Source organism: Colwellia psychrerythraea, from assembly GCF_000764225.1.
GTDB lineage: Bacteria > Pseudomonadota > Gammaproteobacteria > Enterobacterales > Alteromonadaceae > Colwellia > Colwellia psychrerythraea_D.
In genome coordinates this window covers 173,014-230,684 of record NZ_JQED01000056.1, presented here as the reverse complement: position 1 = coordinate 230,684, position 57,671 = coordinate 173,014, and the positions used below count along the sequence as shown (strand labels likewise).

The window sequence follows — 57,671 nt, the reverse complement described above, 5'->3', positions numbered from 1 at the left end:
TGAAATATTCATTTTTAATACTCATCACGGAATTTTAGATTGGATTGTTGTGATTATCTTCTGCGGTTATATTGGATATGACTGGGCTAGAGCAAATGCAATTCCTAAAACGTATGATAATGCTGTAGATAGTGCCGCTGCATTGTATATGGACATTATTAACTTGTTTTTACGTATACTCAGAATTTTAGGTAGAAAGTAGCATATAACAAGCACATTAAACGAAAAATTAATAGTTGGCTGTTTTTCGTTTTTTATCATTTTAGCCCTTTGCAATTAACGATTGATTGAATGAGTCTGTTTAAGACTTTCTTGGGCTCTTGATATATTGAGAACAGTGAAAAATCTTAAAGCAACGTATAAATTGGCACCATGCTTTTCGGAGTAATGAATAAATTTTAGATGCCCATTATGTGTCGGGCAAAAACAAACTTAAAGTGAAGGTTAGTATGAAAGGTTCATGTAATTGTGGAAGTGTGAGTTTTAACGTTTCAGGCAAGGTAGCAGCTTTGTACCAATGCCATTGTAAGTTATGTCAAAAACAGTCGGGTTCAACATCTAATACGGCAACGATTGTCAAAGAGTCAGACTTTAGCTGGGTTGCTGGTTCTGACTCAATTAGCCATTGGCAAAAGGCTTCTGGATTTACTTCTGATTTTTGCAAACACTGTGGGTGCCCTGTTCCTAACAGGCTTCGAGAATCTAATTATTACTGGATTCCTATGGGTTTGGTCGAAAATGTTGATATCAAAATAACGACACACCTATGTTGTAGTTCAAAAGCCAATTGGGACGAGATTTCAGACGGTGGTATCAAACATGATGACATGCCGCCTAGCCTTGATAATTTTATCAAAAGCCTGCAAGAACATCATGCAGAAAAATAATCGTTGACTGTTTTCACTTATTTTAAGTGTTTACCAATAACTTTCAGCGTAACGTGACGCTATAACACAGCGCATATTTTGAGACTCAACGTAGTATGATAAAAAAACTTAATCAGTCGAATAAAGAAATAGCTCATCAAATTTTTACCATATTTCAGAATTCTTATAATATTGAAGCTGAGCTTATAGGTACGCTTAATTTTCCCCCACTAATGCGAAGTACTAAAGACATCGAAAACTCAGACACCCTATTTTATGGTTTTAGTGAAAAAGGAGGTCTCGCTGCCATTATAGAAGTCGATATAGCCGATAGGCATTTAGAAATTAATAGCTTAACTGTTGACCCACGTTATTTTAGAAAAGGTATAGCCAATAAATTAATCACCTATATTCTAGAAATATTTGATTATTCAAAAGCCAGTGTAGAAACAGCTGTGGTTAATGCTCCGGCAATAAACTTATATAAAAAACATGGCTTTGTTGAGTATAAAAGATGGACGCCGTCGCATGGTATTGAAAAAGTAGCAATGTTGATTGATTAACACACTAAAACTAACATTTGAGTGAGCTGCGAATAGTACAGCGCTATTTTGCTTTGTAATTTAAGTTAAGTAATTAGCTATCAGTCCCCGAATTGGTCATGATGCATAAATGGAGAAAAATTTGACAAGTAGAGTTATAGAGGTTGTTAGTTACGATCCACGGTGGGTTAGATTATTTGAAAGTGAAAAAGTATTATTGGCCGAGGCTATTGGTCAGAACGCACTGAAAATTGAGCATATTGGAAGCACATCTGTGGTTGGTTTATCAGCAAAGCCTGTTATTGATATTTTAATTGAGGTAACTTGCCTCACTGAGTTAGATAAAGTAAATAAGCATATTGAAACTCTTGGTTATCTAGTAAAGGGAGAAAATGGCATTACGGGTAGGCGCTATTTTCAAAAAGGTGGTGTTCAACATAGTCATCATATCCATGCTTTTCAAACTGATGATATGCATTTATGTCGCCATAGAGCATTTAAAGAGTACTTAATTGCACACCCAAAAACGTTATTAGCCTATGATAAAGTAAAAAGAATGGCTGCATCACAAAGCGGCAATAATATTCAGACTTACATGATGCTTAAAAACGATTTCATTCAAAAACATGAACAACTAGCGATTAGGTGGTTTAGCGCTAAATAAGGAAATGAATAAAACACAACCCCATGGTTGTGTTGCCCTACCCCAAATATTTAAGCAACTTATCACTTAGTTCATTCATTTAGGCAACTAATTTTTCAAGGAATTATGATAAATTTTAAACTTTCTTCAATCTGGGGATTTACTGGCATTTCGATTGGACTTGGCGCTTTTTTGTTTAATTACTATATGGTTCCAGTATCATTACCAGGCTATAGCGTATTAGTGTCTCCTGCTATATTGACTCTTAGTTTTTTTAGTGAAGAGACTTACTTTGCCCCTAAAATGGTACTCTTTATGTCTGGTCAATTTGTGGGTTATTTTTTTATCGGAACCCTAGTTCAACTGATTAGAAAACTCAGTGCGCGAAAAAAATAGGGGGTTAACGAATGAAATATGCTCAGAAGATTTTTGAAGCCAATATCTATCGCATTGATAACTAAAAATGACCATTTATCGTAACTATGACTTAGGATAGAAAGACTTAAAAAACGCTAAATCAAGCGTTATTCACCAAGGAGAAGTGATATGCACCTAGCACAATTAAATATTGCCAGAGCAAAGTATTCATTAGATGCCCCTGAAATTAAAGATTTTGTAGATAATTTAGAGCCAGTAAATAATCTAGCGGAATCGAGTGAAGGTTTTGTCTGGCGATTAAAAGATGAACAGGGTGATGCTACCAATATTCAGGCTTTTTCAGACCTTGATGTTATTGTAAATATGTCAGTTTGGGAATCTACTGATGCACTTAAAAACTTCATGTTTAGGACCCATCATCGAAATTTTCTTAGACGTAAAAAAGAATGGTTTCATAACATAGCTGAGGACAGCTATGTTTTATGGTGGGTGCCTAAAGGTCATATCCCTACTATTGAAGAAGCAGTTGAGAAATTAGATTTTCTTCGTAGTAACGGAGATACGCCGTATGCCTTTACCTTTAAAAGTAATTTTACTGCTTCAGAATTTGTAGAAATTAAATGTTAAAAATATTATTAGCTCTCCCCCCTATTATTTCAATCGCACACATCTGTTTAGCAATCATCTTATTTTTGTTTAATATTGAATACGCTGGAAATTTATTTATTTTATTTTTCCTGCCTGTAACACTGGTTACTTTAATTCATATTTATATTGCCGTTGTTGATAATTCACTAGCTAAAAGCGAGCATATTGGTTATGCGCTCGTACATATTCCCTTTTCAATTACGTTTTCTTTACTCGCGTTATTGCTTTTTATCCCTAAAGATAATGGCGGGAATCATGCCAAGAACCCTTTATTACAATGCGTAGATAAAAGTGAAGCGGAATGTTTAAATACCTTTTATCTACCTAATAATTCCCAATAAGAAAGTGCTTATATTGACTTTTCTTTATAAATTCACAAGATGAGGTTGCGATGAAACGACATACAATATTGTTTGATATAAATGAGACGGTACTTGACCTTAGTGTACTAAAACCCAAGTTCAAAACAGCTTTTGGTGACGAAAGGGTGATGGCGACATGGTTTTCAATGCTTTTGCACTCATCTACTGTGTGTATTATGACAAATGTGAAAACTAACTTTGCCACTTTAGCCGGCACTATGCTTGAATCGATTGCTGCGCGCATGGCTATAACACTGTCGGCTCATGCGCGTGATGATATTCTTAATGGCTTTGCTACTCTCCCTGCTCACCATGATATTAAGCCGGCATTGACTCAGTTACAGTCGGCTGGTTTTCGTACTGTGGCTTTTTCAAACTCTTCACTCAACCTCATATCATCTCAAATGACCAATGCAGGATTGACAGAATATTTTGATGAGATTATTTCAGTTGAAGAAACCGGCAGTTTTAAACCTGATCCTGCCGTATATAAATTTGCAGCTAAACAATTAAATCAATCACTGGAGTCTTTGAGACTTGTCGCGACACATGATTGGGATACTCATGGTGCTTTGTCGGTAGGAATGAGCGCTGCCTATATTAATCGCTCAGGGGCAATCTATCACCCTCTATATCGTCAGCCTGATATTTATGCGTCAACAATGGAAGATATAGTTAAACAGATTATCAAAACATGAAGTTACTCTAAAAAACTCATTATACATAAACAACATAAACAACAGGCAGTGCGCGAACACGACCCATTGTTTCAATGTTCATGGAAAGCATATTATTTTATTCAAAAACCAAGGTAAATTCACCTTTAATGCTTTCTCGAGGGCCTGCTCTTGAGGTGACGAAAAAATCAAAGTCAGCCTTAATATTTTTCTCATCATTATCAAAATCAAACATTATGCTGCCTAAGTCACTCTCTGATAAATTACTAATGTCGGGTAAAACATTAGAGAATATCTTAGCAAAGTTATCATTTAAAAACCCTGTCGATAAACTTGCAAAGCCAGCTGTAGGAAATTCATCTATCTGAAACTGTAATTCTAGTGGGTTTCCTTGATATTCAGTAAATAAACGTAATACTGACGCGTTAGCCGTCCCTGATAGCGTACTATTTGTATCATACGACTTCACTTCAGCAGTAGCGACAATACCGCATACATCACTTGTTTTCTCTAGATTGTCATAGCTCGAAAAATCGATGTTTAGTTCGCCATTTGAGTTTGAGCGATCATCACTTTTCTTAGTGTAAGTACTTGTTGCAATAAGGTTATTACCACACATGCGTTCTAACCTAAATTTTCCCTCAGATTGACGAATGGTTAGCGAGCTTTGAAGATCTCCACATTCATAACTCTCTCTATAACTTGGAATAACAAGATCAACCGTTCCACTGAAACCACACTCTGACAGTGTCACCGTTTCTGTTGCAACATTCACCGTTTCTATATGCACTAAACTCAATTGTTGCGTTTCAATTGTCGTTGTCGTGCCATCTTCGTTCAGTTCATTCGTAAATTGGGTCGTTTCATGGAACCAAGTACTAGTGTCATTAAGTTCATTAAAATTTAACGCAGTAACCACAGGTATATCAGATTCTTCACCATTGTTAACAGGATCTGTGATTTTTTCGACGTTTTTAACTGATATAAATATGCTTTGGCTAGAAAAACCAATGGTCCGACTGTTTGAGTCGGCAAGCTTGACCTGCACTCTAATACTGCGGATAGTATCAACTTCTGGTGCGACAAAACTAATACTGTCAGAGCCTTGACCGCTAAAAGTAATATCCCCTTCTACTTGCCAGTCGAATTTAACTTCTTTGGCTCCTTCGCCTGTTAAGTTCAATGTTAAATTTACCGTTTCTCCTTCATTAACTGTCATTGTACTGGCTAACGGCTGGTATGTTAGCTCTGCGACTTCCTGAACGACTCCATCTGAGGATCCTCCACCACAAGCAGACAAAAGTGTTAACAATGTGGTTAAGATGATTGAGTACCGAGCAAAAGTTCCCTTTAAATTCATGATATTCCCTAATTAGTGTGATAAGTATGGTATTTAGCGCGGGATTGTATTGAGTAGTAACCACAAGTACAAGAAAATATTAATCTTCCAATACAATTAGTTAACTAATTTACTTATATTTAGCTTGATGTGACTTATTACTACACATACCAAAAGCGTTATTAGTATTTAGTGGTATAATTCATACTTGATATTCAGGTGAAGTACTTAGTTTTAAAACGTTCGCCCCTTTGTGATTTAACGAATGATTAACAGCTATCTAACATGACAAATGGAGTACAAATGACAGAGTTTACTGCTCTACTTAATGATATAAAACGTTGCACCATTTGTGCTTCACAACTAGCCCATGGCACACGCCCTGTGTTACAAGTGCATCCCAAGGCAAAGATTTTGATCGCTGGTCAAGCGCCTGGTCTGAAAGTTCATACGTCAGGCATACCTTTTGATGATGCCAGTGGTAAACGTTTGCGTGAATGGTTGGGCGTAACACGAGAAGAGTTTTATGATCCAGAAAAAGTCGCTATTTTGCCCATGGTTTTTTGTTACCCCGGCACGGGGAAAACAGGAGATCTTGCGCCAAGAAAAGAATGTGCGCCAGCTTGGAGAGAAAAAATCCTAGCTCACCTTAAGCAAGTTGAAGTCACTATTGTGTTAGGTAGTTATGCGCAAAAATACCATATGGGCGTAACCAATACCTCAGTAACAGACTTGGTTAAGTCATGGGAACTCTATTGGCCACATATCATCCCACTGCCTCACCCTAGTCCTAGGAATAATATTTGGCTTAAGAAGAACCCTTGGTTCGAGATAGAATTACTGCCAAGGCTTCGAGAACGTGTTCGCGAATCACTAAATAGCTCTTCCCCTCTTGACTCAAAAGAGGTGTAATCACGTAACAGATCACTATTCTGTTTTCTTAACTCACATTTTAGTCATTAACTTCAAACCTCTTAGTGAATTTAGTGATTGCAAGTAGACTTAAAACCCATGAAAAATAAATTGTTAAATGGACAGCACCTATCACTCAACAAACAAGTTGATTTATTATCTGAATTCGTAATGTCCATGGATGGAATGCCTCAAATTTTAAAAGAAATAACTAAACTTCCCAATGCATGGGTTGGCGCAGGTATTATATTTCAGAATGTATGGAACGTGATTCATGGTTATGAACTAAATACCTATGTAAAAGACATTGATGTCTTATATTGGGATGACAATGATTTAACTTGGGTATCCGAAAATAATCATATTCGTTCTTTCACAAAGGTATTTTCTAATGCCACTAACGCCACTATCCCATTTGATATTAAAAATATTGCTCGGGTGCATTTATGGTATGAACAACGTTTTGGTATACCCAAAGCACAATATCATAGCATTGAAGAATCGATAGCTACTTGGCCTGTTATCGGGGCGTGTCTGGCAATGCGCATGAATAAAGATCAATTAGAGTTTATAGCCCCTTATGGGTTGCAAGATATGTTTTCTTTGAGAGTTCGTCCCAATAAAGTATTGGTAAACCAAACTATTTACGAGAATAAAGCGACGAGATGGAAAGAGCAGTGGCCAAAATTATCGATAGAAAAGTGGTAACTGTTCATAACAAGCTGTTAAACAAGGACAAAATATTGTTGGCTTTTATTGCTCTGTCGCTTATTCTAGTTACCTAAATTTTGCCCGTTATTTGGGTATTTTTCCAGTCAGGCTAATGAACTAATTTGACTGGTATTCGCCTTTTAAAAATTGTAGTTAAGGATTGTATATATGTCAGCATTGATTCTAGATGGGAGAAGCGTTACTAAAAAATCTGAAGAAGATTTGCGCTCAAGAGTCGCACGCCTCAAAGAATTGAGTAACGGTGCAATACCTATCTTAGCCACCATCTTAGTGGGAAATGATCCTTCATCAGCAACTTATGTCAAAATGAAAGCGAACGCTTGTACCAGAATTGGCATGGATTCATTAAAAGTTGAAATGTCAGAAGAGACAACAACAGAAGAATTATTGGCTGAAATTGCAAAACTAAATGCCAATCCGAACATTCACGGCATTTTATTACAACACCCTGTTCCTGCACAAATTAATGAAAGACAATGTTTTGATTCCATTGATTTATCTAAAGATGTTGATGGGGTAACGTGTTGGGGTTTCGGTCGGATGGCAATGAATGAAACATCTTACGGTAGCGCTACCCCAAAAGGTATCATTCGGATTTTAGAAGCCTATGATATCCCGCTAGAAGGTAAACATGCCGTTGTGGTTGGTAGAAGCCCTATTCTTGGCAAACCCATGGCAATGATGCTACTGAATAAAAACTGTACCGTTACTATTTGTCATTCAAAAACAACGGGCCTTGATAAAATCATAAAAAATGCAGATATCATCGTCGGTGCTGTAGGTAAGCCAGAATTCATCAAAGCCGATTGGATTAAGGATGATGCTGTAGTGATAGACGCTGGATATCATGAAGGTGGTGTAGGTGATATTGAATTAACGCCATTGGTTGATCGCGTGAAAGCGTATACGCCTGTACCTGGAGGTGTAGGACCAATGACGATAAACACCTTAATCTATCAAACAGTTGAAGCGTGTGAATTAAAATTTGTCCCCTAATTCTCACTGATTATTACACAACAATAATGACTCACAATAAATTGTGGTGCAAAAACTGCGTATCTTCTTCATTGCCGTTTAAGTCGCTATTTTTGTCTGCTTGATTGAGCAGTAGGTAACACGGAAGTTCTACCAAAATATGAATGCTTTTTTAATTATTGCTGGTATGTTAAGCGCTATCGCCGCCATTATTCACATAGGATGCATTTACTTTGGTGCTCCTTGGTATCGCTTTTTTGGCGCTGGAGAGCAAATGGCAGTACTCGCTGAGCAAGGTAGCATTCAACCAAGCCTAATCACTAGTGGTATTGTAGCGGTTCTTTCTATTTGGGCACTTTATGCTTTTTCTGCGGCAGGTATTATTTTTCGCTTACCTTTTATTCGTTTAGCCCTTATTCTAATTACCATTATTTATTTAATTCGCGGTATTGCAGGTTTCTTTTTTGTTAATTCACCGATGGGACGTTCTCCTGAATTTTGGCTGTGGAGCTCTTCGATCTGTTTATGTTTTGGTATTATCCACCTCATAGGCCTAAAGCAGCAATGGGCAAACTTATAAACAACGTTTAACCGAAAAATCAAACAAAAGAACTGTTGTGTTTATTGCTGACAATGCATTTAGCAATGTTAACCTGATAGAAAAATATAATTACAAAGGATTTTTTATGAGTGGTGAAACCAATTTAACTACGCTGTTGGCCTCGATGTCACCTAGCTTAATGACTGATGAATATGTATTTTGCTCAGTGCAAGGTGAGTATCTTGATTTTAATGCCTTATCACCATTAGCCTCTTTTCATGAAGCTGAAGGCTTAACGTTAGTCATCACTAAAGAAATGGCACTTGCCAATCAACTTCCTTTTGAGTCTGTCTTTCGAGGGATCACCTTAACCATACATTCAAGCCTAGATGCTGTTGGTCTCACTGCAGCTGTTTCAGGTAAGTTAGCCGCTAATAATATAAGCGCCAATGTAATAGCCGCTTATTATCACGACCACATCTTTGTTCAAACAGAAAAAGCTGAATTAGCGTTAACAGTCTTAAATGAATTTTGCAGCCAACAAGAGCGATAGACATAATATCAACCCTAGCGGCATTTATAACTTGCTACTTTAGCTTTGTATTATCAGCGAGTTAACAACCATTTACTTACCTGAGGATTCGTGAATAATTTTATTATCAGTCGTATCAATACATCCTTAGGTATTTACCGCATTTCTGGGTACTGGGGGCATGAAGATGAAGAGGATGGTAAAATAGATGTTAGTTCTATTGAAGTGATGGGCACAGATGGTTGGGTTTTATTAAACCATACCAGCGATAATGTTATGAATATTATTTCCGCATTACGCCCCGCCCTCACTAAACACTTGCTCGCTAAGAGTAAGTAAACATTGAGTATAATTCATCATGACCGACGACAATAAATTGTGATCATACTAGGTTATTTAAAAGGAAAAATATGACTATTAATGTTACTTGGCAAAACGATTGCCGCTTCCAAGTTGTTACCGAAGCTGGATTTGAAGTTTTCATTGATGCCGATAATAAATCAGCACCCTGCCCAACAGAAATTTTATTATCGGCATTAGGATCTTGCAGTGCTACTGATGTCACTCTTTATTTCAAAGATAATGACATTGAACTTAAAAGTCTCAACAACCGTTTAACTTATCAGCTGACAAAAACTGAGCCTAGATTATATAAATCAGTGAATTTACACTTTTCAATTGAGGCTAAAGGAGTTAGTGAAACTCTGCTTAACAAAGCAATTGAAGAAGCGATTAATAAGTATTGCCATGTGTGCTTAATGCTACAACCTGCGATGCATATCTCTCATTCGGTAGAAATAATCAATTCATAAACTCACTGTTTACATTCATGGCGCGTTGCATGTTGCTCGCTTAAGAAGTATTCACTGATTGAGGCATAATCAATACAATACCTGGCGTTTAATCTATATAACACGGCATTGCCTTATATTAATCTACAACCAACTTTACAAACAGAATAAGGATACTCTTGTGGTTAAATTACTATCTAGCTTGATAATATTTATATCGTTATCTATTCATGCTCAACAACTCGGCGATACCAGTTTTACCCCTAAAAACACAACGAGAACATTTTCGGCAACTCAATCCCCTGTTGTGCTATTAGATGAAGCGCACCATAACTTTCATACGATGGATGGGAGGTATCGACCTTTTGTTGATATATTAAAAAGTGATGGTTATTCCGTTGAACAAAATAAGACAAGGTTCACTAAAGATAGTCTATCTCATGCTGATATTTTGATAATCTCTAATGCTTTACATAGTAATAATATAGAAAATTGGGATTTACCAAATTATTCCGCATTTTCGAGAGAAGAAATTAAAGCTGTCTATCATTGGGTGAAGAATGGCGGCTCACTCTTTCTGATTGCAGACCATATGCCATTCCCAAAAGCGGCAGAAGATATGGCTGCAATATTCGGCTTTCAATTTAACAATGGTTATGTCGAAGAAGTAACTAACAAAGCACAGTTATTTGAAGTAAATAAAGGTACTTTGCTTGAACACCCTATTTTGAAAGGAGCGGGTATAACAGAAGAAATAACATCAGTGAAAGCATTTACAGGTCAGGCTTTCTTATCTCCGCCTGATGCTAAACCATTGCTCGTTTTTGCTGACTCCGCGATTTCCTATATGCCGACAAAGTCATGGGAATTTCCAGCCGATACACCTGAAATACCAGTAAAAGGCTGGAATCAAGGGGCAACATTGGAGTTCGACAAAGGCAGAGTTGTTGTCTTTGGTGAAGCGGCAATGTTTACTGCACAAGTCAGTGGTAAAGAAAAAATAAAAATGGGCGTAATTGCTAAAGGAGCTGAACAAAACGAACAGTTTTTATTAAATATCATGCTTTGGTTATCAAGAAAGATTTAATCGATACTATTTTCCCACAATAACAGTAGCGTTATTATTTAATAAAAACTAGCGCTCACTCTTACAACTCACAAAGGTATTTTAAATGGATATTAGTTTAATTGGAATTTTTGTCACCGTTGCTATCGCACACTTTCTTGCGTTATTGAGCCCGGGGCCAGACTTCGTACTCGTTGTAAAAAGTGCAATAAAAAACGAAGGCAAGAACGCTTTAGGTGTTGCCCTTGGTATAGCATCAGCTAACGCTGTATATATTAGCTTATGTTTGATTGGTGTCGGCTCTATTTTAGCTGCTTCAGTAACCATAATGGTTGTGCTAAAAATTATTGGTGGGCTGTTTTTAATATATCTCGCGGTGCAAGCGTTACGTGCAAGCAAAAGCTCTTACAACAATTTAGACCTAGCTGAGTCGACTAACGAAAAGACTAACAAATCAACATTTCTAAGGGAGTTTATTACTGGATTCATGTCTGGAATATTAAACCCAAAGAATCTATTATTTTATCTTAGTCTTTTCACCGTTGTTCTCACACCTGAGGTTGGTTTAGCTTTCAAGTTGGCATTAGGGATTTGGATGACCTTGGTGGTGTTTTTATGGGACTTAGCCATTATTTACCTTCTTTCAACGCCTACTGTACGAGGTAAATTCAGTAAAGCTGCCTATTACATTGACAAAGTTACTGGTGCGTTATTAGGGATGATTGGTTTTGCTATTGTAAAATCAGCCTTGGTAAAACAGTAATATCAGATACAAAGTGTCACGAAGATAAATACCTTTTTTCAACAATTAAAGACTTATGACTGAACGGTTAAACGTGCATTAAGTTTATGTCTAGCTTGGCCTCTAATAGTTGTTAAATCTTTTTTAAAGTCATACTTGGAGTTTCATGAAAATTAAAATATATCAAGTTGATGCCTTTGCATCATGCGTATTCGAAGGAAATCCTGCCGCAGTTTGCCCACTAGACGAGTGGTTAGATGATGAAATCCTGCAAAAGATTGCCGAAGAAAATAATCTATCTGAAACGGCTTTTTTTGTTTGTTCACCTCTAGAAGTTCAACTACGTTGGTTCACTCCACGTGAAGAAGTAGACCTTTGCGGTCATGCTACCCTAGCTGCAGCACATGTATTATATAAACACTTAGGCTTTAAATCTCCACAAGTTAAATTTCAGACTAAAAGTGGAGAACTAATTGTGACTAAAAATGAGTCAGGTTTTAGTATGGACTTCCCTGCTTCATACCCAGAAATTATTGATGCCCCTAGTGACTTATTAGCCGGTTTAGGTGAGATCGTGCCTAAACAAGTTATGGCTTCTTTCGACTATGTCATTGTTTTAGATAGTGAAGAAGATGTTAAGCATCTTAAGCCTGACTTGTCTATGTGGTCTAAACTCGATCTCCGAGGTGTTGTAGTTACTGCTGCAGCAAACAAGGTAGATTTTGTCAGTCGGTGCTTTTTCCCGAAACTTGGCGTAGATGAAGATCCGATCACTGGCTCTGCTCATTGTGAATTAACTCCCTATTGGAGCTCACAGCTAAATTTACCCTCGTTAAAAGGTCGCCAGCTATCTAAACGAAGTGGAATAGTGAGCTGTGAATTGAGAGGTGAACGCGTTATTTTGACAGGTAATGCCGTAGATTATATGGCTGGTGAAATTTTTATTTAAATTGCGGTATCTAATAAGTAACCTGAACTCGGCTTAACAAATGTTTATCTAGCAGCTATTTTTCCTAACTTCTGCGTTAAATTTACTTGCAATAGACCAGCTATTGACGCGAAATTTGCCTTGAATTAAGAAAAACTATCAAGCCAGAAACTCATTAAAATAGTTTGTATCGGTATTTCAATGGGTTAAATACCTCTTAAACCGAGTTCAGGTTAAGTAAAGCAAATGGCTTTTAAAACAAGAGAAAGGTAGTTGCATTTTTCTTTGTCCCTCTTGTTTTAGCCAATTATTCTCTTGGCAACCCTTAGGGCAATAACGGTGAAGAACTATGGATAATCAAATTGATAACCGGGTTAATTTATATCAGAGAACAGTAATATTTAGCCTACTATTTACTCTGGTAGGTTTTTCTTACAACGTTTGGCGTATGGAGGTTTCTGAAAATAATAATAATATGAGAACCGCGAGTTTTGAGATGCTGAAAAATTTATCCTCTTTAGAGCAATTAGTTTATTCAGCTTACTATGATGAAGACTTAAAGGAAGGTAATCCGAGAAAAGGCTGGGTTATTGTTGGCCTGATAGATGATTTAAGCGTTCTTACTAACGAAGATGTAAAAACAACAACCACCGACTTAAAAGAAGTTTGGTCGCTACATTGGGAGACCATTGCAAGTAGACAACAAACAGTAGATAGTATTGTCGGTTCCATTGATGACGTAAGAGATGAAATTAAAAGTTTACTTAAATCTCTCGATTAATGCTTAAAACATCATAAGAAGAAGATAATAAAAGCGATTACGGCGCTAAGATGATAGCTAGCTGTAGTTGACCTGTTCACAGATTTCTTTTCTTTACCCCCAATTAAACTTACTAAATATTAGTTTTTAATGACATATGTTATTTTTTAACATAACCTTTTTATAAAGGTATTGTGTTGATAATTCAAATACTCATCAAGTAGTTAGTATATTTAACCAAAAGTGAAATATGAGGCTCTCATGGAAGTTAAAATATTTACTAAGATTTTACGACCTAAAGTAGGTTTTCTCCCAAAATCAGATACCGCAACAGATCATGGTTTAGAAGGTGAAATCAACCTTTGGCTAGCGACACAGCCCAACATAAAGATTGATAATATCACCCAATCTCAAAGTGGAGGTTCCTTTCAGCCATCAACAATCGTGGTCAGCATTTGGTATCATTAGCGATATTAATCAGTGAAGATTGTCAGTTTACACTAGCAAGCTTTTTCCAGTCATAACAACTAACTCTGACACACTTTGAAAACTCTTCATCACTTGATATGTAAGTCATTTCGCTTTTTTACATTAGGACATTTCACATGACAGAAGTCATTATTCTCGCAATTGCATTAAGCATGGATGCCTTTGCCGTGTCTATTGGTTTAGGGGCAACCAAACAACACAGTAATATAGCGCCTCTAGGTATCATAGTCGCCTTATATTTTGGTTTCTTTCAAGGGGTGATGCCGATAATGGGTTATCTTGGTGGGAAAGGTTTTTTACGTTGGGCAGAATCATATACACCATGGATTGCTTTTATATTGCTTTTTCTTATTGGGGCTAAAATGATCTTTGATTCATTTTCTGAAGGTATAGAAGAAGATATTAGTAAAATCACACATCGTATTTTATTAATTTTAGCTATCGCCACCAGTATTGATGCGATGGCAGCAGGGTTTAGTTTAACACTCATGCCAGTTAGCCCAATTATCGCTTGTTTAACTATTGCTGCTATTACTTTTACTTTTAGTTGGTTGGGTGTTTTTGTGGGTACTAAAGGTGGTACATGGCTAGAGAGTAAAGCTGAATTATTCGGTGGTATCACTTTGATTTTTATGGCAATAAAAATCATAGTATTCTCATAATGAGGAAAGTAATCCCTAAAATACTGAAACAACAACAGGGACTTAAAAATATCAGAAAATCAATAATATTCTCTTTGTTTGCAACAAAGAACAAACTAAAACACTAATATTAATTCCATTAAGTTATAGTGAGTACAATTAGGAGGGTTAATTTATGACACCCCGCGAAGTGATTAATTATGTAGAGTTACCCGCAAAAAATATTCCAGCAACTAAAGCATTTTTCGAATGTGTCTTTGACTGGTCATTCATAGATTATGGTGAAGAGTACACAGCCTTTAGCAATTCAGGCATAGAAGGCGGATTCTTTTTGTCTGAACTCGTCTCAAGAACCGAGAATGGTGCTTGTTTGTTAGTTTTACTCAGTGATGATTTAGAGGCTGCCGAACAGCGGGTGAAAAAAGCAGGTGGTATTATTAGCCAAGCCATTTTTTCTTTTCCTGGCGGAAGGCGCTTTCACTTTCTCGAACCTAGTGGCAATGAGCTTGCTGTTTGGTCACCGGTAAAAGCATATATAGCTTAACTGTTAGATTTTATCTTGAACTAAACGGAAAACCACGGTATTGGTATCAAAGAGTCAATACAGTGGTTTTAAATAGCTTCAAGCTTTATTTGCACCGAGGAAACCATGTTAAGAATGCCCCGAGACGATTTATCAGCATTTATTTCACTTTAGTTATAGGCAGGTTTTTACTGCTCCATTCATTAAAGTCTCCTGATAAATGGTCCAACTGATTAAAGCCATTTTTTTCCAGTACTTGTCTAGCAACCTCGGCTCTTCTACCAGAACGACAATAAATAACAACTTGTGTATTCTTAGCACCTGATAATTCGGCCAATCGCGCCTCAAGTTCTTTATGTGGGATATTAACGGCACTTGGTATGTGCCCTTCTTCAAACTCTTCAACTGTTCTTACATCAAGTACCACAACTTGTTGGGAGTTTTTCATAACCTGTTGCAATTCGCTTTGACTAATATCTTTCGCCGACACTTGCCATGTAGAAGCCACTGCCAAAGCAATAACAAGCGTAGAGGCAATTTTTTTAACTAATGTATGTTTCATGTCAAATTACTCCTTATTAATAAATTTATCGATGCTAAATATTATACAACGAAATGGCCTAGCTAAACGAATGATGCCATTACTTTTTACTAAAAATCATAATGACTGCACCCAGTAACGCTGTTGTGCCAGCCATGATAAAAGCATTAGTTGCGCCTTCTCCGCCTAACCAAAGCAAGCCAGTAAGATAAGCACCAATAGCACCACCAACACCGTATACGCCACCTAAATAGACTCCCTGCCCCCTACTTTGCTGGCTCTTAGTAAAATGCGTAGAAATAAACTTCATGCTGGCACTGTGATAAATGGCAAAACTAGCAGCGTGGCTTAATTGATTTATTGCCAGCAAGAGTGCTGAATCAGCAACAAGAGGCATCAAAAACCAACGCAAGGAGGTAATCGCTATACTGAACACTAATAACGAATTCAAAGAGAAGCGTTTAAATAAAAGCCCCATATAGATAAAGGCAACAATTTCAGCTAGTGCACCTAGTGAAATGAATAAACCAATAGCCACACCTGAGTAGTAAAAGTCTCGTAAAAATAAAGCAAAAAAACCATAATAAGGCGCAAAACTAATTTGTAATAATAGACCGGCAATAAAGAAGCTTATAAAACGACCATCAATAAGTTTATTCACAATAGGCTCAGAAGCTTGCTCCCTGCTTTTACTTAACGCGCCCCCTTTTTTAGGTGTTAGCAACAAAGTGCTGATAAATAGCCCCACTAAAATGATCACACCTAAACTGGTAAATACTTGATAACCTAACCGGCTTATCGCCTCACCTGCTAAAATTGCTAAGGCAATAAAACCCAGACTTCCCCATAAGCGAACCCGTGCGTAAATTTTACTGCTTTGCTTGGTAGAATTTAAGGTATGCACTTCTAACTGCGGTAAAATTGCTGTCCAAAATAAGGTAAAAAGTGCGAGGCAAAAAGTAATTGGCCAATAGTGACTGAACCAATAAAGTAAGGTAAAACTCACTAGCGCTAACAAAGCACCGAGTCGAATAATAAATAAAGGCCGTGCTGATTTATCTGCAAATGTAGCCCATAAGCTTGGCGCAACAATTTTTGTTGCCGTCATAATGGCAAGAATTTCACCTACTTGGCGAGAGCTAAAACCTTGTCCATCAAGGAAAATAGCCAAATAAGGTGAAATTAAACCCAGCAGGGCAAAATAAAAAAAGTAACTCGAAGATAATCGAACAAACATGATATTGAAAGGGATCAAGCGTACGAGCCTTACGATAAAGAAAAAGAAACTGATAATTCAGAGGGGTTGTGAGCAGACACACGTGTCTACTCACTAAGGTAAACTATAGACGGTTATTTTTTAGGCTTCAATGTCCGGTGTTTTACACTGAACATCAGCATTTTGCCCACGATGACGAAGGAAGTGGTCCATCAGGGTCAACGCTAACATTGCTTCAGCAATAGGTACCGCTCGGATACCCACACAAGGATCATGACGACCTTTAGTGATAATATCGGTCGCTTCGCCAGTTAAATCAACCGTTTTACCACTCACCCCAATGCTTGAAGTAGGCTTAAGCGCTAAGTGTGCAATAATTTGTTGACCAGAAGAAATACCGCCTAAAACGCCACCTGCGTGGTTGGTAGAAAAACCTTCAGGGGTTAGTTCATCTCTATGCTCAGAGCCTTTTTGATTAACTACTTCAAAACCATCACCGACTTCAACACCTTTAACAGCATTAATACTCATTAAACCATGCGCGATATCAGCATCTAGACGGTCGAAAATAGGCTCACCTAAGCCAACAGGTACGTTTGTGGCGACAACGGTCACTTTCGCCCCAATAGAGTCTTTCTCTTTGATAATATCACGCAGGTATTCACCCAGTGGTTCAATTTTAGTTTCATCAGGAAAGAAGAAAGGGTTATCTTCGACGATAGACCAATCAACAGTATTTACATCAAAAGGAGCACCATTTGGACCACTGGCAACGATATCACCTATTTGAGTGACACACGCCTGGATAGACATACCAAATTTTTCAGCAAGGTATTTTTTGGCTATTGCACCTGCAGCTACTCGCATTGCAGTTTCACGGGCAGAAGAACGACCACCACCACGATAGTCACGTAATCCGTATTTTTGCCAGTAAGTATAATCTGCATGGCCTGGACGGAAGCTATCCGCAATATTGCCATAGTCTTTAGAGCGTTGATCGGTATTCTCAATCATTAAACCAATAGGTGTTCCTGTCGTTTTACCTTCGAATACACCTGAAAGAATTTTAACTGCATCCGGCTCTCTGCGAGCAGTAGTATATCGAGAAGTACCAGGACGGCGTCTATCTAAATCAATTTGTAAATCAGCTTCAGATAACTCAAGTCCAGGTGGACAACCATCGATAATTGCGCCTAAACCTAATCCATGACTTTCACCAAATGAGGTGACTGTAAATAATTTTCCGAAGGTATTACCTGACATTGAACATTACCGCCTATTAATTAAATTTTTAAAACTGCGAGTACGCTCTGTAATGAGTACTTGCAGCTTTCTACTCGTTTTATTTTGTATGATAAATCTATATACCCTCTAAGTAGTAATGTCACCTAGATAGATTTTATTGTGTCACTTACGTTGTTTTAAGGGCAGCTAAAAACGTTTCACCATGCTGCGCTAATTGTGCCTTATTTAGCATAAAGACACCATGACCACCCCTTTCAAAGCTTAACCAAGTGAAGTCTACATCTGGGTAAAGCGCTTCAACATGATATTGTGAGTTACCGACTTCACAAATGAGAACACCATCATCATTTAGGTGTTGGGCACTTTGTGCCAAGATAATTCTTACGATATCTAAACCGTCTTCACCACAACCTAACCCCATTTCAGGTTCGTGAGTAAACTCCGCCGGCAAGCTATCAATATCGTCTTGATCTACATAAGGTGGGTTAGACACAATTAAATCATACTTCTGTGCAACAATCCCAGAGAAAACATCAGATTGTATTGGAATAACTTGTTCAGTTAAGCCATGATTTTCAATATTTATTTCCGCAACATTTAACGCATCAATTGATAAGTCGACCGCATCGACCTCAGCATCAGGAAAATAACTGGCGCAAGCAATGGCAATACAACCACTGCCAGTGCATAAATCTAAAATTCTTTGCGGTGGATTTTTCTCAGTAAAATAAGGGGAAAAGTGTTTTTCAATCAATTCACCAATAGGTGAACGAGGTACAAGAACACGTTCATCAACATAAAAAGGCAATTGAGCAAAATAAGCAAGGTTGGTGATATATGCAATAGGTTGTTGTGTCTCGATGCGTTGTGCAAAAAGCGCTAAAATATTTTTTTTCTCAAAATCAACTAAGCGACAAGTCATGACATCTTGACTCATCTCTTCGGGTAGGGATAACGCAAACATGACCAAGGTAAGTGCTTCATTTAACGCATTGTCATTGCCATGGCCATAAAAAAGTTCTGCTTGATTAAATATACTGGCACCATAACGACAAAAGTCGGCAATTGTGTGTAATTGCTCTGCTATATTTTCAATATTGGTATTACTCACATTTTCTTCCTCAAAAGATGTCTCCATTCTTTTATGTTTGCTTTATAGGCTTGCTGTTTCATGTTATTGCGTAGCCTAATGATAGGTTAGCTGTATTAATTTATTTGTATTAGTACAAAAATGTTTTACACTGCGTCAATGAAAAACAAAGCCCTAAAATCCGAACTCTCTTCAATAAAAGCCAAAGTACGCGCCAATATTGAAGCTAACGCGCAAAGTAAGAATCAGCAAAAAAAAACTGTTGAATCATTACAAAAAACTAAAGAATCTGTTGAAGATGTATTGCCTGATGACAGGCAACTTTTTGCCGAAGCTGTCGGTCAAGTTAAACCTTTGCTCAACGACACAGTTCGATTGATTAAAAACGGCCATAAGTCTAACACTTCCCCAAAAAATGACCAAGCGTATAACAAGGCAAATAAAGCCATTGCGCAATTTCATTTTTCAGATGAGTTTGAACCTAACTTAAATAAACAAGGACCAATGAAATATGTGCGCGAAGGCGTGGATAGTTTTGAAGTCAAAAACCTTCGTCGTGGTCATTATCGGCCCGATCTAATTCTTGATTTACATGGTTTAGACCAACATCAAGCAAAGAAAGAGTTAGCAGCCTTACTCTTTGCATGCCAAAAAGAACACGCACAGTGTATATGCGTTGTCCATGGTATAGGTTCTCATATTTTAAAAAACAAGGTTCCACACTGGTTAGTGCAACACCCTGATGTTATGGCATTTCACCAAGCACCATTAGAATGGGGCGGAAATGGCGCTATTTTGGCATTAATTGAATTAAAAGATAAGTATACCCGCTCCACTTAAAAATACTTGTTTCAGGAAACATGAGTGAATAATAATCAAGGCACATTTTTTGTTAATGGTTATTCCCTTAAAAACAAATATAACGACGAAAATAATATTCTCAGATTTCCCCAAAGGGCTGGTTTACAAACGCTTTATGCTACGTTATTGATTTCGACAAGGAAACTACCATTCTCTTCAATCAATGCCTCACCTAAAGGCATTTATAATTCCAGCTGAACCATGCATCTTCAAATGGAACGGATATCTACTCGGGATTAGCAGCTTAGGACTAACAAAGCTCGATCGGTGAAACTAGGCGTTGTAAAGTTCCTTGCATTTTCTTTGTATCATAATCAATCTGGGCAATACCGGCTGTAGCAAAAATGGGGGCATTTCCTGAATGTGTTAATTCAGCGACTAAATAGCTAACTAAAGGCATGTGAGAAATAATAAGCAAGCTTTGTTCATGTTCAGCTGATGGTTGCTCACTTAACCCTGCTAACTGTTCACTACACCAACCATCAATAAAGTCATGCACCTGTTTAGCGTCACCCGCCGGTGTAATAAAGTCGAGTGTGGTAATCGTGGTTTGCATAGCATTAGTTGCTATCTCACACGTTTGTTGAGCTCTTACATAAGGACTCACAAAGACTTGTTCTGGACTTACCTGCATTTTCTGCAACCAATTAGCCATCATTTTAGCTTCGATTTCACCTTGAGCGGTTAACACTCTCTGGCTGTCATCACGACTGCCCTGCTCAACAAAGTTTTGAGCTTCTCCGTGTCGCATTATATAAAGTTGCATTAATTTTCTCGACGACTACTTGTAAATTACCATAGCGATATAGGTCAATTTTTAGCACTTTTATCAATTTAATCGGCTAAAGTATTGAGTCTAAGTTATTTTTGCGGCTATAGTAATAGAATTAAACGCGCATTAGTAACATCAGTTAAGAATAAATAGGCTTTTTTTATTCCTTTAAGTAATTAAGGAATTATTTTATCTTCCTATTGAATTCTGAAACTACACATATTCTCGTCATACGCTTTGTTGTTTAAAGTGTTCTTAGGAGCCTTAGTGTTGAAACAAAGCCCCAATGATTCTAAACAATATCAAGCTATTACTCTAAACAATGGCTTACGCGTTCTGCTAATTCATAATAATGAATCTATTAAATCCGCTGCAGCTTTAGCTGTTAATGTTGGACACTTCAATGACCCAAGTGATAGACAAGGTTTAGCGCACTTTTTAGAGCACATGTTATTTTTGGGGACAAAAAACTACCCTGATGGAAGTGAATATCAAAAATTCATTACTCAACATGGCGGAAATCACAACGCCTGGACGGGGACTGAACATACCTGTTTTTTCTTTGATATTGCCGCAACACATTTTTTATCTGCACTAGAGCGCTTTAGTGAGTTTTTTATTGCTCCATTACTGTCTGACGAGTTTGTCGTTAAAGAACGTGAGAACATTGATGCTGAGTTCACGTTAAAATTAAAGGATGATATCAGACGCTTATACGATGTTCATAAAGACACGATTAACCCTAATCACCCATTTTCCCAGTTCTCTGTCGGTAACCTAGATACCTTGGCAGATAGAGATGGTCAAAACATAAGCCAAGAATTACAAGGATTCTTTCAGCAATATTATCGAGCAGAGCATATGACACTAGCACTTGAGGGCCCACAAAACCTCAAAGAGTTACAAGGTTTCGCTGAGCAACTTTTCTGTCTCATACCATCTGCTGATTCACCCTTACCCGATATTGATGAGCCTTTATACTTACCCGAACATCAAAATATCAAAATAGATGTTTGCCCTGTCAAAAATGATCATCAGCTTATTATCAGTTTCGCGATGGAAAGTATTGATCAATATTACCTAGACAAACCTGAGTCAATCCTCGCCTACTTATTAGGACATGAAGGCAAAGGCAGTATTTTATCATCACTGAAAAAACAACAATGGGCCTTAGCGCTAACTGCGGGCTCAGGTATTAATGGCTCCAATTTTAAAGATTTTAATATTAGTATCGCATTGACAGAACTTGGAGAGCAGCACCTCAATGAGGTTGTCGATATTGTAATGGCTTATATAGCCTTATTAAATAATACCGAAATCGCTGAATACTATTATCAAGAAAAACAAAAGATTAGTAATTTGGCATTTCTTTACCATGAAAGAATGAGACCCCTTGATAGTGTCAGCCAACTCGTAATCAACATGCAATATTACCCTGAAGAAGATTATATTTTTGGGGATTATGTTATGTCTTGCATGTCAAAGGAAAACATTAAAAGGTTACTTAGTTTTTTACATGTGAGTAATATGCGACTTACTCATATTAGCCAGAAAAATACATTTTCCAAAAATAGTTTTTGGTATCAGGTGCCCTACCATGTATCAGCTATTTCTAAGCAACAGTTACTTGATTGGCACAATATTTTTTCAAACGATAAACCGCATACTAAAGGCTTATATTTACCCGCGCCTAATCCTTATATTGTAGAAGATCCGATTATTTATAACAAAAAGGAACAGCTAGAAGTTACCATTAAAACGCCGAGTATTCCTGAGAGAATTATCAATAAAAATGGGCTTGTGGCTTGGTATAAACAAGATCAGACCTTTAACGTCCCTAAAGGTTATTTGTATATAGGTATTGATTCACCTTTTGTTGTTGCTAGTGTCGCAAATATTGCAATGACACGTTTATTCGTAGATTTATATACAGATACTGTCATTGAAGAAAATTATCAAGCAGAATTAGCTGGCATACATTATCATTTATATGCCCATCAAGGCGGCGTAACCATGCAGCTATCAGGCTATAGCGAAAACCAACATTTATTGTTGGGTAAACTTTTGAGACGATTGCAAAGCCACCAAGTAACTGAAGCACATTTCCTACTATTTAAGCAGCAGTTGGTGCAGCATTGGCAAAACGCGAGCAACAGCAAATCAATTTCACAGTTATTCGCTAATCTAAGCTCTGTGATGCAACCTAATAACCCTACAAATAAAGCAATGTTACAAGCGCTAAGCCAGATCAGCTTTAGCCAATATCAGCGCTTTAGTCAGCAACTATTTAAGCAAGTAACATTAGAAGTGCTTATTCATGGTAATTGGCTGATTGAACATGCACACCAGTTATGCAAAGTTATCGAGCAGAGTTTTCAAGGGAATGTACATGAAAAATATGCCATACAGTGTCCGGTAACAGATATTGCAGACAAAAAAACTTTATTGTTGCCTATCAATTTACCTGAGCATGATCACGCTTGTGTGATTTATACTGCATTTGAATACAAGGATGATAACGCAGTAGCACTCGCGATGATCACTAGCCATATATTATCGCCTTTGTTTTTTCAGCAAATGCGTACAGAGAAGCAGTATGGCTATTTAGTGGGAGTAGGTTATGTACCTATTAATAGCTATCCAGGTATCGCTTTTTATATCCAATCACCTCACTGTGACGCTTATACTCTCGCACAAGCGATGGATGAGTTCATTAGTGATAGCATTAGCCATATTGATGACATCACTGATGAGCAATGGCAACATTTGCAACAAGGTTTAGCGAGTCAATTACAAGAAAAAGATCATAACTTACGCATTAAAAGCCAACGTTTTTGGGCGGCTATATGCAATAAAGATGAGGCATTTAAACAAAAAGAAAAGTTACTTGAAGCAGTGTTAACATTATCACTCGCGCAAGTAAAATCGTTTGTGACTCAGTATTTAATCAGCCGTTGTCAGCCCGACCGCTTTATTTTATATTCACAAAGTGAGTTACTCGAACAAGCACACAAACCTAAAGGCGAAATAATTACAGATATTGAAGCTTTTATTAAAACGAGTCCGCTTAAGTACTAAACCAATTTAACGAATATACCCGTTAAAACAAAATCTTCGAAATGCTATAAAAAAGCTGTTAAGCGCAATAGAACAGATAAGTTCTTATTGTCTCAACAGCTTTACTGCTATGTCGCTTTATTATATTCCTTTAGTGAGGATAATAAACCGCATCATTTTCTGCCATCGTAATCAATGCTTCGCATGGGGCATAACGTTCACCATGCTTTTCAGCCCATTGACTCAATTGCGCAACTACGGATTTAGCGCCAACTTTATCAATATAGCGAAGTGGCCCACCTAAGAAAGGTGGAAATCCAATACCGAAGATAGCACCAATATCACCATCTCGAGCATTTCTCACGATACCTTCATCTACGCATCGGGCTGCTTCATTCAACATCATATAAGTACAACGTTTACTGATTTCTGCTGCTGATAAACTTCCCGTTGGCTGAATCCTTAATAAGCTATAGATAGTTTCATCAACTTGCTTTTTACCTGAATTAACCCCCTTAAGACGATTCTGTAACTTTTTACTGAAAGTGGGCTTTTCATACTGATAAAAACCTTTCTTGGCTTTTTTACCTAAGCGCCCATCTGAAAGTAATTTATCAAACGCTGCAGGTGCTGCAAATCGATCCCCTAGCTCTGCCTGCAAGATAGGTCCAATTTTAGCGCCAACATCAATGCCTACTTCATCAAGTAATTGCATTGGTCCAACAGGGAAACCAAATTTCACCAAGGCTTTATCTATTTTATCAATGGGCTCTCCAGCGAGAAGCAAAATAGCGGCTTCATTCATATAAGGGGCTAAAATACGATTGACATAAAATCCAGCTTTGTCTTTGACCACAATAGGGGTTTTCCCCTGTTTTTTAGCAAAAGCAACGGTGTTAGAAATGGTTTGGTCTGAGGTTTTATCGTGAGGAATGATTTCCACTAATGGCATTTTATCAACCGGTGAAAAATAATGTAACCCGATAACATTTTCTGGTCGTTTTGCCTTAGCAGCAATCTGTCCTATCGGTAAACTGGAGGTATTACTGGCAAAGATAGTTTTATCATGCCCTTGCTGTTCAACTTCCGTCACCATATTTTGCTTCAGGGTTAAGTCTTCAAATACTGCTTCAACTACAATATCAAGGGCTTTAAATCCTGTGTATTCAACACTACCAGTGATCATAGCTAATTGTTTTTGCATTTCACTGTGAAGGATAAAGCGACGTTTAACTTTTTTATTGAGTATTTGATAACTATATTTTAATGCTTGGCTAATGCCTTTGTGGTTTATATCTTTAACCCGTACTGGCATATTGGCTTTAGTTGCGGTAACGAAAGCAATACCTCCTCCCATTAAACCACCACCTAAAACTCCTGCTTTGCTCATTTCTTCTGGCATGACATCAGCTACGCCCTGCTCTTTCTTCATGACTGTTGTGGCAAAGAATAACTGACGTAATTGTGCTGATTCATCACTCATCACCAAGTCGGCAAAGTGTTCTGCTTCTACTCTATAACCCTTTTCAGCTGATGATTCGATGCCAGTGCGAATACAATCAATGATTTTAGTCGGCGCAGGATAATTACCTTGCGTTTTTGCTAACACAGTTTTTTGCGCCTGTTGATAAACAACTTTTCTACCGGCCGCGTTGTTTTCTAACAACTTGTCCATTAAGGTTTGCTTACGTTGAGTCGTTTTTTTACCACGTTCACGCAAAGATATGACTAAATCTTCCGCAACCGAAAGTAAAACACTGCTTGGTACGACATCATCAACTAAACCAGATTTTAATGCTTGCTTCGCTCGTAGCTGCTTACCTGTTAGCATCATGTCTAAGGCTTTTTGTAAGCCAACTAACTTAGGTAAACGCTGAGTACCGCCACTACCAGGCAGTAGGCCAAGCTGTACTTCGGGTAAACCCAATGCTGTTTTACTATTATCGCTACATACTCTAGCATGACATGCCATCGCAAGTTCTAGTCCGCCACCTAAGCAAGCACCATCGATAGCCGCAACAATAGGAATTGGCAATTGTTCGAGTAATGAGAATATACGTTGTCCTTGTCGAGATAAAGCAACAACCTCGTCTCGGCTTTGACAAGCATCAAGCATATTAATATCCGCACCTGCAACAAAGGTACCTTTTTTTCCACTACACAGCACTATGCCGGTAATCGATTTATCAGCCTTAATTTCTGCTAATACCGCATTAACTTGTTCAGTAAATTCTGCTTTAAGGGTGTTTACACTCTCGCCAATAACATCAATCACTAAATGAGCGATACCATTATCATGGCGAACTATAGAAAAAGCACTGTCTGTTAACTCGACTGCAGCAACATTATCGGTCACATTTTCGTCCTTTGCTTTTATCTCAACAGTATTACTCGCTTTGGTATTTACGTTAGAGTTTTGTTCAGTTTCAATTGGTTTTATTTCTTGAGTCATTAGTCCGTCTCCACAATCATTGCCGCGCCTAAACCACCTGCTGCACAGGCTGTTGTTAAACCAACACCACCTCCACGACGGTTTAATTCATTAAGCGTTTGCGTGATAAGCCTAGCTCCCGTCGCAGCAAAAGGGTGTCCATAAGCAAGTGAGCCCCCCATAACATTAAATTTATCCATATCAATGTCACCAATAGCTTTATCTCTTCCAAGTTGCTCTTGAGCAAACTTAGTACTGCCAAACATTTTCATATTTGCTAGTGCTTGAGCTGCAAAGGCTTCATGCATTTCAATTAAATCTAAGTCAGCTAAATCCATTCCAGCACGCTGTAACGCTATAGGCGTGGCATAACTTGGCCCCATTAACATATCTTGCCAAACATCGATAGCAGCAAAACCAAAACTACGAATATAACCTAATGGTGTATAACCTAGTTCTTTCGCTCTTCCTTCTCGCATCAATAAGATTGCTGCACCACCATCGGTCAATGGCGTACTAGTAGCTGCGGTAACTGTGCCATGTTTACGATCAAAAACAGGTTTTAATTTCGCATAACTTTCTAAAACAGAATTCTCACGAAAACAGTTATCTTTATCAATAAAGCTCTTATAGGGCTCTGCATGCACTGTCATAACCTCTCCAGCTAAATTGCCGTCTTGCCAATTTTGGGTCGCTAAAGAGTGCGATCTGTGTGCTAATGCATCTTGATCTTGACGTGATATTTGATAAGTTTTCGCCATTTGTTCTGCCGTTTGTCCCATAGAAATGCCCGTAGAGTATTCAGCAACAGCGGGAGAAACAGGCAATAGATCTTTCAAACCAAGACGGCTAAGTAATGAAAGCCTTTGCCCTAGTGATCTTGCCTTGGTTAAGTCAACTAACGTGCGGGCAAGCTTTTTAGAAACGCCTATCGGTGCTACTGATGAAGAGTCAGCGCCGCCAGCAATACCCACATCGACATGGCCAGCCATAATAGACTCAGCTACGTTAACCGTCGATTGAAAACTAGTAGCACAAGCACGAGAAACACTGTAAGCATCGGTACTGGTACTCATACCTGTCCCTAATACAATTTCTCGTGCAATGTTTGGCGCTTCTGGCATTTGCACTACTTGACCAAAAACAAGTTGCTCAATAATAGCAGGGTCAACATCATGTTTTTGTAATAACTCGTTAACAACGATTTTGCCCAAGTCAACTGCTGGCACACCATGAAAAGCTGTTGCCTGCTTAGCAAACGGAGTACGCAAGCCAGCAACAATTGCTATGCGCTCACCCGTCGAGGTTGTTAGTCTTTTTATTGTCATTTATTACTCCACACACTCAGTATTTAGAATTAAAATTCAAGAGGTCAGACCTCTTTGATTGACTTAATTTTAACTAACTCTCGAAAAAATTCAATCATTACCTGAGTTCAAAAAAAAACAATGACAATTCTTCACGTTTTTTCGCTATAAATAGCTGTTAAAATTTTGTTACCATTCACTTGTTTTCTTACATAAAAACCTTATATATACTCAAGCCGCATGAAAATGCAGGTTTCAGCTGGAATAAGAAAAGCCTTTAGGCAAGGCATTGATTGAAGAGAATGGTTGTTCCCTTGTCGAAATCAATAACGTAGTATAAAGCTTTTCTAAAACAGCCCTGTGGGGACGTTTGAGCAAGCCATGTTCTTCGTTGCTTCCTTTTTTAAGGACGCTATATGGATGTAGCTTATTTGAGAATGCAGGAGCATATTCTCCTGAATAACCCTTAATAAAAAGAGGCGCCTTGATCATGATTTGCTCAAGCGTCCTGAAACGCGCATCTTCAAGTGGCTTGAGTATAAAATACTAGCTTAATTTATATTACTTTTTTCTTAGTTTAACGGTTTACTGTGAAAGTCCTCCTATGAAGGTTCGCCAAGCCAGTTACTACTAAGTTTCACTTTATAACGACCAATATTAAAAGAATTTATCCGTATGGCAATTGAACATTTTTCTACCTTAAAACAACATTTATCTTCACAAATTATTGGTCAAGAAGCGTTAGTTGAAAATTTGCTTATTGCCTTACTGGCTAATGGTCATTTAATTGTCGAAGGGCCTCCGGGCTTAGCAAAAACACGTGCCGTTAATGCTTTAGCGCAAGGGCTAGAAGCTGACTTTCACCGGATTCAATTTACACCAGATTTATTACCAGCAGATTTAACTGGTACTGATATTTACCGCCCAGAAGATGGATCATTTGTTTTTCAACCCGGTCCTTTATTTCAAAATCTAGTACTTGCTGATGAAATCAACCGCGCGCCAGCTAAAGTACAATCGGCTTTATTAGAAGCTATGGCAGAAGGCCAAATAACCGTCGGCCGTAAAACCTATGACTTACCTGAGTTATTTTTAGTCATGGCTACACAGAACCCCATTGAGCAAGAAGGTACTTATCCGTTACCCGAAGCCCAATTAGATCGTTTTTTAATGCATATTGAAATTGGCTACCCAGACGCTTCAAGCGAATTAGAGATACTAAAACTAAACCGTGGTGAAGCATTGAAATCAAATGCTAATCATGCTGTTGAGTCAACCGAAAAAGAAACGTCAGCAAAGGAAAACAGCCTACGTGCATTAAGTCAAAGTGAAATTTTTTCAGCGCGGGAACAAGTGCTCAATATACATATGGCCCCATCATTAGAAAACTATATCGTTGATTTGATAATTGCCACGCGCCAACCTGAAAAATATGACGGTAAGTTAAGTAGTTGGCTCGCCTTTGGCGCAAGTCCTCGTGCCACTATCGCTTTAGATAGATGTGCCCGAGCGCGAGCTTGGTTACATAATCGAGATTTTGTTAGCCCTGAAGATATTCAAGCTGTTTTCCATAATGCTCTTCGACATAGAATTTTACTCAGTTATCAAGCTGAAGCCGAAGGTATTACTGCAAACCAAGTACTTGATCATATTTTAAGCCAAGTTGCCGTTGCTTAATATCGAATAACTTATAAAATCGAATGGCAAATAGAGTTACTTTATGTGGTTTAATCGTCAAAAAAAATCGTCGTCAAAAAGCTTAGATAAAGCGTCAGCCCAATCTTTACTTACGGACTTATATAGTAATGGCATAGATTTATCTATGCAGGAATTATTGCAGTACCAAAACAAAAGTCGTTTGATTGACTTAGCGGGTAAAAAAAATATACAAGGCAAACAAGCTGGGAATTATCTATCACGTAGTAAAGGGCGTGGTATGGAGTTTGACGAAGTACGTCATTATCAAACAGGCGACGACGTTCGCGCCATTGACTGGCGAGTGACTGCACGAACCGGAAAAACCCACACTAAACTTTTTCGAGAAGAAATAGAGCGGCCTGTACTGGTCGCCACTGACTTAAGCCAGAATATGCATTTTGGCAGTAAGCTGTTATTTAAATCAGTTCAGGCTGCTCACTTAGCAGCACTCATTGCTTGGCATGCAAAAATCCGCGGTGATCGTTTGGGTGGTCTAGTGTTTTGTGATGACCAGCATATTGAATTAAAGCCCCGTAGCCGTAAAGCGGGGGTTTTGCATTATTTGCATGCATTAACCACCTTGAATAATCAAAATACACAAACTTATTCCGAAAAAAGTGACGCTATAGAAACTGAAAAAGCAGAAAATAGCAGACAAAATATACATCAATATTTTGATCAACATTGTGCGCGATTAAGGCATATTGCAAAACCTGGTTCTCTTGTTTATTTGATAACCGATGGCCATGCACTGCGAGATGAGAAGAATTGTCCCCATGCATTAAGACACCTCAGCCAAATCAGTCAGCATTGTGAGCTCGTTCTGTGTTTAATAAGCGATCCTCTAGAGCAAGCATTACCCGAGAGTTCGTTAAAATTAGCGGTGACATTTACCGACGGTATTAATCGACAGCAATTAACTTTGGGTGATAATCACACAGCAGAGCAATACCAACAACAAGCACATGCGCAAAATGAGAAAATACAGTTACTACTTCAATCAACAGGTGCCAGAGTGATTCACTTTAGTGCAGGGGAAAGCCTCGAGCAGCAATTGAAATATGGGGCATCATTATAATGGCTTTAACAAACCCAGCAACTTTGCCCAGTCAACCTTCCCTAGGTCAATCAGCTCAAATACAATTGCATGATATTCATCTGCCTGAGCAAATCAGTAACTTCCCTATTGCACCGGGTTGGTGGCTCTTGTTGGCATTGCTTATGATAAGTGCTGTATGGCTTTATAGAAAACGTAAACAAGTTATGCGGATCAATGCCTGTAAAAAACAGGCATTGGCTGTATTAGCAAATAACCCAAAACTAAGTGCCAAAGAGTGCATCGCGTTATTAAAGTGGGCCGCGATGCAGTATGTAAATCGACAACAGTTAGCCAAGTTATACGGTACTGATTTTCAACAATTTTTGACAAAACAATTACCCCAAAAGCATCAAAATACCTTTGCTCAATTAAGCTCTGCCGCTTTTAAGGGGCAATATCAAGCCGAAAAAACAGCACTAAATATCAATAGTGATTGCCATCAAGCCACCAAATTATGGCTAACTCATGCGCTCCCCATCATAGCGCCATTGACTATTGATAAAACCATGATGAATGATAAAACGATGCCATTTAAAAAAGAAAAGGAGTTAAGCTAGTGATAAGTTTCGCTTGGCCCTGGTTGTTCGCCCTATTACCTCTCCCGTTAATTATCTATTTTTTACCCGCTAAAAAGAGTGCTAACCAACAAAGCGCCCTTATCATGCCTGCACTGATTAATGTCTCGAGCAAAGCAGTAACTACTCAACAGAAACGTAAAGGACCTTTGTTTGTTTTATCGATGTGCTGGGTTTTATTGATTCTCGCCATGAGTCGTCCACAATGGCTTGGTGAGGCAATTGATATCCCAAGTGAAGGTCGGGAGATGATGATTGCCGTAGATCTCTCCGGCAGTATGGAAATAGAAGACATGAGCCTTAATGGTCGAAATGTAAATCGTTTACAAATGCTTAAGGTGGTACTTGGTGACTTTATTGCTCGGCGTGTCAGTGATCGCCTTGGTCTAATATTATTTGCCGATGATGCCTACATGCAAACACCGATGACCTTTGACAGAAAAACGGTCAAACAAATGTTAGATGAGAGTGAACTCAACTTAGTCGGTAAAAAAACCGCTATAGGTGATGCTATAGCACTTGCAGTAAAGCGTTTTGATGCAAAACAAGAGTCTAATAAGGTTTTATTATTGTTAACTGATGGTCAAAATACTGCTGGGAAAATAAGCCCAGAACAGGCATTAGAGTTAGCCGTTGCTAAAGACATTACTATCTACACCGTAGGCATTGGCGCTGATGTTATGCTGCAACAATCAATGTGGGGTACACAACGCATTAATCCATCCAGCGATTTAGACGAAAAAAGTTTATCGAGTATCGCTGAGAAAACAGGAGGTCAATACTTTAGAGCTCGCGATAGCCAAAGCATGAGTGAAATTTATGGATTATTGGATAAATTAGAGCCAATCAAACAAGAACAACAACAAATGCGTCCACTAAGTGCATTGTATTATTGGCCACTATCATTAGCGACCTTACTTTGTTTTGGTTATTTACTCAGTTTACATTTCAGCTTTTTATTACCCACTAAAAACGTTCATATAAAACAAACGACAAACACCAGTAACACTGGTGCCAGCACTTTGGGTGGTAAATAATATGTCAGCACAACAAACTGATTTAACTCAATTAACCACAGTGTTCAGCTTCGATGGTATAGTCAATAATTTTCACTTTATTCGACCTTGGTGGTTATTAGCCTTTTTTGCTTTGTTTATCGTGTTATTTATCTTAAAGAAAATTCGTTATTACCAATCCCCATGGCAACATTTTATTCCTGTTCATTTAGCCAATGCATTATTAGAAAACTCACAAAGCCAAAGCAGTCAGAGCACTTCGTCACAGCCCCGTTATTGGTTAAAGCCTTTTATAATCGGTAGCTGCATTATTATTGCCCTTGCAGGACCTGCTTGGCAAAAACTACCACAACCAGTTTATCAACTTGAGCGTGGTGCTGTGCTTATTATGGATATGTCTTACTCCATGTACGCAACAGATGTGAAGCCCAACAGGTTAACCCGTGCACGTTACAAAGCCATCGATTTACTTAAAAGAATCAACGAAGGTGATCTTGGTCTAGTTGCATACGCAGGTGATGCATTTATTATTAGTCCGCTGACGCAAGATATTAAAAACATAGAGTTGCTATTACCTTCTCTATCTCCAGATATTATGCCTGTACATGGCGCTAACGCTCTTGCCGCACTAACACTAGCTGATAAAACATTAAAGAATGCCGGTCATGTCAGCGGCGATATTTATTGGTTTACTGATGATATTGACAACGAGGAAATGTCTGATATTTATGATTGGGCAAATAACAACAGTCATAACGTGAATATATTAGGTGTTGGTAATAAAACAGGTGCACCGATAAAACTAAGTGGCGGCAAACTACTCAAAGATAATAAAGGTGCTATCGTCATTCCCAAGCTACCAGAGGGTAGACTGGCGGCGATAGCTAAGCGCAGCAGAGGCGTTTATCATACCATGACCAATGACGACTCCGATATTAAAGCCTTGACGGCTCACCTAACTGCGAGTCTCGATGATACAATCAACTCTGGAGCGTCAAAAGGTGCAAATGATCAACAAAACAATCATCAAAGCAAACAAGCATTGCAAGGTGATCAGTATCAAGAGCAAGGTCCTTGGTTACTCATTATCATAGTGCCACTACTTTTAACTTATTTTCGCCGTGGTAGCAGTGTATTGGTAATAACATGGCTTATGCCTTTGACATTATTAGTTAGCCTCTCAACCATTAGTCCTGTCAGTTTTGCCGCCTCAGAGTCCGATACGGTAAGCACTAGTGATAAACCAAGAAGTGAGCCTAAGGATAATAGTGCGAGTCAGCTTTGGCAAAACCTATGGAAAACCCCTGATCAACAAGCCCAAGAGCACTACCAACACAAAGATTACCAGCAAGCCGCTAAACAGTTTGAAGACACTCAGTGGCAAGGCAGCGCTCACTACAAAGCAGGTGATTATGAACAAGCATTACAAGCTTTTAAACAAAGCGATAGTGCTCAAGCACTTTATAATCAGGGCAATTCTCTAGCACAGCTACAAAAAGTTGATGAAGCGATTGACGCATATAAAAACGCATTGGTTAAAGATCCTGAGTTTAGCGATGCCAAAGATAATTTAGAAAAATTAGAAGCACTTAAAAAACAGCAAGAGCAACAAAAACAACCATCTCAAGGTAATCAGAAAGATCAAGACTCTCAAGACCAATCTCAAGGTGATCAACAAGAGCAAAAAGGCAAACAAGAAGGTCAAGAAGGTCAAGAAGGTCAAGAAGGTCAAGAAGGTCAAGAAGACTCTCAAGATCAGTCGCAAGGCGATCAACAACAAAGTGATCAGCAACAAAAAAAGCAAGACAGTGAACAGAACAAGCAAGCGCAGGATACTCAGCAACAAGAGCAAAGTGAACAGCAACAAAAAGAAGAACAAGCCAAACAAGCTAAAGCGTCTGATGATGAGCAAGAATCAGGCGATGAGCAATCAATAGCACAGCAAGCGAGTGACAGTAAAAAACAAGAAGCTGAGCAAAAGCATCAACAACTGTTAAATAAGGTTACAGACGATCCATATTTACTGTTACGAAATAAAATGAGACTCGAATACCAAAAACGCCGAAGTGAAGGTGCGCCCCAAGGAGTAACCAAAAAGTGGTAATAAATTTTTCAATGCAAGCAGTTAAAGGCTTTTACGATACCCAGAAAGCCTTGTTGTTATTTATCTTGATTATGGCCACACTACTGTTTAGTGATACCGTCTACGCTTTATCAAAAGTAACAGCGGTTGTTGATAAAAATCCTGCAATGATAAATGAATCAATTTTATTAACTGTCACTGCTGATGATGATGTAAACCGCAATGCGCTAGATACCAGTCCATTGCTGAAAGATTTTATTGTCGGTCAAACGTCGGTTAGTTCGCAAACCAGTATGGTCAATTTTAAAACGACTCGTGTTACCAAGTGGCAAATTGTTTTAATCGCTCGCAGCCCAGGACAATTTATCATCCCTGCCCTTACTATCGAAAACCAACAGAGTGAGCCGGTAGAATTAACTGTTATAGCGGCTAAAGAGGCTGATAACACGACCCAGACTGATATTTTTGTTACCAGTGAATTATCGCAAAAGGAAGTTTACGTTCAGCAATTGTTAACTTTAACGATTAAGTTACATTTCGCCGTTGACCTTAAAAGCGGCAACTTAACTGAGCCAAACTTAACGGGCGCCTCTATAGAGAAAATTGGCCAAGACAAACAATCAGATAGTATTATAAACGGCAGGCGTTATCGAGTAATTGAACAAACTTATGCAATTACTCCAGAGCAAAGTGGTAAATTTACCCTAGAAGCGCCGCTATTTTCAGGTGAAATACTGCAAGCATCTAAACGACGCTCTAGTTTTTTAAGTTTTGCACAAACAAAACCCGTCAGTATTTTAGGTGATGCACTGAAAATTGTCGTGTTACCCATACCGGCAAACTACCCTGCTAATGCACAATGGTTGCCTACTGATATACTTACTCTGCACCAAGAATGGCCAACAGGAGATGAAGAGTTTACTGTTGGTGAGCCAATTACGCGCACGATAACCTTAACAGCTGCTGGACTTTCAAAGGCGCAGTTGCCCAAAATTGAAATGCAAAGTACTGCTGGTTTAAAAATTTATCCTGACCAAGCTGAGTTAAATGCAGCTCTTAGAAATGAAAGGTTGGTCAGTCAAAAGATACAAAACTTTGCCCTAGTGCCCAGCACTGCTGGAGACTTTATATTACCGGAAGTCGGAATTACCTGGTTTAATACCATCACGAATAAAATTGAAGTGGCGACATTGCCATCAAGAACCATTTCAGTTAAAGCTGGAGAAGGTGCTTTAAAGGACAATTCATTAAGAAACTCAGTTGATTCTGCCACTCTATCCGATAATCCTACTGGTAATACGGCTATTAGCGCTGATAAATTAACAGGACGGAGCCCAGCAGTTGTCACCGAAGTATTAGTGCAAGATAAGCGCTTACAATGGTTATTTCTGAGTTTATGGTTATTAACGAGTTTGGCCTGGCTAATTCAGTTCTTATATTCGAAGAATAAAAATCAAAAAGAGGCCAAAGATAGTTCTCATACCATGAGTAGACATCATTCTGCTAACCACTATTTAGCCCTGTTAGCTGCCTGTAAGAAAAACAATGCCGAGCAAGCCTTACAGCTAATATTGCCATGGTTGAGACAATTATTAACGATTAATAAATCCGAACTAGAAATTAATAACATTGCTCAAGCTCAAGACATTATTCAAGAACAAAGTTTTTCCACTGCCCTTAATGACCTCCAACAGCATCTTTATGGCAAAAGTGCTATTGATGGTGCGCCATCTTGGCAAGGTAGCGCATTGTTGAATGCCATACAAATCGTTCAAAAACAGCAAAGTGAAAAAGTAAGTACTCATCAAATATTACCGCTCAACCCGTAAAGTTTCACTTTGCGTATATAATTACTTATTAGCGTAGTGACAAAATAACTACGCTAATAAGTAATTAATCAATAATGCTTGAAATAAACTTCCGACTCTTAGGGTCTATAAACATATGATGACAAAACAAGTTAGATATGAGGCGCTAGTAAAGGCGCTACACGGTGATTTATACCGCTATGCCTATTGGCTATGCCACGAAAAGCAAGTGGCTGAAGACTTAGTGCAAGAAACATTTTTACGAGCTTGGCGTGCCCTTGATTCGCTTAAAGATGAAAAAGCTGCCAAGTCATGGTTAATCACCATTTTACGACGAGAAAATGCTAGACGCTTCGAGAGAAAGCGTTTTGACATGAGTGAATATGAAGAGGCAAGCATAACCGATACTAAATCAGTAACCACAGAGCAAGATCTCGAAAATCATTGGTTAAGAGATAAAATATCACAATTGCCTCCTGAATACTCTGAACCATTAATTTTACAAGTATTAGGTGGCTTTAGCGGAGAAGACATTGCCGCTATGTTAGATCTAAATAAAAATACAGTAATGACACGTTTATTTAGAGCAAGAAATCAACTTAAAGAAGCATTAGAAGCAGAGCCAGTAAAGCGAGGTATATACAATGGATGATTTGCAATTTAGACGTGCTATATATGCCGATCCCAATAATCAAGATGATGATGCTAAATTGGCGCAAGAACAAGACCCGAGCAAAAAACAATTTGCTCAAGAGGTTTGCAAATTAGATGAAAAAATAAAACAAGCACTGCAAGTGCCTGTGCCTGATGATCTGTTCGACAAATTAATTTTGCGACAAACATTAGCAAGCCATCAAGTGCAAAAACGTAAAACTCGTGTGCATTTAGCGTTAGCAGCTTCTGTTGCCATTGTCGGTGGTTTAGTACTTAATTTTATGCAGTTTTCAAGCGCTTATCACAACTTAGGTGATTATGCTTTAGCTCATGTTTATCATGAACAAGGGAATGTGGCCAATAACGCCAGTAGCCAAGTAACGTTAGCATCTTTAAATCAGAAGATGGCTACTTTTGATGGCAATTTCAGCCAATCCTTAGGGAAGTTATTATGGGCAGATTACTGTCGGTTTGATGGCATGAAAAGTTTGCATTTAGTCTATCAAGGTAAAACAAGCCCTGTTACTGTCTTTATCGTACCTAAAAATGATCAGTTAAGTTTTACTGATTCTTTTAATGATGAGGCACTTTTTGGCAGCTCTCTTGAGTTTAACCAAAGTAACATCATTGTTGTCGGAGATAAGAATGAATCTTTGGGGACATGGCAAAAAAATATAAGCCAAACGGTATCTTGGTCTATTTAGCTGTTATTTTCATGATGATAGATTAACGTATCTTTACTTTTACATAATAAGAAGGCCCTGATAATAACTATCAGGGCCTTTTATTTTAGCGCTATATAAAAGTTAGGTAAGCCGAACAGACTAATAAATATTATAAAGTGTTCTCAAATAATTTATAAATACGACGGTATTCATCTAACCAAGAGCTTGGTTGGACAAAGCCATGTGGCTCTACTGGGTAAATCGCCGTTTCAAAATCTTGTTTTTCCAGTTCAATCAAACGTTGAACTAAGCGAACCGTATCTTCAAAAAACACATTATCATCCACCATAGGAGCATTGATCAATAGTGGTTTTTTCAATCCTTCTGCAAAGTAAATAGGCGAACTGCGTTCATATGCGATTGCATCATCTTGTGGTGTATTTAAAATATTTGAAGTATAACCATGGTTGTAATATGCCCAATCAGATACTAAACGGATCGCTGAACCAGAAGCAAATAAGTCAGGGTCAGTGAACATTGACATCAATGTTAAGAAACCGCCGTATGAGCCACCGTATGTTCCTACACGTTTCGCATCAACATTGGCATTTTCTATTAGCCAATTAACACCATCACGCATATCTTCTACTTCAGGTTTACCCATGTGACGATAAATAGCGGTACGCCACTCTCGTCCATAACCTGCAGATGCTCGGTAATCCATATCAATAACTACATATCCTTGCTGTACTAACATAGAGTGAAACATAAATTCACGAAAGTACCCAGACCACCCTAAATGAGAGTTTTGCAGATAACCCGCGCCATGAGTGAACATGACCGCTCGATTTTTTTCTGAGGTCTTATCAAAGTTTTTAGGAAAGTACACTTTTGAGTATATAGGCGCTTTTTGTTTGCTCGACTCAATGGCTATAACAGAAGGAGCGGTCCAAGGTAACGCGAGAAATTGCTCAGATACAGTATGGGTTATTTGTTGCGCAACATCACCCGCTTTTAAGCGTTGTACATAAAGTTCAGGCGGCATTGTTACGGTAGAATGTTCAATCAACAGCTTTGATTCATCAGGGCTTAGAGTGTAATCATTTGTTCCACCTAAATCAGTCAAGGCGATTAATTTTTTAGCTAAATCTACTTGGTATATTTCATAAATGCCAGGATGCTTTTTATTCGCTTTAAAAATGAATCGTTGGCTATCGAGCATGGGTGTTACACTGCTCACTTCAAACTTACCAGAGGTTAATTTAACCGCCTTTGCATCGAGCTCTTTATGATATAGATGAGAGTAACCTGATTCTTCAGATAAATAGTAAAGGCTTGCCGTTGAGCTAGCATTTAACCAACCAAATTCATTAAAACTCCAGTTTATCCAAGCATCGTCATGCAGCTTATGTTGAGTCACCAGTTCATTTTTTACAAAATCAACAGAGGTTAACCAGCGGGTTTTATTATCCCAAGCTTCTAACATTAACGCGAGCTGTTGACCGTCATCGCTCCATTTTATTGGATTAACCATTTGAAGTACGTGAATATTACGCGCTTTTTTCTCTGATTTGTATACTTTGCCTTCACGAGCAAAGTTCTCAGTTTTTACGCTTGCTAAGACATCATCATCAAAGCCCGGTAAGTTATCATATCTTAAGGCTTGCTGTTTTCCTGTAGCTAAATCAAGTAGGAATAACTGTTCTTGGTATTGTCTATTGTTGGCAACACGAGCTCGAACCTTTTCTGCTGCGATTACACCATCTTTGGTAATGTAATTAGGCATGATATCTGATTTATTACGGCTTGATTTTGCTGAGGTGATACTCACCAACAGTTTGTCACCTGCAGGAGATAAACTAGCATGTGCTACTCTATTGCCTTTGCCAAAATAAAACTTAGTATCATGAATTGTTTGGTTTTCATTCGCCAAACGTTCTTTTTGCGTCTGCTTTAATTCACTGTTACGTTGTTGTAAGGCCATATAGTCAATTAACTTATGTTGCTCTACTGCTAAGTAACTTTTAGGGGGCTGGATACCAGTAGGTTTTTCTGACATTTTTAAATTAGCCAGTTCTTTGATCTGTCCAGTTTGTACATTATGTGCATAAAAAATATTGCCCACTTGATATGCAATATTGTCATTAGTCAAAAAGACTGCATTTCGCTCAGTACTCGAAGTAAAAGTAAGTTGTTTTACTTCGTCATTGGCAAGCGTTTTTACAAAAACATCACCATTGAAGGTGTACACTTTACGTGTTCTCGTTTGATTCAATAGTCCATTTTGATCGGCAATTTTATGTTTACTTGATAAATCTACTTGTGAAGTTTCATTATTCTTCAATAATTTTACCGCGTACAAATCACGTAGTGGATTACCTATTTGCTTTTGTTGATAATAAACAGTGTTACTATCATCGCCCCAATACCAAGATTCTGGCGCTCGTCCGAACCAATCTGGATCTGCCATTATTTGTTTTAAAGTGATGGTATCTGTAGCTTGTGCACTGGTTGCTACAGCACCTTGAACTTTCGCTGGTACGCTTGTATTGAGCTGCTCATTAAGTTGTGTATTACTACAAGCGGCTAATGAAAAACTCAGTGCTGCGGCAATAATTTGTATTTTCATAAAATAAATTCTTTTGTGGAGTTCTTATGTTAAGAATGAATGGCGAGTCGCTACGTTAACTATACTCGAATAATAACACTGGTGACCCTTGAAATAGACCCGTTATCCTAATTGATAAGAATAAAATGTGTTAAAGAAAACGACCAATTGCCCTTTATCTGCGTTAAAAACACGGTAAGATAAACGACTTACAAATAATATCATCAATGGACACATTGTTATGCTTTGCCCTTGCGGTTCCTCTTTGTCATTTAATGCTTGTTGCCAACTTTACATTACACAACAAGTTCTAGCTAAAACGCCAGAGCTGTTAATGCGCTCACGTTTTAGTGCTTATGCAACAAAAAATGGCCAATATATATTTGAAACTTATGGCACTGCACAAAGATTGAAACAATCTATCAATGAAATCCAATCATGGGCAGACGAATGTAGTTGGATAGCATTAACTATCCATCACAGTGACGAGACTACCGTAGAGTTTTCAGCTTACTACATAGTTGATAATACGTTATGTGAATTGAGGGAAAAGTCTAACTTCACCATGGAGCAAAATCAGTGGCGCTATATTGATGGTCAGATTATTGTTCACAATGAAATTCGGAAAGTTAACCGTAATGACCTTTGCCCATGCAATAATTATCCAACAGCTTGGTCAGTAAAAAAAGGCAAAAAATTTAAACATTGCTGTGCTAAGTAATCCGTTTGGTATTATTCAGTTTAGTAGTGGTGCTTTAACTAAAGACTGTTGAATGCCGTCTAACCATGCTTTAGCATTAAAGTTTAAAGGCTGACTAAGCGGCTTATCTGTTTCAATTGCAGCAGTAGATTGATTTTGTGCTAATTGACTACACTTTATTTGGCATGCTTTAGCTGCTTGTTTATGTTTTATCTGAGTAAATAAACTTGTATTTTCCAACACTTGCGTTTCAATATGTTTTTTATCATCACGAAACGCTAACGGTTTCGGCATCATAGCATTGGTTAAATGTATATTAGCAAGGTCATTATCGACAAGAGATTGAGCCTGATTAAATTGTGAAACATCATTCGGCGTGGTTAATGCTAATGCAGCTCGTTCCGGGAGATTAAATTGTTTTCTCAAAGCAACATTCGACAAATCAGCAGGTGTTACCTCTTGTGTTTTCGGTAACAAAAATTGGCTTTGTTCACGGACATCTTCCGCTAACATAGCCAACATCAAGCTAAAGTCAGCACGACGAGTTTGTTCAACACTTTCATTTAGTTGCTCACCAAGCTGCAACTCATGAAGTAAAACGTTAGTCGATGAAAAATCAGCGGCTAAAAGCCCTGCACTGTTCTTTATCACGTCATTACTCTGTGAGGTGTTATTTGTTGAAAACTGTTGTGAAAGCTCTACTGTCAATGCGTATTCACTTATTTATCGGTGCTTTGATAATTAAGTTATCGGCTGAATATAAAAAACATTTAGTCAAAAAGGCAAAAAATTTACAATAAATCCTAGGGTAATTATTTAATCAATTATTACCCTAGAATATCGAGTTAACTCAAAGGTGAACTAACTCATTTTTACAGGCCAAGTCAATGTAAACGCTGCGCCACCAAGTTCGCTATCTCCAATAGAGGCGTGACCTTGATGCCACTCCATAATACGAGCTACAATCGCTAACCCAAGGCCAAACCCACCTGTTTCACGGTTTCTTGATTGATCTCCACGTGAGAACGCATCAAAAATGACTTGTTTGAATTCATCTGAGACCCCATCACCATTATCTTCCACACAGATAATGCATTGGTCATTCTCAATAGCAAGAGTAACCCTGACTTTATCATTACCGTATTTAATAGCGTTACTGATAAAGTTATTTACCGCCCTATCGATAAAGTGGCCGTCACAACAAACGTAGCTGTCCGGCATAGTGTTAACAAGTTCTATCGAGTTAACAAATTGGTCATGACTGGCTATTTGGAATTTCACTAAATCATTCAAATTAGTGCTGGTAAAATTAAGTTCTGGTTTGTCGTTATCAAAAGCAGCGTAAATAAGCATTTCATTGATCAATTCTTCCAGCTCACAAACATCATTACTAATTTGCTTTTGATATTTGGCACGCTTTTCGTCATCTTTGATTGAGTCTAACATTTGTAAGGCAAATTTAGTCCGTGCTAAGGGGGTTCTTAATTCATGTGAAACCGCATTAGTTAACTCTTTATGTGCTTCAATAAGTCGCTTTATTCTTGCTGCCATCATATTAAAAGACGCTATCATAGGCGCTATCATGGTTGATTTGGCCGCGGGTGCCTTACTATCAAACTGTCCTTGACCAAAATCTCTTGTTGCTCTTTTCAGCAGTTCCAAGTCGCGAGACATAGGCCATAACCAAATGAAAATAACAATACCAAAGGTCGCTAAAATCATAACCCGGTAAGTCGCTTTGACTCTTGGCCTTGTTGGCATTTTCGCAGGGCCTAACGTTATGACTGACTCACTATCTTTGAGTAAATAATGAATAATTACTTGGTCGTCAAAATAATAAATATGTGCATTTGAGTGCGGTAAAGCATTGTGATCTGTGTGATCTATGGCTTCGACCTCAGCTAGAGAGACTAATTTTAAAGGCAACTCCCACCGTTTGGCTGCACCGGCAATTATTTCTTCCCATTCTTCTTTAGGGTGCTTTTGAACATAGTCACCTGTAGCCATCATCAAGGTTTTATAACCCGTATAAGACTCTATATCTTGCTCAAGATACGAGTTCCATACTTCATCCAGTGCCCAAGAAAAGATGATAAATGTGGAGATAATAAAAAAATAGAGATTGAAAAACGAACGACCTAACTTCATCAACGCACCTTATTCAAGAAAATGTAGTATAAATGAGCTTAAGAAAAAGGCTTTGTTATTCCGACCGTATGGGGAAACAAAGCCTTAATATATTCTGTATATCTTCGCAGTAATATAATGCTCGAAAACTAGTTCCAAGCATCAGGAACAAATAAGTAACCTTGACCCCAAATTGTTTTGATTCTAAATGGCGTATCAGTACTATCATGTAGTTTTTTACGTAAACGAGAAATTCGCACATCAACACTTCTGTCTAACCCATCATATTCACGACCAATTACCGCTTTATAAATATAATCTCGATTTTGCACTTCACCCGACTTACCTGCTAGTAACCATAATAAATCAAATTCTTGGCTAGTTAAGTCAACATTTTCATTTTGTAAAGTCACTTTACGAGACGCTTTATTAATATATAAGCTACCACAGGTGATCTCACCTTTTTCTTCACTCTGATTTGGCAATTCTCCACGGCGCAACAAAGCATTGACTCGTGCGAGTAAAACACGAGGCTCTACAGGTTTAATCACATAATCATCAGCACCAATTTCTAAACCAAGTACTTGATCAAAATCAGTGCCTTTGGCGGTTAACATTAAGACTGGGCCATTAAAATCTGGACGTAAATCACGACAAACACCAAAACCATCTTTACCGGGCAACATGACATCTAAAATAATAAGGTCTGGAGAAAATAGCTTCACTCGTTTGGCAACTGTGTCACCACGAAACTCTTGTTTAACATGAAAGCCTTCACTTGTTAAAAAATCAGTGACTAAATCGGACAGTTGACGGTCATCTTCAACCAATAATATTTTTTTTACGCTTGAGTTACTATCTGGCATGTTCATTTCCTTATTTATTACGTGTTCTTAATGTAAATTGATAAATAACTGTTTTAATAACTGTATTAACAGTTTTCAATAGTGTGCTACTCATTTAGGGTTAGCTTAAACAAGTTATTACGGTTAAACAATAGGCTCTACCAGTTGTTACGAATAAATTACATTTTATAACAGGGTGTGAAAAATAAAACTTGCGAGAAGTAAGATAAACACGCAAGATCATTGCCTTACTTTGTAGCTGTTCGTATAAGACAGTACACACTTCTTTTTGCGAATGATATTACCAAACAATACTTAAGAGTATTGTTAGCTAAACGCCTTTAGGAATACTATGAAAATTATCTCTTTTAATATTAACGGCCTTCGAGCTCGTCTTCACCAACTGCAAGCGATTATCGATAAGCATCAACCTGATATTATTGGCTTACAAGAAATTAAAGTACATGATGAAGCTTTCCCACAAGAGGCGGTTGAAGCTATGGGTTACCATGTCTATTTTCATGGTCAAAAAGCCCATTATGGCGTTGCTATGTTATGTAAAAAAGAAGCTCAGTCAGTACAACGTGGGTTTCCTAGCGATGATGATGAAGCTCAACGTCGAATGATTATGGTGACAACAACCGATGACAAAGGTGAGCAAGTAACCGTATTAAATGGCTATTTTCCACAAGGCGAAAATATTAGCCACGAAACAAAGTATCCTTATAAAAGAAAATTCTATAAAGATTTAATGACTTACCTTAATGACAATCATGTGAAAGACGAAAATGTTGTAGTGATGGGTGATATCAATATTTCACCACTTGATCTTGATATAGGTATTGGCGAAGTCAACCGTAAACGTTGGTTAAAAAGCGGTAAATGTTCTTTCCAACCTGAAGAAAGAGAATGGTTAACAAGGTTAATGGATTGGGGCTTTGTTGATACTTTCCGTCAATTACATCCCGATACTACTGAGCGTTACTCTTGGTTTGATTATCGATCGCGTGGTTTTGATGACAATCGTGGTCTTCGTATTGATGTGGTATTAGCAACCAAAAATATGGCCGAGCAATGCATTGAAGCTGATATAGATTACGAATTACGTGGTATTGAAAAGCCTTCAGATCATGCGCCTATTTGGTCAACATTTTCATAAGGTTTATTGTTAATGCATACTGACATCTCTACTAAAGAAATAGCCCAATACCGTTGCCCTCTTTGCCAGCAAGCTTTAATGCTCACAGAAAAGACTTACCGTTGTGATAATAATCATAGCTTTGATCAAGCAAAACAAGGCTATGTAAACTTATTGCCAGTGCAATTTAAGCACTCCAAAGAGCCCGGCGATAACAAAGCAATGGTGCAAGCTAGACGCGCGTTTCTAGATAAGGGGTATTACCAACCCTTAGTAGACAGTATGCTTGCGTTATACCAAAAATATGGCGATAAAAAAGCAGCCATTTTTGATGCAGGTTGTGGTGAAGGTTTTTACACTCATCAACATAAAACTGAGCATAACACTGTATACGGTGTAGATATTGCTAAAGAAACTATAAAGATTGCGGCAAAACGTTATCAAAATTGCTTTTTTAGCGTCGCTACTCTCTCTGATTTACCTTACGCCAATGAGCAATTTGGCTGGGTTTATAGTGTCTATGCCCCCATTTTAGAAAATGAATTTAGCCGTATTTTGCAAAAAAATGGCTATTTTTTAACGGTGACTCCCGCCGACAATCATTTATTTGAACTTAAATCGATGATATATCGCCAAGCCAATAAGCATGATACGACTAAGCAAGTCATTGAGCAATTAACCTTAGTTGAAGAACAACGACTAAATTACCCGATGAATTTCACTGACAGTAATGATGTATTAAACTTGTTAGCGATGACGCCCTTTGCCTTTAAAGCCAGCGAAGAAGTAATTGAGCAATTGAAACAACAAAAACAATTTAACTGCCAAGCAGACTTTGTTTTACGTTTGTATCAAAAGACACATTAAGCTTTAGGTTAACTAACCTGAACTCGGTTTAAGATACCTTTAACTTACTGAAATATATAGATTAAACATTTCAATGTATCTCTGGCTAGATAGTTTTGCTTAATTCAAAGCAAATTGACGCGTCAATAGCGAGTCTATTGCAAGTGAATTTAACGCAGAAGTCAGTAAAAGTAGTTGCTAGAGAATAATTTATTAAGCCGAGCTCAGGTTAACTACTTTGTTGTAGCGAATGTTAACTGTAAAAGCTGAGCAAGATCGATATACCGAGGTTTATATTTCGCTAATTTTGCAATAGCGGTATTGTTGTTATCGTTATTGTTACGCTGACTTTGCTCAGCGACTTGCTGTTGGACCTTTTCTAAACCGCTGTGATACCAAGAGGCTAGAGATGGTGGTAATAACTTATCAGCTTTAACCCCTGAAAAAACTAGGGCTTGGACAGGTATACTTATTAAGAACAACCCATAAACAAGTGCTTGAGGTAGCGCGTTTAGTGCATTACTAATAGAGCCTTGTCCAAGGGGATAGCCTGAAGCAACATATAACTGCATTATAAAAGTAAACATGGCTAAAGCAGGAAAATATCGGCAAACAAATCGCGCACTTTGCACACCTCGATAATCTTCAAAATACTGAGATAATTCGGGTTTGTCTGGCCAAAGAGATAGGTATTTTTGACCCAATTTAATGAGTTGTACTACTGAGATATTCATACCATTACTATAGCAGCTAGTCTCTATACCCGCTAGCATTCTAAACGAACTCTGACACATACGGCTTGTTTAGTACGGCTAATTAAACAACAACTGTAGATATAACTACACTTTTATTACGAATAACAATCATTAAAGGGTAAAATAAATCATTTTATTGCATTGCATCAAGATTTCTACTTAACAGCATCGATATAATGCCGACAATATTATTATTGCTATAATTATTCGATAACTTTTCAATTTTAAAAGATAACAAACATGACTCAACAAACCCCCTTCGGCACAGAGCCTGCAAGTACTAGTGCAACTTTAGTAATCAATTGTGGCAGCTCTTCTGTTAAATTTTCTTTGATAAAACCACTAAGCGGTGAAACACTTTTATCAGGCTTAGCTGAGTGCCTACACACTTCAGATGCTAAAATCATTGTCAAAATAAACGGAGGTAAACAGGCCCATAAGTTACCCGAGCCGTTTAATCATCAAACAGCACTTTCTGTCTTAGTAGAGCAACTACAACAACTTGACTTAGTCAAAGATATTACCGCTGTTGGCCACCGTGTGGTTCATGGTGGTGAACAATATTCACAACCAACACTAATTACCCAAGAGGTTGAGCAAGCAATTGAACAATTAGCAAAACTTGCACCATTGCATAATCCTGCTAATTTAATTGGAATAAAAGCGTGCCAAACAGCCTTTAAAGATTTACCACAAGTTGCCGTTTTCGATACAGCATTTCATCAAAGTATGCCCGATAAAGCTTATGTTTATGGCCTTCCCTATTCTTTGTACAAAGAGCATGGCATAAGACGTTACGGCTTCCACGGTACGAGTCATTACTTTGTGGCCAAACAAGCAGCAGAGCAATTAAATAAACCGTTTGAGCAGTGTAATTTAATCAGCGCCCATTTAGGCAACGGTTGTAGTGTCACCGTTATTAAAAATGGTGAAAGTGTTGATACGAGTATGGGTATGACACCTGGTGAAGGGGTAATTATGGGTACCCGCTGTGGCGATCTCGATACTGGTATTATTTTTCATCTAGTCGAGAATCTAGGTTACTCAATTGCTGAGGTTGATAAATTAGTCAATAAAGAGAGTGGTTTATTAGGCATTTCTGGCTTAAGCAATGATGGGCGGACTTTGGAAGAAGCTATGTTAGCGGGTAATCATGCTCAAGCGACCTTAGCATTAACCGTCTTCTGTTATCGCATAGCCAAGACAATTGCCTCTTATAGTGCCAGCTTGACGCAATTAGATGGACTTATATTTACTGGCGGTATCGGAGAAAACTCGAGTTGGGTACGTACTGAAATTGTTAAGCAATTGGCATTATTAAACTTTTCAATAGATGAAGAGAAAAATGCATCCACTCGCTTTGGTGCTTCTGGCAATATTGCTGCTGCAGATTCTAGAGCTTGTTGGGTTATTGCAACAAACGAAGAATGGGTCATTGCCGAACAGTCTGCCCAGTTACTTTCAAATTTAGCCAAATAGATAAACAGATAAGTAGGATTTAATTTATGCCACATAGAATTATGTTAATCCCTGTTGGATCAGGTGTCGGCTTAACCAGCGTATCGTTAGGTTTATTGCATGCTTGTCAGCAAAAAGGGATTAAAGTAGGACATTTCAAACCCATTAGCCAACCTTCGCGTAATAGCTTAGCTAAGAAAAATAAAACCATAGATGCCATTAGTCTATCTCAAAACAGTACGAGTGTATCGTTAAGTTATGTTGAAGGTAAAATGGGGGATGGTCTTCACGATGTCGTCTTAGAAGAAATAGTTGCTAATTTTAATGAATTTGAAGCAGATCACGATGTTATTATTATTGAAGGCTTAGTGCCTACACCAAGACAGCCTTATGCTGGTCGTATTAATCGTGATGTAGCTCAAGCACTTGGTGCAAATATTGTTTTGGTTGCTAGCCCTGGCAATGACAGTGCAGAAGAGTTTGAAGATAGACTTGAAGTGAGTGCCGAAACCTATGGTGGAATCAAGAATCATCACCTTATTGGCTGTGTAATCAACAAACTGAATTGCCCAGATCAAGAAGAATTTGGTTTACTACCAAAAGAAGAAGCTATAGAAAATGATTTTAATTTAAATCATTGGTTAGATTTATCAATTTTTAAAGGCAGACATTTTGATTTACTTGGCACAGTTCAGTGGGAAATAGATCTCATCGCTCCACGTGTCTGCGATATCAGTAACTACCTTGAAGCGAAAGTGATTAATAATGGCGACATGGAACATCGACGTTTTCGTAGTGTTGCATTTTGTGCCAGAACCGTTTCAAACTTGGTAAGTTACTTAGTGCCCGGTCGACTCATTGTTACCCCTGGCGACCGTACTGATATTATTATTGCCGCCTGTTTATCTGCCTTAAATGGTACTAAATTAGGTGGTTTGATTTTAACCAATGGTTTTGAACCGTCAGAGCAAGTCTGGGAATTATGTAAACAAGCACTTGATGCTGGTTTACCCGTTTTATCAGTACCTTGGGACACATGGCAAACATCACGTCATATTATGGGCTTTAATCCTGAAATACCACAAGATGATATCCAGAGACAAGATAAAGTAAAACAGCATGTTGCTGATAATTTAAGTACTAGTTGGCTTGAAAGTTTAACCTCGAAAAACAATAGCTATAACTTATTATCTCCGCCTGCTTTTAGACATAAATTAACCGAGCTCGCTCGCCGTGCAAATAAGTTAATCGTCTTACCGGAAGGAACCGATATACGAACCATTAAAGCTGCTGCAATTTGTTGTGAACGTAATATTGCCCGCTGCCAACTAATCGGTAACAAGGAAGAGATATTACAGATTGCCGAACATCAAGGTATTAATCTGCCTGATAACTTATTGATAACAGATCCCAACTCCATTCGAGAAAACTATGTTGGACCTATGGTCGAACTTCGAAAAAATAAGGGTCTAACGGATGTTATCGCCTTAGAAAATTTAAAAGATAATGTTGTTTTATCGACGATGATGTTGCAACTTGGCCAAGTAGATGGTCTTGTCTCAGGCGCAGTCAATACTACGGCAAATACAATTAGGCCTGCTTTACAATTAGTCAAAACGGCGCCAGAAAGCTCATTAGTTTCCTCGGTTTTCTTTATGTTGTTACCGGATCAAGTACTGGTTTATGGTGATTGTGCTATAAATCCTGAGCCTAACGCTGAACAATTAGCCGATATTGCCATTCAATCTGCGGATTCAGCAAGAGCATTTGATATTGAACCAAGAGTGGCCATGATTAGTTACAGCACTGGAAAATCAGGACATGGTGCTGATGTAGAAAAAGTAGCGAAGGCTACTGAAATTGCTAAAGCTAAGCGACCTGACTTAATTATTGATGGGCCACTTCAGTATGATGCCGCTATTATGGAGAATGTTGCCAAGAAAAAAGCACCTAATAGTCCTGTAGCAGGTAAAGCAACGGTATTTATCTTCCCTGACTTGAACACAGGTAACACGACTTATAAAGCAGTACAACGTTCTGCTGATTTAGTAAGTATTGGACCAATGTTACAAGGTATGAATAAACCCGTTAATGACTTATCTCGAGGTGCCTTAGTTGATGATATTGTTTATACCATTGCCTTAACCGCAATACAGGCAACAATGTAACAGCAAACCTTGTTAGGCTTTTATTACATTAACTCACGGTTAAACTTTATTTTTGAAGGTTTAACCGTATCAAATCTATAATTTCACATATAAAGATGGTCAACATAGTATTTTGATCAATTATCTTATTAATTTATATCTAAACACTTGTTAGACAAAAAATGTACTACTGATTTTTTCCTTTATAAACAATAGATAAAGCAACACACAAAGACTTATCCACAACCATACTCACAGCTTCTGTGGATATAAAAACCAAAGATTACTCATAACATATTTCCGTAAATATCTTAGTAAAACCTTCGTAAACAGCCATTTTAGATTACTTTCCTCAATAAGCATAAGTTTGTTAATCCTCTTTATCTAGCAGCACGAACAATAAATTCGGCAAATAGACTTCATAACAAGCAATTACTGTTTATTGTTGAACAAGATTTTTTGATAATAAAAATATATAAATACTGCAATTGAAGCACTACCTATAAAGTAAAGTCTGGTAATATAATCTTAACTTTAGATTAAAATAACATTGAATTAGGAAAACTATGATCACTGTCTACGGCATAAAAAATTGTGATACTGTTAAAAAAGCGACTAAATGGCTTGAAGCAAACAATATTGATCATCAACTTTATGACTTTAAAAAACAACCATTAACTGCTGAACTATTATCAGAGTTTGTCAGTCAAAGTGATTGGTCATTATTATTAAACAAACGCAGTACTACATTTCGTAACTTACCTGATGAAATAAAAAACAACTTAACAGAGGAGGTAATGTTTGCTGCAGTCCTTGAACAACCTACGTTACTTAAAAGACCCCTTCTACCTTTAGATGGGACCCTTAACCTCGGTTTTAAAGTTGATCAGTACCAAGCACTTTTCGCAAACAAGTAAGCATCAAATTCATCTATTAAAAATTAAGTAAAGGTAGTTCTTGTGAGTCAAATAGAACAAAAAAATCAAAGCGAAGTTATTGAGCTAGCAATAGCATTAATGTCTCGAGCCTCAGTTACTCCTGAAGATGCGGGATGTCAAAAATTGATGTCACAGCGATTAGCAAAACTGGGATTTACTAATGAAAGCATGGTTTTTGCAGATACTACAAACCTATGGTCTCGACGTAACAGTACCATTGCGACAAAAAAAGAAGACTTAGTTTTTTGTTTTGCGGGTCACACCGATGTAGTACCTGCAGGTAATCTTGAATTATGGAATACACCGCCTTTCGAACCAACGATTATTGACGGTATGTTATATGGACGCGGAGCGGCTGATATGAAAGGCAGCTTAGCTGCTATGATAGTGGCAACAGAACGTTTTGTTCAAGATCACCCTGATCACCAAGGCTCAATCACTTATTTAATAACGAGTGACGAAGAAGGCCCATTTATTAATGGCACCACAAGAGTTATTGATACATTAGAGGCCCGCGATGAAAAGATTACATATTGTATCGTTGGTGAGCCTTCAAGTTCTAATGCTGTCGGGGATATTGTAAAAAATGGTCGCCGTGGTTCTATTTCAGCAGAAGTTGATATTAAAGGAAAACAAGGACACGTTGCATATCCTGAACACGTTAAAAACCCGATTCATTTAGCCATGCCCGCACTAACAGAATTAAGTTTAGTGGAATGGGATCAAGGTAATGATTATTTCCCTGCCACGAGTTTTCAGTTATCTAACCTTCATGCAGGAACTGGCGCGACGAATGTTGTTCCTGGTCATATCAATGCCTTATTTAACTTACGTTATAGCACTGAATTAACGGACCAAATTATTGTTGAGCAAGTTGAGTCTATCCTTGATAAACATCAACTTGATTATGATATTAAGTGGACGTTCAATGGCAAGCCATTCATTACTGAACATGTTGAGTCAGAACATGGTTTTTTAAACGCCGTTAGTCAAGCAATACTGACCGTTACAGGTAAAGAGACACAACTTTCAACCTCAGGGGGTACATCAGACGGTAGATTTATCGCACCGACTGGGGCACAAGTCATTGAGCTTGGCCCATGTAACGCTACTATTCATCAAGTCAATGAATCTGTGTGCTGTGATGATTTAGAAAAGCTAGTTGATATTTACTATCATTGTTTGGTTAATGTGTTATGTACCCATAAAACTATCCGATAGTTCTATAATTATACGTCTAGTTAGATATAAGGTATCAGTTAGCAATGCATACGACCAATCACATCAATAGGATAGATTCAGCCCAATTACTGGGGCAAAATGAAGAGCACCTCTGCTATGTCAGTGAGCGAATTGCCATTCATCAAGAGATGAAAAGTGCTTTTAATGCCATGGTCGATGCCGCAAAAGCCGACGCTATCGAGTTGACAATTGCCAGTGGTTTTAGATCATTTGATCGACAACTTGTGCTGTGGAACAATAAATTTTCTGGTAAGACAGTAATTAAGAGTAGTACTGGTAATATTATTTCTCCAACACACCTATCCCCACTTGAGTTAGTTCAAAGTATTTTGCTCTATTCCGCACTTCCTGGGGCAAGCAGACACCATTGGGGTTGTGATATTGATGTCTATGCTCCAAATTTATTAACGCAGGGGTATCAGTTACAACTCGAGCCATGGGAATATAGTGAACAAGGCCCCTTAGCAAAGTTATCTGCTTGGCTTGTACAACACGCACACCAATTCGGCTTTTACTTCCCTTATGCTAAATTTCAAGGCGGTGTTGCCCAAGAGCCTTGGCATATCTCGTACCTACCATTAGCTCAACTGTACCAGCAAGCTTTTGACATCAAATTGTTAGCACAGGCATTAAACAACAGTAGTATATTAGGTAAACGTGTCATTCTCGATAACCTTGATGACATAGCAAGTCGTTATATTAACAATGTTTGTGCGCCACCAATCAATGTTATACTACCAGAACAAATAGCCTAATTTTTAATTTTCACAAACTTACCAAGAGGCATTCCGATGGATAATTGGTTAGCTATTTTTATGATAGTAATAACAGTTGTTATTATCATAGGAAATTTTAGTACATTTCAAAAAAGTACAAAACAAAAGATGCGTAAAAAAAGTTTGAACGATCGTGAAGAAACATTACCCAGGTCCAATAAAAGTGCACATAAAATGGAGCCTATTGAGAAGAATAAACCTTAATTTTTGGCACCAAGTTCAATGGTTATCAGCAAAATGAAGACATAAAAAAACTCCAACTAGTGGAGTTTTTTTATGTCTAGGCTAATGATATTACTGTTTTATAGTTACATCATAAATACATTACAGCAGTGATGATTAGAAAACATCTCTAAATGATAGCCCCTTTTCTACTACAGGGAAAATCCGCTCAAGTGCTTCTAAAGTCAATGGCTCACCATCAGCATTATAGATAGTCACTGACGTTTTTTGGTCAAGCTCATCTGCCGGCGCTAACACAAATTGGTACTTAGCGTCACTAACATCAATAACGGGCACATCATCACCCCATATGCTATCCCAAACACTCGTTTCAGGCTTAACAAACTCGACATAGTAAATCTTTTTATCTTCATTTAAGTCAGTAATAGTAAAGCCATGCTTTTCAAAGAACAACGGCATATTTCCCCACAGGTCATCTAAACCCATTTCAACAATATATGCTTGTTCTGCTTCAATATTTTTGCCTATTGTTACAAGCTTCTGATTGGCACGTGTTAAGCGATCAGCTCTTTGTTGCAGTCGGTAATTATAATCAACTGCAGCAATAAGCTCATTCAACATAGATTTTTCAGCTCTTTGCTTATCAATAGGATCCATGGTTTTACTGCCGCCTTTTTCATTTGTTTGTAAAAAATCAACTAATGAAACGCGTAATGAAACACTACGACCATGTGATTTTGCCAGCAATTGAAAACGAAAGCGCATGCTTTTTGAAGACTGAATATCTGTAAAAATCCAACCAACATCAACTTCATCATGATACCAATCAGACTCAATAATGGCTGTTTTAATCCCTTCCCGTTTAATGCTAGTTTCTTTTAAACTAGTTGCCCCTTCAGTAACCTTACTTAAGGTAACTTCTGTATCTTCTTCAATATAGTTATAGGTGATTTGATCTTCTGCTAATTTATCAATAACAACCTTTTCAATAAAACCCAATAAATCTTTATTCTCTAAAACCTTATCAAACCAAATAATAGCAATGCCAGACTCTTCAACTACACGAGAAGATGCTGCAACAGGCATAACTAATGAAGGTGCTCTGATATCCATGTCTTCACCAATTGGGCCCTGGTGATTTATATTATTGGTAACAAAAAAGTCATTCGCTTGCTTTGGTTTATTTAGATTGGCAGGAATCACAAGGTCGTTAGCTTCCACCTTATTCTGATACTCAAAACTGCCTTGTGCTTGTTTATTATTAACTGATCCACAAGCTGTTAGTGATAAGGCTAACAGTGATAAATATAACGCTCTACAACTCATTAAAACTCCTGTGGCTTAGGTTATTGATATTCAAAACCTGCTAAGCTCACTAAAAAATACTGAAAATTTCTAAAATAAAATAGATATAATACAAGGCTAATATTGCGCCCCATGGTACTTGCCTGATTTTACAAACACAAGGTATATGACCACAAAAATGTAAGATGATTCCAACTTTTCCCACGATCAGTTACAATGCGCCTTTATTGATAACTTGGGCTTAATAAATGCCACATTATTTAGTGCTAACAGCGATGGGATCGGATAGAACTGGTTGTGTTAGTGAATTGACTAAATTAGCAAGTGAATGCGAATGTAATATTTTAGACAGTCGGATGGCCATTTTTGGCTCTGAATTTACCTTCATTATGTTGCTAACTGGTGATACTAGAGCAATCAATAAGATTGAAGTTAAAATTCCTAAGCTCGCGCATAGTTTAGATTTGATCACTATGATGAAACGTACATCTGGTCACAGAACTTTTGACCTAGTAAAGCATTATCAAGCAGAGTATTCGGGCATAGATCAGCCAGGTATTTTAAAAGCAATGACCGCTTTTTTTGCCACACGTAAAATAGATATATCTTCGTTAAAGTCGGAAATAGATCCTAAAACCAATCATATGAGCGCTAATATATTGTTTGCTTTAACGGAAAAAATTAGTATTGATGACTTAGAATATGACTTCCTTGAACTCTGTCAACAAACGGGTGTGCAAGGTTTTATCAAAAAAGCTAATGCAAATTTATTATAATTAACAAATAACTTTCAAAACAAAGAGAAGTGACTTTATTATGAATACTCTACATGTTGGTGATACCGCGCCACTTTTTACCTTAAGCAATGAAAATGATGAGCAAGTATCATTAGCTGATTATATTGGTAAACAACAAGTTCTAGTATACTTTTACCCTAAAGCAATGACACCAGGCTGTACCGTTCAAGCTCAAGGTCTACGTGATATTAAGGCTGAATTAACAAAGTTAAATACTGTTGTGTTTGGTATTAGTCCTGATGAAGTAAAACGTTTAACTAAGTTCTGTCAACGCGATGAATTAAACTTCTCATTATTATCTGATGTTGATCATCAAGTAGCAGAGCAATTCGGTGTCTGGGGTTTAAAGAAGTTTATGGGAAGAGAATATGATGGTATTCATCGTCTAAGTTTTTTAATCGGCCTTGATGGCAAAATCAGCCATGTATTTAATAAGTTTAAAACCAAAGAACATCACGATGTGGTTCTAACCGTTTTAAACGAACTTAATCAATAATCGATGTAAGCTCAACCTGGTATTTATTTTATAGAAAAGCCCTAAGCTAAAGTGTTTAGCTTAGGGCTTTTTTACATTGATAAGTAATCCTAAAGCATTCTTTTAGTAAAGAGTGTAGCGTGCAACACCACCATATTCTTCTTTAATAGCAGATGTACTACTTTTGACCTTCACTGATGACATCAGCTGCTGGGATTGACGGCCATGCATTAATGACAGCTTTCACTAATGTTGCCAGAGGAATGGCAAAAAATATCCCCCAAAAGCCCCATAAACCACCAAAAAATATTACCGCAATTATAATAACGACAGGATGCAAATTAACCGCTTCAGAGAACAATAAAGGTACAATAACATTACCATCAATTGCTTGGATCAGACCATAAGCCAGCATGACGTAACCAAATTCACTACTTAAACCGAACTGAAAAAGCGCGACTAATAACACAGGTATAGTAACAACGGTTGCACCAACATAGGGGACGAGTACTGACAAGCCAACTAAAACACCCAATAATAATGCATATTGTAAATCAAGAAAAATAAAAGCAATTGTCGTGGATGCGCCAACAATAATTATTTCAATGACTTTACCGCGAATGTAATTCAAAATTTGTTGGTTCATTTCTTGGCTTACCTTAATTGCCATTCGGCGTTCTTTAGGTAAAAACTGGGCAATACTATTCATTAACTCTGTTTTATCTTTTAAAAAGAAAAACACCATTAAAGGTACAAGAATCAAATAAACCATTAAAGCGACTATATCGGAGATTGAATTTAAGGACGCTTTCAGTGCTACCTGCCCCCATTCAAGTAAATTATCATTAACCATGACAATAAAGCTTTCAATTTGAGAGACATGAATAAAATCAGGGTACTTCTCAGGCAAGGTTAATAAGTAACCTTGTCCTTGGCTGATCATATGAGGAACCTCTTGCAATAAATTACTGCTTTGCTTCCAAATAATTGGCATTAACCCTAATACGGCTAATAAGGAAAACCCCAGAAAAGTAGCAACAACTATTACTGTCGCACTAGAACGTGACATTGAGCTTTGTGTTAATTTATTAACCGGAAGATCCAATAAAAAAGCTAAGGCAATGGCAACAAATACCGGCATCAATAAATTGCTAAACAATGCAATAAACAATGCAATACAAACTAAAATAACCACTAAGGTGACCGCATGCGGATCTGAAAACTTACGTGTATACCAATCACTAAATAACTTAAACATAACTACCCATTTTTTAATTTCTTCTTATCTGACTTTATAAATTAATACTTATCTCAACAAAACCAATATCATTAGTTTGTTGTTGATAAATATATCCCTGCTTATCTAGCAGTTTAGGAATATCTTTAATAGAGCCAATATCATCAATAGTGATAATACATTTATCCCCATTTTGCATTTCTTTTAATATTAAGCGTAATTTTACTAAAGGCACAGGGCATTTCTCCCCTCTACCATCATATTTATAAATCATAGAAAATTTAAAACAGCGCTTTAGTTTAATTCACTAATTTGCGACAATTAATCCATTGCAGAAATTAAAGTTATCATAACGTACCTCTATAGCCGTTACCATTCAAAGTGTAGGATTTCACTGGTAATTAAAAGTGCATAGAAAGCAACCCTCGAAGTGATTAAGTCAAATAACTTACTACGGTTATTTACAAAAACTCAACATAGATGCAGCTTAAGAATAGAATTCAGAGGAAACGACCCTGAGTATGCTCTGCTGAAAATGCGATTGTGCCAACACCGCAATTAGAATTTATATTGCATATTCAACAGGGAATTGCATTTTTATTTTCGGAAATAAAGGTAAGCCCTATGAAAATCAAATTACTAGGAATATTACTTAGATGAGCTCATTAAATTCCAACGCTAGCTTAAAAGAAATTAATGCTTATAAAAAGCAAATTAACTGGGGAGAAGTCTCTTCTATATACCATATATTTTCTTCTTCAGTAGGTGAAGTTGACGGCATACTTACCCATGGTTTTGATAGTGCATATAAGCAAATTTTAAATCCAAACTCTTGGAATTTAACTTTGCTAGGTACTCACAAGCAAGCCGATGGCAGTATCCAAGTAAA

General features: G+C 37.7%; 60 protein-coding genes (2 of these 60 only partly in view). 44 read left to right on the top strand and 16 right to left on the bottom strand.

What is annotated here, in order from left to right; translation table 11 throughout:
* From ND2E_RS00345 to ND2E_RS00380, 8 genes are all read left to right on the top strand, one after another.
* Window positions 1-202, top strand: partial view of a Bax inhibitor-1 family protein gene (locus ND2E_RS00345; RefSeq protein WP_033095966.1) — the 3' portion only. Its footprint begins 455 nt before the window's first position; the window shows 202 of its 657 coding nt (coding positions 456-657); the start codon falls outside the window, past its left edge; the stop codon is at window positions 200-202.
* A gap of 247 nt (window positions 203-449) precedes the next feature.
* On the top strand, window positions 450-887 hold the full coding sequence (locus tag ND2E_RS00350) for a GFA family protein (RefSeq protein WP_033095965.1): 438 nt from the start codon (window positions 450-452) through the stop codon (window positions 885-887).
* Window positions 888-982: 95 nt separating this feature from the next.
* On the top strand, window positions 983-1,429 hold the full coding sequence (locus ND2E_RS00355; RefSeq protein ID WP_033095964.1) for a GNAT family N-acetyltransferase: 447 nt from the start codon (window positions 983-985) through the stop codon (window positions 1,427-1,429).
* Window positions 1,430-1,550: 121 nt separating this feature from the next.
* A complete protein-coding gene (locus ND2E_RS00360; RefSeq protein WP_150113813.1) occupies window positions 1,551-2,072 on the top strand; it encodes a GrpB family protein in 522 nt (173 codons plus the stop codon).
* Between the two features lie 105 nt (window positions 2,073-2,177).
* Window positions 2,178-2,447, top strand: coding sequence for a hypothetical protein (locus ND2E_RS00365; RefSeq protein WP_033095962.1), 270 nt, complete (start codon window positions 2,178-2,180; stop codon window positions 2,445-2,447).
* Between the two features lie 150 nt (window positions 2,448-2,597).
* Entirely contained in the window at window positions 2,598-3,056 is a 459-nt protein-coding gene (locus tag ND2E_RS00370; RefSeq protein WP_033095961.1) for a DUF3291 domain-containing protein, read from the top strand.
* The gene (locus ND2E_RS00375; RefSeq protein ID WP_033095960.1) at window positions 3,050-3,418 is read left to right on the top strand and encodes a hypothetical protein; all 369 of its coding nucleotides are present in this window, start codon (window positions 3,050-3,052) and stop codon (window positions 3,416-3,418) included. Before ND2E_RS00370 ends, ND2E_RS00375 begins: the two co-directional genes overlap by 7 nt.
* Before the next feature lie 50 nt (window positions 3,419-3,468).
* On the top strand, window positions 3,469-4,137 hold the full coding sequence (locus ND2E_RS00380; RefSeq protein WP_033095959.1) for a haloacid dehalogenase type II: 669 nt from the start codon (window positions 3,469-3,471) through the stop codon (window positions 4,135-4,137).
* A gap of 97 nt (window positions 4,138-4,234) precedes the next feature.
* Here the strand turns inward: ND2E_RS00380 and ND2E_RS00385 are convergent, their stop codons facing one another.
* Window positions 4,235-5,476 (bottom strand): hypothetical protein, encoded by a 1,242-nt coding sequence (locus tag ND2E_RS00385; RefSeq protein WP_033095958.1) that lies wholly within the window; start codon window positions 5,474-5,476, stop codon window positions 4,235-4,237.
* Window positions 5,477-5,758: 282 nt separating this feature from the next.
* Here ND2E_RS00385 and ND2E_RS00390 point away from each other — a divergent pair, with 282 nt between their 5' ends.
* The 14 genes from ND2E_RS00390 to ND2E_RS00455 all read left to right on the top strand — a co-directional run bounded on the left by ND2E_RS00390 (window position 5,759) and on the right by ND2E_RS00455 (window position 15,108).
* Window positions 5,759-6,367, top strand: coding sequence for a uracil-DNA glycosylase family protein (locus ND2E_RS00390; RefSeq protein WP_033095957.1), 609 nt, complete (start codon window positions 5,759-5,761; stop codon window positions 6,365-6,367).
* A 99-nt stretch (window positions 6,368-6,466) separates the two neighbouring features.
* Window positions 6,467-7,075 carry a nucleotidyltransferase family protein gene (locus ND2E_RS00395; RefSeq protein ID WP_033095956.1) on the top strand — a complete coding sequence of 203 codons (609 nt, stop codon included), beginning with the start codon at window positions 6,467-6,469 and terminating at the stop codon, window positions 7,073-7,075.
* 171 nt (window positions 7,076-7,246) lie between these two features.
* Entirely contained in the window at window positions 7,247-8,095 is an 849-nt protein-coding gene (gene folD, locus ND2E_RS00400; protein WP_033095955.1) for a bifunctional methylenetetrahydrofolate dehydrogenase/methenyltetrahydrofolate cyclohydrolase FolD, read from the top strand.
* A gap of 139 nt (window positions 8,096-8,234) precedes the next feature.
* On the top strand, window positions 8,235-8,654 hold the full coding sequence (locus ND2E_RS00405) for a hypothetical protein (protein WP_033095954.1): 420 nt from the start codon (window positions 8,235-8,237) through the stop codon (window positions 8,652-8,654).
* Between the two features lie 106 nt (window positions 8,655-8,760).
* Window positions 8,761-9,168 carry an ACT domain-containing protein gene (locus ND2E_RS00410; protein WP_033096017.1) on the top strand — a complete coding sequence of 136 codons (408 nt, stop codon included), beginning with the start codon at window positions 8,761-8,763 and terminating at the stop codon, window positions 9,166-9,168.
* A 90-nt stretch (window positions 9,169-9,258) separates the two neighbouring features.
* On the top strand, window positions 9,259-9,486 hold the full coding sequence (locus ND2E_RS00415) for a hypothetical protein (protein WP_033095953.1): 228 nt from the start codon (window positions 9,259-9,261) through the stop codon (window positions 9,484-9,486).
* A 71-nt stretch (window positions 9,487-9,557) separates the two neighbouring features.
* Entirely contained in the window at window positions 9,558-9,959 is a 402-nt protein-coding gene (locus tag ND2E_RS00420) for an OsmC family protein (protein ID WP_033095952.1), read from the top strand.
* A 160-nt stretch (window positions 9,960-10,119) separates the two neighbouring features.
* Window positions 10,120-11,025 carry a DUF4350 domain-containing protein gene (locus ND2E_RS00425; RefSeq protein ID WP_033095951.1) on the top strand — a complete coding sequence of 302 codons (906 nt, stop codon included), beginning with the start codon at window positions 10,120-10,122 and terminating at the stop codon, window positions 11,023-11,025.
* Between the two features lie 85 nt (window positions 11,026-11,110).
* Window positions 11,111-11,767, top strand: a complete 657-nt coding sequence (locus tag ND2E_RS00430) for a LysE family translocator (protein WP_033095950.1) — start codon at window positions 11,111-11,113, stop codon at window positions 11,765-11,767.
* Between the two features lie 145 nt (window positions 11,768-11,912).
* The gene (locus ND2E_RS00435) at window positions 11,913-12,695 is read left to right on the top strand and encodes a PhzF family phenazine biosynthesis protein (protein WP_033095949.1); all 783 of its coding nucleotides are present in this window, start codon (window positions 11,913-11,915) and stop codon (window positions 12,693-12,695) included.
* A 328-nt stretch (window positions 12,696-13,023) separates the two neighbouring features.
* A complete protein-coding gene (locus tag ND2E_RS00440; RefSeq protein ID WP_052057097.1) occupies window positions 13,024-13,455 on the top strand; it encodes a hypothetical protein in 432 nt (143 codons plus the stop codon).
* A 240-nt stretch (window positions 13,456-13,695) separates the two neighbouring features.
* Window positions 13,696-13,902, top strand: coding sequence for a hypothetical protein (locus ND2E_RS00445; RefSeq protein WP_033095948.1), 207 nt, complete (start codon window positions 13,696-13,698; stop codon window positions 13,900-13,902).
* A 137-nt stretch (window positions 13,903-14,039) separates the two neighbouring features.
* Window positions 14,040-14,585: a manganese efflux pump MntP gene (locus ND2E_RS00450; RefSeq protein WP_033095947.1), complete on the top strand. Its 546-nt coding sequence runs from the start codon at window positions 14,040-14,042 to the stop codon at window positions 14,583-14,585.
* Window positions 14,586-14,739: 154 nt separating this feature from the next.
* Window positions 14,740-15,108, top strand: coding sequence for a VOC family protein (locus ND2E_RS00455; protein WP_033095946.1), 369 nt, complete (start codon window positions 14,740-14,742; stop codon window positions 15,106-15,108).
* Window positions 15,109-15,247: 139 nt separating this feature from the next.
* Here the strand turns inward: ND2E_RS00455 and ND2E_RS00460 are convergent, their stop codons facing one another.
* The 4 genes from ND2E_RS00460 to prmB all read right to left on the bottom strand — a co-directional run bounded on the left by ND2E_RS00460 (window position 15,248) and on the right by prmB (window position 19,200).
* A complete protein-coding gene (locus ND2E_RS00460) occupies window positions 15,248-15,649 on the bottom strand; it encodes a rhodanese-like domain-containing protein (RefSeq protein ID WP_033095945.1) in 402 nt (133 codons plus the stop codon).
* A 79-nt stretch (window positions 15,650-15,728) separates the two neighbouring features.
* On the bottom strand, window positions 15,729-16,883 hold the full coding sequence (locus ND2E_RS00465; protein ID WP_052057095.1) for an MFS transporter: 1,155 nt from the start codon (window positions 16,881-16,883) through the stop codon (window positions 15,729-15,731).
* A 102-nt stretch (window positions 16,884-16,985) separates the two neighbouring features.
* Window positions 16,986-18,107: a chorismate synthase gene (gene aroC / locus ND2E_RS00470; RefSeq protein WP_033095943.1), complete on the bottom strand. Its 1,122-nt coding sequence runs from the start codon at window positions 18,105-18,107 to the stop codon at window positions 16,986-16,988.
* Window positions 18,108-18,255: 148 nt separating this feature from the next.
* A complete protein-coding gene (gene prmB, locus ND2E_RS00475; protein WP_150113812.1) occupies window positions 18,256-19,200 on the bottom strand; it encodes a 50S ribosomal protein L3 N(5)-glutamine methyltransferase in 945 nt (314 codons plus the stop codon).
* Window positions 19,201-19,338: 138 nt separating this feature from the next.
* Between prmB and smrB the strand changes: the two genes are divergently transcribed.
* On the top strand, window positions 19,339-20,019 hold the full coding sequence (gene smrB / locus ND2E_RS0122105; protein WP_317628140.1) for an endonuclease SmrB: 681 nt from the start codon (window positions 19,339-19,341) through the stop codon (window positions 20,017-20,019).
* Between the two features lie 271 nt (window positions 20,020-20,290).
* Here the strand turns inward: smrB and sixA are convergent, their stop codons facing one another.
* Complete coding sequence (sixA, locus tag ND2E_RS00480; protein WP_033095941.1) at window positions 20,291-20,806, bottom strand: phosphohistidine phosphatase SixA; 516 nt, start codon at window positions 20,804-20,806, stop codon at window positions 20,291-20,293.
* A gap of 273 nt (window positions 20,807-21,079) precedes the next feature.
* Here sixA and ND2E_RS00485 point away from each other — a divergent pair, with 273 nt between their 5' ends.
* Window positions 21,080-23,890, top strand: a complete 2,811-nt coding sequence (locus tag ND2E_RS00485; protein ID WP_052057092.1) for an insulinase family protein — start codon at window positions 21,080-21,082, stop codon at window positions 23,888-23,890.
* Window positions 23,891-24,020: 130 nt separating this feature from the next.
* Here the strand turns inward: ND2E_RS00485 and fadJ are convergent, their stop codons facing one another.
* Entirely contained in the window at window positions 24,021-26,321 is a 2,301-nt protein-coding gene (fadJ, locus tag ND2E_RS00490; RefSeq protein WP_081962144.1) for a fatty acid oxidation complex subunit alpha FadJ, read from the bottom strand.
* Window positions 26,321-27,628 (bottom strand): acetyl-CoA C-acyltransferase FadI, encoded by a 1,308-nt coding sequence (gene fadI, locus ND2E_RS00495; RefSeq protein ID WP_033095940.1) that lies wholly within the window; start codon window positions 27,626-27,628, stop codon window positions 26,321-26,323. The genes fadJ and fadI overlap by 1 nt, the downstream gene beginning before the upstream one ends.
* Window positions 27,629-28,282: 654 nt before the next feature.
* Here fadI and ND2E_RS00500 point away from each other — a divergent pair.
* The 8 genes from ND2E_RS00500 (at window position 28,283) to ND2E_RS00530 (ending at window position 37,244) form a co-directional block, all read left to right on the top strand.
* On the top strand, window positions 28,283-29,284 hold the full coding sequence (locus tag ND2E_RS00500; RefSeq protein ID WP_033095939.1) for an AAA family ATPase: 1,002 nt from the start codon (window positions 28,283-28,285) through the stop codon (window positions 29,282-29,284).
* A 43-nt stretch (window positions 29,285-29,327) separates the two neighbouring features.
* On the top strand, window positions 29,328-30,383 hold the full coding sequence (locus ND2E_RS00505; RefSeq protein WP_033095938.1) for a DUF58 domain-containing protein: 1,056 nt from the start codon (window positions 29,328-29,330) through the stop codon (window positions 30,381-30,383).
* Window positions 30,383-30,961, top strand: a complete 579-nt coding sequence (locus tag ND2E_RS22575) for a DUF4381 domain-containing protein (protein WP_052057090.1) — start codon at window positions 30,383-30,385, stop codon at window positions 30,959-30,961. Before ND2E_RS00505 ends, ND2E_RS22575 begins: the two co-directional genes overlap by 1 nt.
* Entirely contained in the window at window positions 30,961-32,016 is a 1,056-nt protein-coding gene (locus tag ND2E_RS00510) for a vWA domain-containing protein (protein ID WP_052057089.1), read from the top strand. Before ND2E_RS22575 ends, ND2E_RS00510 begins: the two co-directional genes overlap by 1 nt.
* Before the next feature lies 1 nt (window position 32,017).
* A complete protein-coding gene (locus ND2E_RS00515; protein ID WP_052057086.1) occupies window positions 32,018-34,099 on the top strand; it encodes a VWA domain-containing protein in 2,082 nt (693 codons plus the stop codon).
* A complete protein-coding gene (locus tag ND2E_RS00520) occupies window positions 34,093-35,907 on the top strand; it encodes a BatD family protein (RefSeq protein WP_223303724.1) in 1,815 nt (604 codons plus the stop codon). The genes ND2E_RS00515 and ND2E_RS00520 overlap by 7 nt, the downstream gene beginning before the upstream one ends.
* Window positions 35,908-36,022: 115 nt before the next feature.
* A complete protein-coding gene (locus tag ND2E_RS00525) occupies window positions 36,023-36,538 on the top strand; it encodes a sigma-70 family RNA polymerase sigma factor (protein WP_033095936.1) in 516 nt (171 codons plus the stop codon).
* Window positions 36,531-37,244 carry a DUF3379 family protein gene (locus ND2E_RS00530; protein ID WP_033095935.1) on the top strand — a complete coding sequence of 238 codons (714 nt, stop codon included), beginning with the start codon at window positions 36,531-36,533 and terminating at the stop codon, window positions 37,242-37,244. The genes ND2E_RS00525 and ND2E_RS00530 overlap by 8 nt, the downstream gene beginning before the upstream one ends.
* 130 nt (window positions 37,245-37,374) lie before the next feature.
* On the opposite strand, the gene ND2E_RS00535 is transcribed toward ND2E_RS00530, so the two are convergent.
* On the bottom strand, window positions 37,375-39,834 hold the full coding sequence (locus ND2E_RS00535) for a S9 family peptidase (protein ID WP_033095934.1): 2,460 nt from the start codon (window positions 39,832-39,834) through the stop codon (window positions 37,375-37,377).
* 220 nt (window positions 39,835-40,054) lie between these two features.
* Here ND2E_RS00535 and ND2E_RS00540 point away from each other — a divergent pair, with 220 nt between their 5' ends.
* A complete protein-coding gene (locus ND2E_RS00540) occupies window positions 40,055-40,534 on the top strand; it encodes a YchJ family protein (protein WP_033095933.1) in 480 nt (159 codons plus the stop codon).
* Between the two features lie 15 nt (window positions 40,535-40,549).
* Here ND2E_RS00540 and ND2E_RS00545 read toward each other — a convergent pair whose 3' ends face one another.
* From ND2E_RS00545 to ND2E_RS00555, 3 genes are all read right to left on the bottom strand, one after another.
* Window positions 40,550-41,221, bottom strand: coding sequence for a VC2046/SO_2500 family protein (locus ND2E_RS00545; protein WP_223303723.1), 672 nt, complete (start codon window positions 41,219-41,221; stop codon window positions 40,550-40,552).
* Between the two features lie 153 nt (window positions 41,222-41,374).
* On the bottom strand, window positions 41,375-42,661 hold the full coding sequence (locus tag ND2E_RS00550) for an ATP-binding protein (RefSeq protein ID WP_033095932.1): 1,287 nt from the start codon (window positions 42,659-42,661) through the stop codon (window positions 41,375-41,377).
* Window positions 42,662-42,789: 128 nt separating this feature from the next.
* Complete coding sequence (locus ND2E_RS00555; RefSeq protein WP_033095931.1) at window positions 42,790-43,506, bottom strand: response regulator; 717 nt, start codon at window positions 43,504-43,506, stop codon at window positions 42,790-42,792.
* Between the two features lie 331 nt (window positions 43,507-43,837).
* Between ND2E_RS00555 and xthA the strand changes: the two genes are divergently transcribed.
* Entirely contained in the window at window positions 43,838-44,644 is an 807-nt protein-coding gene (gene xthA / locus ND2E_RS00560; protein WP_033095930.1) for an exodeoxyribonuclease III, read from the top strand.
* A 12-nt stretch (window positions 44,645-44,656) separates the two neighbouring features.
* On the top strand, window positions 44,657-45,490 hold the full coding sequence (gene rlmA, locus ND2E_RS00565; RefSeq protein WP_052057084.1) for a 23S rRNA (guanine(745)-N(1))-methyltransferase: 834 nt from the start codon (window positions 44,657-44,659) through the stop codon (window positions 45,488-45,490).
* A 212-nt stretch (window positions 45,491-45,702) separates the two neighbouring features.
* Here the strand turns inward: rlmA and yfbV are convergent, their stop codons facing one another.
* Window positions 45,703-46,203: a terminus macrodomain insulation protein YfbV gene (gene yfbV, locus ND2E_RS00570; protein ID WP_223303721.1), complete on the bottom strand. Its 501-nt coding sequence runs from the start codon at window positions 46,201-46,203 to the stop codon at window positions 45,703-45,705.
* A 261-nt stretch (window positions 46,204-46,464) separates the two neighbouring features.
* Here yfbV and ND2E_RS00575 point away from each other — a divergent pair, with 261 nt between their 5' ends.
* The 6 genes from ND2E_RS00575 (at window position 46,465) to ND2E_RS00600 (ending at window position 52,989) form a co-directional block, all read left to right on the top strand.
* Window positions 46,465-47,703, top strand: a complete 1,239-nt coding sequence (locus ND2E_RS00575; protein WP_052057082.1) for an acetate/propionate family kinase — start codon at window positions 46,465-46,467, stop codon at window positions 47,701-47,703.
* Between the two features lie 26 nt (window positions 47,704-47,729).
* Window positions 47,730-49,850: a phosphate acetyltransferase gene (gene pta, locus ND2E_RS00580; protein ID WP_033095928.1), complete on the top strand. Its 2,121-nt coding sequence runs from the start codon at window positions 47,730-47,732 to the stop codon at window positions 49,848-49,850.
* Window positions 49,851-50,395: 545 nt separating this feature from the next.
* The gene (locus ND2E_RS00585) at window positions 50,396-50,746 is read left to right on the top strand and encodes an arsenate reductase (RefSeq protein WP_033095927.1); all 351 of its coding nucleotides are present in this window, start codon (window positions 50,396-50,398) and stop codon (window positions 50,744-50,746) included.
* A gap of 42 nt (window positions 50,747-50,788) precedes the next feature.
* The gene (gene dapE, locus ND2E_RS00590; protein WP_033095926.1) at window positions 50,789-51,988 is read left to right on the top strand and encodes a succinyl-diaminopimelate desuccinylase; all 1,200 of its coding nucleotides are present in this window, start codon (window positions 50,789-50,791) and stop codon (window positions 51,986-51,988) included.
* A gap of 44 nt (window positions 51,989-52,032) precedes the next feature.
* Window positions 52,033-52,764 (top strand): M15 family metallopeptidase, encoded by a 732-nt coding sequence (locus ND2E_RS00595; RefSeq protein ID WP_033095925.1) that lies wholly within the window; start codon window positions 52,033-52,035, stop codon window positions 52,762-52,764.
* A 36-nt stretch (window positions 52,765-52,800) separates the two neighbouring features.
* Window positions 52,801-52,989: a hypothetical protein gene (locus tag ND2E_RS00600; RefSeq protein ID WP_033095924.1), complete on the top strand. Its 189-nt coding sequence runs from the start codon at window positions 52,801-52,803 to the stop codon at window positions 52,987-52,989.
* Between the two features lie 135 nt (window positions 52,990-53,124).
* Here the strand turns inward: ND2E_RS00600 and bamC are convergent, their stop codons facing one another.
* Window positions 53,125-54,294, bottom strand: coding sequence for an outer membrane protein assembly factor BamC (gene bamC, locus ND2E_RS00605; protein ID WP_033095923.1), 1,170 nt, complete (start codon window positions 54,292-54,294; stop codon window positions 53,125-53,127).
* 227 nt (window positions 54,295-54,521) lie between these two features.
* Between bamC and ND2E_RS00610 the strand changes: the two genes are divergently transcribed.
* Window positions 54,522-55,049, top strand: coding sequence for a glycine cleavage system protein R (locus tag ND2E_RS00610; RefSeq protein ID WP_033095922.1), 528 nt, complete (start codon window positions 54,522-54,524; stop codon window positions 55,047-55,049).
* Between the two features lie 40 nt (window positions 55,050-55,089).
* Window positions 55,090-55,566 carry a thioredoxin-dependent thiol peroxidase gene (gene bcp / locus ND2E_RS00615; RefSeq protein WP_033095921.1) on the top strand — a complete coding sequence of 159 codons (477 nt, stop codon included), beginning with the start codon at window positions 55,090-55,092 and terminating at the stop codon, window positions 55,564-55,566.
* A 157-nt stretch (window positions 55,567-55,723) separates the two neighbouring features.
* Here the strand turns inward: bcp and ND2E_RS00620 are convergent, their stop codons facing one another.
* Together ND2E_RS00620 and ND2E_RS00625 are read right to left on the bottom strand one after the other, a co-directional pair.
* A complete protein-coding gene (locus ND2E_RS00620; protein ID WP_033095920.1) occupies window positions 55,724-56,803 on the bottom strand; it encodes an AI-2E family transporter in 1,080 nt (359 codons plus the stop codon).
* A gap of 34 nt (window positions 56,804-56,837) precedes the next feature.
* Window positions 56,838-57,056 (bottom strand): sulfurtransferase TusA family protein, encoded by a 219-nt coding sequence (locus ND2E_RS00625; protein ID WP_033095919.1) that lies wholly within the window; start codon window positions 57,054-57,056, stop codon window positions 56,838-56,840.
* Window positions 57,057-57,438: 382 nt separating this feature from the next.
* On the opposite strand from ND2E_RS00625, the gene ND2E_RS00630 reads away from it, so the two are divergent.
* Window positions 57,439-57,671, top strand: the start of a protein-coding gene (locus tag ND2E_RS00630; RefSeq protein WP_033095918.1) for a hypothetical protein. Its footprint extends 367 nt past the window's final position; the window shows 233 of its 600 coding nt (coding positions 1-233); the start codon lies at window positions 57,439-57,441; its stop codon lies beyond the right edge, outside the window.

Bases quoted from the DNA above. Each gene is read 5' to 3' on its own strand.
- ND2E_RS00350 (WP_033095965.1), top strand. From the start codon at position 450: ATGAAAGGTTCATGTAATTGTGGAAGTGTGAGTTTTAACGTTTCAGGC.
- ND2E_RS00355 (WP_033095964.1), top strand. From the start codon at position 983: ATGATAAAAAAACTTAATCAGTCGAATAAAGAAATAGCTCATCAAATT.
- ND2E_RS00365 (WP_033095962.1), top strand. From the start codon at position 2,178: ATGATAAATTTTAAACTTTCTTCAATCTGGGGATTTACTGGCATTTCG.
- ND2E_RS00370 (WP_033095961.1), top strand. From the start codon at position 2,598: ATGCACCTAGCACAATTAAATATTGCCAGAGCAAAGTATTCATTAGAT.
- ND2E_RS00375 (WP_033095960.1), top strand. From the start codon at position 3,050: ATGTTAAAAATATTATTAGCTCTCCCCCCTATTATTTCAATCGCACAC.
- ND2E_RS00380 (WP_033095959.1), top strand. From the start codon at position 3,469: ATGAAACGACATACAATATTGTTTGATATAAATGAGACGGTACTTGAC.
- ND2E_RS00385 (WP_033095958.1), bottom strand. From the start codon at position 5,476: ATGAATTTAAAGGGAACTTTTGCTCGGTACTCAATCATCTTAACCACA.
- ND2E_RS00390 (WP_033095957.1), top strand. From the start codon at position 5,759: ATGACAGAGTTTACTGCTCTACTTAATGATATAAAACGTTGCACCATT.
- ND2E_RS00395 (WP_033095956.1), top strand. From the start codon at position 6,467: ATGAAAAATAAATTGTTAAATGGACAGCACCTATCACTCAACAAACAA.
- folD (WP_033095955.1), top strand. From the start codon at position 7,247: ATGTCAGCATTGATTCTAGATGGGAGAAGCGTTACTAAAAAATCTGAA.
- ND2E_RS00405 (WP_033095954.1), top strand. From the start codon at position 8,235: ATGAATGCTTTTTTAATTATTGCTGGTATGTTAAGCGCTATCGCCGCC.
- ND2E_RS00410 (WP_033096017.1), top strand. From the start codon at position 8,761: ATGAGTGGTGAAACCAATTTAACTACGCTGTTGGCCTCGATGTCACCT.
- ND2E_RS00420 (WP_033095952.1), top strand. From the start codon at position 9,558: ATGACTATTAATGTTACTTGGCAAAACGATTGCCGCTTCCAAGTTGTT.
- ND2E_RS00430 (WP_033095950.1), top strand. From the start codon at position 11,111: ATGGATATTAGTTTAATTGGAATTTTTGTCACCGTTGCTATCGCACAC.
- ND2E_RS00435 (WP_033095949.1), top strand. From the start codon at position 11,913: ATGAAAATTAAAATATATCAAGTTGATGCCTTTGCATCATGCGTATTC.
- ND2E_RS00440 (WP_052057097.1), top strand. From the start codon at position 13,024: ATGGATAATCAAATTGATAACCGGGTTAATTTATATCAGAGAACAGTA.
- ND2E_RS00445 (WP_033095948.1), top strand. From the start codon at position 13,696: ATGGAAGTTAAAATATTTACTAAGATTTTACGACCTAAAGTAGGTTTT.
- ND2E_RS00450 (WP_033095947.1), top strand. From the start codon at position 14,040: ATGACAGAAGTCATTATTCTCGCAATTGCATTAAGCATGGATGCCTTT.
- ND2E_RS00455 (WP_033095946.1), top strand. From the start codon at position 14,740: ATGACACCCCGCGAAGTGATTAATTATGTAGAGTTACCCGCAAAAAAT.
- ND2E_RS00460 (WP_033095945.1), bottom strand. From the start codon at position 15,649: ATGAAACATACATTAGTTAAAAAAATTGCCTCTACGCTTGTTATTGCT.
- aroC (WP_033095943.1), bottom strand. From the start codon at position 18,107: ATGTCAGGTAATACCTTCGGAAAATTATTTACAGTCACCTCATTTGGT.
- smrB (WP_317628140.1), top strand. From the start codon at position 19,339: ATGAAAAACAAAGCCCTAAAATCCGAACTCTCTTCAATAAAAGCCAAA.
- sixA (WP_033095941.1), bottom strand. From the start codon at position 20,806: ATGCAACTTTATATAATGCGACACGGAGAAGCTCAAAACTTTGTTGAG.
- fadJ (WP_081962144.1), bottom strand. From the start codon at position 26,321: ATGACTCAAGAAATAAAACCAATTGAAACTGAACAAAACTCTAACGTA.
- fadI (WP_033095940.1), bottom strand. From the start codon at position 27,628: ATGACAATAAAAAGACTAACAACCTCGACGGGTGAGCGCATAGCAATT.
- ND2E_RS00500 (WP_033095939.1), top strand. From the start codon at position 28,283: ATGGCAATTGAACATTTTTCTACCTTAAAACAACATTTATCTTCACAA.
- ND2E_RS00505 (WP_033095938.1), top strand. From the start codon at position 29,328: ATGTGGTTTAATCGTCAAAAAAAATCGTCGTCAAAAAGCTTAGATAAA.
- ND2E_RS22575 (WP_052057090.1), top strand. From the start codon at position 30,383: ATGGCTTTAACAAACCCAGCAACTTTGCCCAGTCAACCTTCCCTAGGT.
- ND2E_RS00515 (WP_052057086.1), top strand. From the start codon at position 32,018: ATGTCAGCACAACAAACTGATTTAACTCAATTAACCACAGTGTTCAGC.
- ND2E_RS00525 (WP_033095936.1), top strand. From the start codon at position 36,023: ATGATGACAAAACAAGTTAGATATGAGGCGCTAGTAAAGGCGCTACAC.
- ND2E_RS00530 (WP_033095935.1), top strand. From the start codon at position 36,531: ATGGATGATTTGCAATTTAGACGTGCTATATATGCCGATCCCAATAAT.
- ND2E_RS00535 (WP_033095934.1), bottom strand. From the start codon at position 39,834: ATGAAAATACAAATTATTGCCGCAGCACTGAGTTTTTCATTAGCCGCT.
- ND2E_RS00540 (WP_033095933.1), top strand. From the start codon at position 40,055: ATGCTTTGCCCTTGCGGTTCCTCTTTGTCATTTAATGCTTGTTGCCAA.
- ND2E_RS00550 (WP_033095932.1), bottom strand. From the start codon at position 42,661: ATGAAGTTAGGTCGTTCGTTTTTCAATCTCTATTTTTTTATTATCTCC.
- ND2E_RS00555 (WP_033095931.1), bottom strand. From the start codon at position 43,506: ATGCCAGATAGTAACTCAAGCGTAAAAAAAATATTATTGGTTGAAGAT.
- xthA (WP_033095930.1), top strand. From the start codon at position 43,838: ATGAAAATTATCTCTTTTAATATTAACGGCCTTCGAGCTCGTCTTCAC.
- rlmA (WP_052057084.1), top strand. From the start codon at position 44,657: ATGCATACTGACATCTCTACTAAAGAAATAGCCCAATACCGTTGCCCT.
- yfbV (WP_223303721.1), bottom strand. From the start codon at position 46,203: ATGAATATCTCAGTAGTACAACTCATTAAATTGGGTCAAAAATACCTA.
- ND2E_RS00575 (WP_052057082.1), top strand. From the start codon at position 46,465: ATGACTCAACAAACCCCCTTCGGCACAGAGCCTGCAAGTACTAGTGCA.
- pta (WP_033095928.1), top strand. From the start codon at position 47,730: ATGCCACATAGAATTATGTTAATCCCTGTTGGATCAGGTGTCGGCTTA.
- ND2E_RS00585 (WP_033095927.1), top strand. From the start codon at position 50,396: ATGATCACTGTCTACGGCATAAAAAATTGTGATACTGTTAAAAAAGCG.
- ND2E_RS00595 (WP_033095925.1), top strand. From the start codon at position 52,033: ATGCATACGACCAATCACATCAATAGGATAGATTCAGCCCAATTACTG.
- ND2E_RS00600 (WP_033095924.1), top strand. From the start codon at position 52,801: ATGGATAATTGGTTAGCTATTTTTATGATAGTAATAACAGTTGTTATT.
- bamC (WP_033095923.1), bottom strand. From the start codon at position 54,294: ATGAGTTGTAGAGCGTTATATTTATCACTGTTAGCCTTATCACTAACA.
- ND2E_RS00610 (WP_033095922.1), top strand. From the start codon at position 54,522: ATGCCACATTATTTAGTGCTAACAGCGATGGGATCGGATAGAACTGGT.
- bcp (WP_033095921.1), top strand. From the start codon at position 55,090: ATGAATACTCTACATGTTGGTGATACCGCGCCACTTTTTACCTTAAGC.
- ND2E_RS00620 (WP_033095920.1), bottom strand. From the start codon at position 56,803: ATGTTTAAGTTATTTAGTGATTGGTATACACGTAAGTTTTCAGATCCG.
- ND2E_RS00625 (WP_033095919.1), bottom strand. From the start codon at position 57,056: ATGATTTATAAATATGATGGTAGAGGGGAGAAATGCCCTGTGCCTTTA.